The organism is Streptomyces sp. ISL-98, assembly GCF_018614055.1.
GTDB lineage: Bacteria > Actinomycetota > Actinomycetes > Streptomycetales > Streptomycetaceae > Streptomyces > Streptomyces spiramyceticus.
In genome coordinates this window covers 1-54,374 of sequence record NZ_JAGGPB010000013.1, presented here as the reverse complement: position 1 = coordinate 54,374, position 54,374 = coordinate 1, and the positions used below count along the sequence as shown (strand labels likewise).

Below are 54,374 nucleotides of genomic sequence, written 5' to 3'. Positions count from 1 at the left end.
CTCGCGGTCGAACTGCACGCGCGGGTGGAGGCAGCCGGGGTGCACATCATCGAGTCCCGCTTCACGCATCTCGCGTACGCGCCCGAGATCGCGTCGGCAATGCTTCAGCGGCAGCAGGCCGGTGCGGTTGTCGCTGCGCGCAAGCAGATCGTGGAGGGTGCGGTGGGGATGGTCGAGATGGCCCTCACCCGGATCGCCGAGCAGGACATCGTCGAGCTCGACCCCGAGCGCAAGGCGGCGATGGTCAGCAACCTGATGGTGGTGCTGTGCGGCGACCGGGCGGCGCAGCCCGTACTCAATACGGGCACCCTGTACCAGTGACGAACGAAAATCCCCGGCCCCGGAAGCAGGTGCTGCTGCGGCTGGATCCGGCGGTGTACGACGCGCTGGCCCGCTGGGCGTCGGACGAGCTGCGCAGCGCGAACGCGCAGATCGAGTTCCTGCTGCGGCGGGCGCTGGCGGAGAGCGGCCGGCTGCCGGGGGGCGCGGCACCGATCCGCCGCCGGGGGCGCCCCCCGAAGGCGACGCCGGATTCCGCCCCCGAGCCGGAACCCCCTGCGGGGTAGGGGTGCGGGCGGCGCCTGCGGCGCTTGCTCCCCTTCCCACCCCTTCCCGAAGTCCTCAATCGCCGGACGGGCTGATCCTTCAGCCGTCCGGCGATTGAGGACCGGGGTCTGGGGTGGAGCCCCCGCGCGGTGGCGGCCGCAAAATGTCACAGCGGAAGGGGCGGGGTGGGGAAGAAAGGCCGCCGCAGGCGCCCCGCGGCTATACACGCCATGTATACGCACCACGTATCGTGCACCGCATGTCAATCGGCCACACCCTCCTCGGCCTCCTGGAATCCGGCCCCCGCCACGGCTACGACCTCAAACGCACCTTCGACGACAAGTTCGGCCACGACCGCCCCCTCCACTACGGCCAGGTCTACTCGACCATGTCCCGCCTCCTCAAAAACGGTCTCGTCGAGGTCGACGCCATCGAGGCCGGTGCCGGCCCCGAGCGCAAGCGTTACGCCATCACCGACGCCGGCATCACCGACGTCGAGCAGTGGCTCGCCCAGCCCGAGAAGCCCGAGCCGTACCTCCAGTCGACCCTCTACACCAAGGTCGTCCTCGCGCTCCTCACCGGACGCAGCGCCACCCGTCTCCTCGACACCCAGCGCACCGAGCACCTGCGCATGATGCGCAGCCTCGTCGAACGCAAGCGCCGGGGCGACCTCGCCGACCAGCTCATCTGCGACCACGCTCTTTTCCACCTCGAAGCCGACCTGCGCTGGCTGGAAGTCGCCGCCGCGCGCATCGACAGGCTCGCCTCCGAGGTACGCGCATAGGTCACCCCGCGCCGCACCCCACCCGGTCAGTCACCCCGAGCCCGCCACCACGCGCACCGGCAACCGCCTCATCGCCTCCCGCAGCGCCTGCGCGAACGTCTCGAACTCGCTCTGCCGCGCCGCCCCCGCCCGCATCGCCAGCGCCACCCGCCGCGACGGAGCCGGGTCGGCGAAGTAGCCCGTGACCAGCTGGTCGTTGCGGTCCGTCTCGACCCTGACCGCCGTGCGCGGCAGCAGCGTCACCCCGAGCCCGCCCGCGACCAGTTGCACGAGCGTCGACAGGCCGGCCGCGGTCGTGGTGACCGGCGCACCCTCCGTACGGCCCGCCTCGCGGCAGATGTCGAGCGCCTGGTCGCGCAGACAGTGCCCCTCGTCCAGCAGCAGCAGATGCAGCTCCTTGAGCGCGTCGCGCGGAATGTCACCGCGCCCGCCCAGCCAGTGGTTCTGCGGCGTGACCAGCACGAAGTCCTCGTCGAACAGCGGCAGTTCGGTCACCCCGGGCACCCCGAGCGGCACGGCGAGCAGCAGCAGGTCGAGCCGCCCGGCCGCCAGTCCCTCCAGCAGCGAGGACGTCTGTTCCTCGTGCACCTGAAGGTCCAGGTCCGGATACCTCTCGTGTACGAGCGTGAGCACCGTCGGCAACAGATACGGCGCGACGGTCGGGATCACCCCGAGCCTGAGCACCCCCGTGAAGGGCGCCCGTACCGCCTCGGCCTCCTCCAGCAGCTCACCGACCGCATCGAGCACCGCCTTGGCCCGCACCGCGAGCCGCTCCCCCGCCGGAGAGAGCAGCACCTTGCGCGTCGTACGCTCGACGAGTTGAACACCCAGGGTTTCCTCCAGCGCGGAGACCGCCCCGGAGAGCGCCGGCTGGCTCATGCCGATCGCGGCGGCCGCGTCCCGGAAGTGCAGATACTCGGCGACGGCCGCGAAGGCGCGCAGCTGCGCCAACGTGGGCTGCTTGCCCCTGTTCATTACGGCCACTGATAGCCACCTCCGATCGGATCAAGCCAGTCTAGCTATTTCTGTGATCAATGACTGCTGTGCCACTGTGGGGATCCGTCCAACCCCCAGGGAGCTCCTGTAACGGGAGTTCCTTCTTTTGCAAGGAGAGCGCGTGCTCACTGTTGGTGACCAGTTCCCCACGTACGACCTCACTGCCTGCGTCTCCCTGGAGACCGGCAAGGAGTTCGAGCAGATCAACCACAAGTCCTACGAGGGCAAGTGGCGCGTCGTCTTCGCGTGGCCCAAGGACTTCACCTTCGTCTGCCCGACCGAGATCGCAGCTTTCGGCAAGCTGAACGACGAGTTCGCCGACCGTGACGCGCAGGTCCTCGGCTTCTCCGGCGACTCCGAGTTCGTGCACCACGCCTGGCGCAAGGACCACCCGGACCTGACCGACCTGCCTTTCCCGATGCTGGCCGACTCGAAGCACGAGCTCATGCGTGACCTCGGCATCGAGGGCGAGGACGGCTTCGCGCAGCGCGCCGTCTTCATCGTCGACCCGAACAACGAGATCCAGTTCACGATGGTGACCGCCGGTTCCGTGGGCCGTAACCCCAAGGAGGTCCTCCGGGTCCTCGACGCGCTCCAGACCGACGAGCTGTGCCCGTGCAACTGGACCAAGGGCGAGAACACCCTCGACCCGGTCGCGCTGCTGGCCGGTGAGTGACCCATGGCCCTCGACGAGCTGAAGTCCGCCGTACCGGACTACGCCAAGGACCTGCGCCTGAACCTCGGCTCGGTCATCGGCAACAGCGACCTCCCGCAGCAGCAGCTGTGGGGCACGGTCCTGGCCTGCGCGATCGCTTCGCGCTCGCCGAAGGTGCTGCGTGAGCTGGAGCCGGAGGCGAAGGCCAACCTCTCCGCCGAGGCGTACACCGCGGCGAAGTCCGCGGCCGCGGTCATGGCGATGAACAACGTCTTCTACCGCACGCGCCACCTGCTCTCCGACCCGGAGTACGGGACGCTGCGCGCCGGTCTGCGGATGAACGTCATCGGCAACCCGGGCGTCGAGAAGGTCGACTTCGAGCTGTGGTCGCTCGCGGTCTCCGCGATCAACGGCTGCGGCCAGTGCCTGGACTCGCACGAGCAGGTCCTGCGCAAGGCGGGTGTCGAGCGCGACACCATCCAGGAGGCGTTCAAGATCGCCGCGGTGATCCAGGCCGTCGGCGTGACCCTCGACTCCGAGGCCGTCCTGGCCGAGTAGTCAGCTGTATGTGTACGAGGGAAGGGCCCCGCGGACATCGCGTCTGCGGGGCCCTTCTCGCGTTCACGTCAGCGCTTGAGCGCGGCCATGAGATCGCGCATGTCCTCGATCATGAGAGGCGGAAGCGCGGACATGTCCGGCTCGGGCTCCGCGTCCTCCGACGGGCCCTCGTCTTCCCCGAAGTACTCGTCGATGCTCGGCGTGATGTGAAGGTCGATCACGGCGCCGCCGTCCAGCACCCTCAGGCGCGGACCTTCGATCCCCACGGGCGGCAGCAGATACGCCTTCTCGCCGAGGCCCGGGACTTCCTCGGTCCTGGCAGGCACACCGTCGCCCCAGACGGGCTGGCCGAGAATGGCCGCGAACTCCGGCTCCGGGTCGGTCTTCTTGTGCAGTTCGGCCACTAGGTCGACCTTGTAGCTCACCATGAACCCTCCGTCCTTGGGCAGGTCTCCCGCCGACGGGAAGTGCACCTCGCAGGCGACCCTGTCCAGGGCGCTGTGCTCACTCACCATTTCGAGCGGGTCGGCGGACTTCTTCCCCAGGCTCAGCTCCAGGCCCGCCAGCTCAGCCTTCTCGCACAGCCCCTTGCCCAGCCGGTACCCCCGCGTATCCGGACCCGGCTCCGCGCCGGTCGCGCCGGTCGCATGCAGCCCGCCTGCCCAGACCGCCGACGCGGTCAGCGCTCCGCCCACGGCCCAGAGCCACGGCCGACGTCCGCGCGGCGTGCCGCGGTGTTCCTCACTCGTAAGCGTCTCGGGCTCCGGCGAAGCCGGAAAGTCCCCCACCATCTCCGGCTCGAAAATCATTCCTGGCCCTCTGCCCTCACACCGGCCACCGGCACCGAAACGGGAACCGGCTCGGGCTCCGGCGCCGCGCGCAGTGCCGTCTCCATGCTGTACGCCCGCAAGTAGCCGACCACCGTATTGGTCACCGCCACCAGCGGCACCGCCACCACCGCGCCGCCGATGCCCGCGACCAGGCCGCCCGCCGCGACCGCGAGGACGACGGCCAGCGGATGCACCCGCACCGCGCGGCCCAGGATGAACGGCTGGAGTACGTGGCCCTCGATCTGCTGTACGGCCAGTACGACCACCAGCACCATCAGCGCCGTGAAGACGCCCTGGGTCACCAGCGCGACGACGACCGCCAGGGCCCCCGACATCACGGCGCCGACCAGCGGGATGAACGCGAACAGGAAGATGAAGACGGCGAGCGGCACCGCCATCGGGACGTCGAGGAAGTAGATCCCGAGTCCGATGAAGATCGCGTCGATCAGGGCCACTATCACCGTGCCCCGCACGTACGCGGTGAGCGTGCGCCACGCGCGCGGGCCCGCGCCCGCGACGCCGGGCCGGGCCTGGGCCGGGACCAGCTTGAGCGACCACTCCCAGATGCGCTTCCCGTCGTACAGCAGGAAAAGCGTCGAGAACATCGCGAGCAGAATGCCGGTGAGGACCTCGACCATCACGGTGACGCCCTGGAGGCCCGCCGAGGTGATCGCCTCGGTGTTGGTGCCGACCGCGTCGCTCAGATTCTTCGCGATGTCGTTGATCTGGTCTTCGGTGACATGGAACGGGCTGTTGAGCAGCCAGCGTTTGGTCTCCTCGATGCCGTCCTTGAGGCGGTCGGAGAGGTTGTCGATGTTCTCCATGACCTGCCACACCACGAACCAGCCGACCAGGCCCATGATCACGAAGCCGAGGATCGCGGTGACGGCGGTGGCGAGGCCGCGCGGCAGGCCGATCCTCTTCAGGCGTGCGACCGTCGGCTGGAGCATCGCCGTGACGAGCAGGGCAGCGACGAAGGCAAGAACCACCAGCTCTACGGCACTGATGATCCTCATCAGCACCCAGAGCGTGCCCGCCAGTACGAGCAGCCGCCAGCCCGCCTCGGCCGCGACGCGCATCCCCCACGGGACGGCGGCGACCGGGTCGGGCCTGGCGGCGACGGCGGGGGCGTAGGAGGGCGGCGCGGGGACGTGATCGATGCCGGTGGACTCCGGGGCGCCGGATGCGAGCGCGCCGGCACCGGGCACGGCGTCGGCCTCCGCCTCGGCATCGGCCTCGGCGCGGCGCTCGTTCAGGCGCTCTCCGATCCGGGTCAGCCCGGCGCCCATCCGGCCGAGCCATCCCGGCTGTGGCTGTGGCTGTGCAGACATGTCGTTCTCTCTTCCCCCACTACCCGCTGGTCGGTCCCGACCGTACACGTGCCGAAGCCCCCCACCGTAGGACGGTGAGGGGCTCGGTGAAGTTGAGCGTCTTCCGGTACTAGTACCAGTTGTTGGCCTGCCAGAACGACCAGGCGCCGCACGGGCTGCCGTAGCGGTCGTCCATGTAGCTCAGGCCCCACTTTATCTGGGTGGCCGGGTTGGTCTGCCAGTCGGCGCCGGCGGACGACATCTTGGAGCCCGGCAGAGCCTGCACGAGGCCGTAGGCACCGGACGAGGGATTGCTCGCCTGGTAGTTCCACGTGGACTCGTGGTTCACGATGTTGCTGAAGCACTGGAACTGGTCGGCCGGAACCATCTGCCGCGCCATGGCCTGGACCTCGGCGACGGTGTAGGAGCTCTTGGCGGAGAAGCTGGACGCATCACGCGTCTCGGAGCGGCTGGCCTTCTCCTCGGCCTCGCGCTCCTTGGCCTCCTCGGCGGCCTTGGCTGCCTTCTCGGCGGCCTCGATCTTCGCCTCGGCGGCTTCCTTCTTCGACTTTGCGTCCTTGGCCGCCTGGAGGCGGGCCGATTCCTCGGCGGACTTCTTCGCGGTTGCGTCGGCCGCGTACGCCTGCGCGTCGGCCTGCTGCGCCAGGGACGCGGTCTGTACCTGGGCCTGCTGACCGGCAGGGATGTCTGCGAGGAGCGTCGTGTCGGCTGCGGTCGCCTCGAAGTTGTCGTTCGAGGGCTGAGTGTCGCCCGAGGCGACGCCCACAACGGCGCCGACAGTGGTGACCGCAGTAGCCGAAGCCACGGCGAATCCCCGGACCGAGATCCGGCTCACACGGTTTCCTTCCAGCAGCGCCCGCATGGGTGACCTCGCGGACGCAATCGTGCCCCTGGCACTGGCCTCCCCTATTTCTAGGTCACAGGAGGCGCGGACCCGGTGGGCAACTCCCTTGCGGGGAGCGCCGCGTAGTGACTCGGGCGGCATACGGCAACGGCTGTTGAGTTGTGTGGTGCGACGTCCCTTGCGGGACGCGATGTGCAGGTGTGCCGTATGCGGGGCCTGACGGAAGCAAGACTCTGCCGGAAGCAGCCGCCGGGAAGCAATTCTCCGTTGAGTGTGAAAGCTCACACGCCGTTTGGACCAGGGGATTTACGGAAACCTGGGTGCAGCACGGCGCCGCCCGGCTAGGATTCTGCGCTTTGCCGGGCGGCGCCAACTACCTTTCCCCCTGTATGGGGTTATGGGGGTTCAGATGTGCACGTCCTCCAGCATTTCGGTCACCAGCGCGGCGATCTGCGAGCGCTCCGAGCGGGTGAGGGTGACATGCGCGAAGAGCGGATGGCCCTTCAACTTCTCGACGACGGCGACCACTCCGTCGTACCGGCCGACCCTCAGGTTGTCGCGCTGTGCGACGTCATGAGTCAGCACAACCCGCGAATTTGCCCCGATCCTGGACAGAACGGTCAACAGGACGTTCCGCTCCAGTGACTGGGCCTCGTCGACGATCACGAACGCGTCGTGCAGCGAGCGGCCCCTGATGTGCGTGAGCGGCAGCACTTCGAGCATGCCGCGCCCCAGCACTTCCTCGATCACCTCACGGCCCGCGACGGCCGACAGCGTGTCGAAGACCGCCTGCGCCCAGGGGCTCATCTTCTCGGACTCGGAGCCGGGCAGATAGCCGAGCTCCTGCCCGCCCACCGCGTACAACGGCCGGAAGACCATCACCTTCTTGTGCTGCCGGCGCTCCAGCACGGCCTCCAGACCCGCACACAGCGCCAGCGCCGACTTGCCGGTGCCTGCCCGGCCTCCCATCGAGACGATGCCGACGTCCGGGTCGAGGAGGAGGTCCAGAGCTATCCGCTGCTCGGCACTGCGCCCGTGGATGCCGAAGGCCTCCCGGTCGCCGCGTACGAGCCTGACCGTTCCTTCTGCGGTGACCCGGCCCAGCGCCTTGCCGCGCTCGGACTGGATCACCAGTCCGGTGTGCACGGGCAGGTCCGCGGCGGCCGGCTCGTACACCGTCTCCTCGGTGTACAGCAGGTCCACCTGCTCGGCGGAGAGCGGCAGTTCCGCCATACCGGTCCAGCCGGAGTCGGTGATGGCGAGCTCTGCCCGGTACTCCTCGGCGAGCAGCCCGACCGAGGACGCCTTGATCCTCAGCGGCAGGTCTTTCGATACGACCGTTACGTCGAAGCCCTCGGCCTGGAGATTGCGTGCGACCGCCAGGATCCGGGAGTCGTTGTCCCCCAATCGATAGCCGGCCGGAAGCACGCCGGGATCGGAGTGGTTGAGCTCGACACGGAGGGACCCGCCCAGGTCGCCCACCGGAATCGGGGCGTCGAGGCGTCCGTACCGGACTCGGCAGTCGTCGAGCAGGCGCAGAGCCTGCCGGGCGAAATAGCCCAGTTCGGGATGGTGCCTCTTGGCTTCCAACTCCGTGACCACGACGATCGGGAGCACAACTTCGTGCTCGTCGAATCGGTACATGGCGTTCGGGTCGGCCAGCAGGACGCTGGTGTCGAGAACGTAGGTGCGCCTGTCGGGCATGCGGCGCTTTGTGCTGGTCACCACGGAAGGACGTACCCCCTTTTAGAACCCGCATGAGGTCGGGGTGCGACGGCGTCGCGAGCGTTGGGACCGGGCTCAGGCCACGATGCGCGGGCCGAGCTCCGGCCCTCCGCTTCGTCCACACTCACCGCGTGGTCGTCCTGGTGCAAAGGGCCTCCCGGGCGAGCGGACTTGCCGCTCACTGAGATACGGCGTCCGTGGACCGGACGTCGACCTGGAAGGGGTATTCCCTCGAACAAGCGCCGCCATGCCATGGCATATGACACCTCGTGAGCCGGGAACTTTCCCGGGGCCCTCGGGGTGCTCGCGGAGCGCTCTGCGAGTGGCGGGGATCAGGTCCCGTAACGCCGGTGCCTGGCCGCGTAGTCGCGCAGCGCGCGCAGGAAGTCGACCTTGCGGAAGGCCGGCCAGTGGACCTCGCAGAAGTAGTACTCCGAGTGGGCGCTCTGCCAGAGCATGAAGCCCGAGAGCCGCTGTTCGCCGCTGGTACGGATCACCAGGTCCGGGTCCGGCTGGCCGCGCGTGTAGAGGTGCTCCGAGATGTGTTCGACGTCGACGATCTCGGCGACCTCCTCCAGGGAGGTGCCCTTCTCCGCGTGCTCCAGGAGCAGCGAGCGGACCGCGGCGGCGATCTCCTGACGGCCGCCGTAGCCGACGGCGACATTGACGAGTATCCCGTCGTTGTCGTGCGTGGCCTGCTCGGCTTCCTTCAGTACGGACTGGGTACGGGCGGGCAGCAGATCCAGCGTGCCCACGTGGTGCACCCGCCAGCGGCCGTCGGCGGCCAGCGCGCGGACGGCGTCCTCGATGATCCCCAGGAGCGGGACCAGCTGCTCCTCCGGCCGGTTCAGGTTGTCGGTGGAGAGCATCCAGAGGGTGACGACTTCCACGTCCGTCTCGGCACACCAGCCGAGCAGCTCCTGGATCTTGCTCGCGCCGGCCTTGTGCCCCTGCTCGGGCGTGCCGCCGGAGGCCTTCGCCCAGCGCCGGTTGCCGTCGAGGATGACCCCGATGTGCTTGGGCACCTGGTCGTGATCGAGGCGGCCTTCCACCCGGCGTGCGTAGAGCCTGTACACCAGGTCGCGCAGGTTCACTGGGTCTCACCTCATGGCGTCGTGCGGGTTCGGTACGTCCCCCGGGACCATGCGGCACGCGCGGCTGTCCCCCGCCGACACACGTGCAGTCCCGAAGCCGCCACACTACTGCGCGGGCGTCTCGGCGGCCCAACCCGGCCTGTCACAGGTCCGTGATAAGGAGAGGAATGTGACTGATTCCCCGTTCTACCGCGCCGCCGACGACCGCTACGACTCCATGGAGTACCGGCGGACCGGCCACAGCGGTCTCAAGCTGCCCGCCATCTCTCTCGGCCTCTGGCACAACTTCGGCGACGACCGCCCGCTCGACTCGCAGCGCGCGATTCTGCGCCGCGCCTTCGATCTCGGCGTCACGCATTTCGACCTGGCGAACAACTACGGCCCGCCAGCCGGGTCCGCCGAGCTGAACTTCGGAAAGATCTTCGCGCAGGACTTCGCCCCGTACCGGGACGAGCTGATCATCTCCACGAAGGCCGGCTACCTGATGCACCCGGGCCCGTACGGGGAGTGGGGCTCGCGCAAATACCTGCTGTCCTCGCTGGACGCCTCCCTGTCGCGGATGGGTCTCGATTACGTCGACATCTTCTATTCGCACCGCTTCGACCCGGAGACCCCGCTCGAAGAGACCATGGGCGCACTGGCCACCGCCGTCCGGCAGGGCAAGGCGCTGTACGCCGGCGTCTCGTCGTACAACGCCGAGCAGACTGCCGAGGCGGCTGTGCTGCTCAGGGACATGGGCGTACCGGCGCTGATCCACCAGCCCTCGTACTCGATGATCAACCGCTGGACCGAGGAGGACAGCCTGCTGGACACCCTGGAGGAGGCCGGCATGGGCTGCATCTCCTTCGTGCCGCTCGCCCAGGGCCTGCTCACCGGCAAGTACCTGAAGGGCATCCCGGAGGGCTCGCGCGCCACGCAGGGCAAGTCGCTCGACCCGGGTCTGCTGTCGGACGAGGTCGTACGCCGGCTGAACGGGCTGAACGACATCGCGCAGCGGCGCGGCCAGTCCCTCGCCCAGCTGGCCCTGTCGTGGGTGCTGCGCGACCCGCGCATGACGTCCGCGCTGATCGGTGCGTCGAGTGTGAAGCAGCTGGAGGAGAACGTCGCGGCGCTGGGCGGACCCGCCCTGTCCGACGAGGAGCTGAAGGAGATCGACACCTTCGCGGTCGACACGGCGGGCACCAACATCTGGGCCGGCCGGGGCTGACGGCGGGGTCGGGGGGCAGGCCCCACGGGGCTCGGGGCACAAAAAACGGGCCGGTCCGTGGGGGGGATACGGACCGGCCCGAGGGGGGGTTTCCACCATAACCCTTCGTAAAGGGTGCTTGGTGCCACGCCGTGCCGAAAGGATGCCGCGAATTTTCCCGGCGGGGTGGTGCGGCGGCCGGGAGGCCAGGCGGCACAAGGGAAGAAGGCTTTCTGCGGGAGCCCCGCCCGTACCTCTTTGGGCTGACCCGGCGAGTGGACGCGCCTTGACGCTCCGCTACCGGCCCGGGGTATCAGGGCTGGAAATCGAGGCCGTTGTCGAGGCAGCTTTCGAGGCTCCCTCTACGCGACGCCCTGCTGCTTGGCGGCAAGGATCTGGTCCATGTGCTGACTGGCCCAGGTGCCGAGGGGGCCGAGTGCCGCGTTGAGCCCCTGGCCCATCTCGGTGAGCGAGTACTCGACGCGCGGCGGGACCTCCGGGTACACCTCGCGGTGGACGATGCCGTCCGATTCGAGCTCGCGGAGCTGCTGGATGAGCATTTTCTCGCTGACGCCCGGCACCTGGCGCTTGAGCTCGCCGAAACGGAGCGTGCCGTGGCTGTTCAGCGCCCAGAGGATCAGGGCCTTCCACTTGCCGCCGACGACGTCCATGGCGGCGTCGAGACCGCAGACGTAGGGCCCGGTGTCCTTGCGCACTGCCAACCAGCTCCTCTGTTCGCACAGGTTTTCGACTTCCGAGTGTCCGACTTTACGGGAGTCGGCGGTGGCGCAGCAGGGTCAGACCGTCGCGGGCGGCAACCAGTTCGTAGTCGTATTTCCGCTGAGCGGCGGCGAGTTCGGCCTGCTGCCTGTCGGGCGGGTACGGCCAGTGCCCCCTCGGCAGCGGCCAGGACTCCGCGGGCGTGCGGTCGTGGATGATCCAGTCGGCGGTGGGCGGCGGGGGCCGGCCGGACGCGTCGTACAGCTTCCCGGGGATCGGATAGCTGGGGAACAGGACCACGGTGCAGCGCGAAGTCAGCTGAGGGGCAAGGCGGTTGGAGGCGGCGACCGTCGCGCCGTCGGGGATGCGCCGCAGCAGGTCGCGGGCGGTCTCCACATGGCGGCTGGTGCTCCAGGTCGCTCGCTGGGCGAGCAGCGCGAAGGGGAACGACGGCAGCAGTACGAGCGTCACGGCCACGGCGGCGGCCAGCGAGGCACGCAGATGGCGGCGGGCCAGGGGGTGGGCTGTGCGGGCGTACGGGGTGAGGGCGTCGACCAGGGCCGCGAAGACGATGGGCATGAGGACGACGCTGTAGTGGAACGCCGTGCCCCAGTGGTAGTCGTGCTGCGACAGCATCCGCCAGCCGAGCGTGGGCACCGCGAGCAGCGCGAGCCGTGAGCGCAGCGCGACGAACGCCGTCACGGCGAAGACCAGGACCAGGGTGATGGGCTTCGTGTCGGGGCGCAGTGCGTCGAGGGGCGCCAGGGCGAGGGTGGCCAGGAGGGAGCTGCGGGTGCCTGCGACGTACTGCCCGTAGGCGTACGCCCCTGCGGAGCTGAAGGCCGGGACCAGCACCTTGGTCGCGAGGAGGGTTCCGAGGACGCCGGCGCCGACGGTGGCGATGCCGAGGCGGACGGGTCCCTTCAGCGCGATGTACGCCCCGAGGGCGGCGAGGGTCAGCCCGAGATCCTCCTTGACCAGGAGGAGCGGGAGCCCCCAGGCGACGGCGGAACGCCAGCGCCGGTTGCCGGCCGCGGTGACCGCGAAGGCGAGGAGGGGTACGGCGAAGGCGGCCTCGTGGAAGTCGAAGGCGACGGCGGACGCGATGCCCCAGCTGGCGCCGTACGCGAAGGCGACGGCGTGGGCGGCGGGGCGGCCGAGGGCCCGGGAGGCCCAGCGCGCGAGCGGGACGACGCCGAGGGCGAGGAGGGCCGCCTGGGCGGCGAGGAGGCAGTAGGGGGAGGGCCAGAGGCGGTAGAAGGGCCCGAGGACGGCGAGTACGGGGTGGAAATGGTCGCCGAGGAGGTTGAACCCCTCACCCTTCAAGGGCGCGACGGGTGCGCGGAGTTCGGAGTAGGCGCGGACGGCCTGCTCGAAGATGCCGAGGTCGTAGCCGGTGCTCCGGAGGAGGGCGTGCCGGCGGGCCGAGAGGGTGACGTACAGGAGGAACAGGGCCCCGGCCCATCCCCACTGGAGCGGGAGTGGGCCGGGGAGCCGGCGGCGGCCTGTCCGGTGGATGAGGAGGGAGCGCGGGTCCAGCGCCACCCCGACGTTGAGTTTTGTCCGCATATGAGCGGATCTTAGGCCGGGGGGTGGGCTGAAATCGCCCCTGACACCCGCGCCTTGCCGCCGTGGACATTTCGTGGCTGCCGCCGCGCGATGGGGCAAGCCACCAGGCCTCCGGGACGCCCTTCTGGGGCCCCACGCCCGCAGGGCGGAGTGCCCTCAAAGCACCGGACGGGCTGGATACCTCCAGCCTCTCCGGCGTTTTGAGCAGCAGGGTGTGGGGCGGATCCCCAGGTCGGGAAGGGGCGAGTAGAGGAACAGCCCCGCAAGGCGCGCTCAACGGGGTCAATACCGGGCGTGCCCTGCGGGGGTCAGTACGCCCCCTGCGGGGTCAGTACCGAAGCGCCGCCGCCACTCCCTCCGCTTCCTTCAGCGTCTCGTCCGGGACGAAGACGACCTTGCCGTCCGCCGACAGCACCGACTCGACCAGCGAGTCGACAATGTCCTCCTCCACACCCTCCGCACCGGCGCCCTCCCCCGCGTCCAGCAGGGTGAGCTTGGCGCGTTCGGCGCCTTCCACCGTTTCGGGGCGTGCGGTGACCCGCAGGCCCTCCTCGACCACCAGCAGCGAGATCCGGCCCTCGCCCGCCGCCTGCCACGCCTCCTGCACGCCCGCCGCGTAGCGCTTGCCACTGCGGGACGCGTCCAGGTCGCGCATGGCCCCCGCCGTCTCGGCCTCCGCCATGGCGCGGCGGGGCGCGGCCAGCTGGGCCGACATCTCCGCAGGCGTGGTCGTCAGCAGGCCGCCCACCTCCAGCTCTGCGGCCACCGACTTCCCGTGGCGGCTGACCTCGCGGAACGCCGCGATGTGCCTGCGCAGCCCCACCAGGATGACCGGCAGGCTGTTCTCGCCCTGGAGCAGCGGGGTGAGCTTCTTGTCGGCCTCGCCGAGCATGTTGCGGAAGTCCTGGAGGACCCACTGGTCACCCCCGGCGCTCGGCGCCACCTCGCGCTCCGCACCCGACGTGACCACCGGGAAGCCGCTGTCGCCACGGACCTCGGTGACCTGGTCGCCGAGCCCGCGCCACAGCCGGACCTCGCCATTGCTGAGTACGAGCGCCAGGTACGGCCGCTCCCGCGCCGCCGAAGCGACGAGGTTGCGGGTGAGGTACGTCGTATTGATGACGATGCGCTCAGGCACGCTCGTACTGAGCATGAAGGTGTGGTGTTCGTCCGCCGACGCGTAGACGACCAGGCCGTCGAGGAACCGCTCGGGGTCGAGCTCGTCCGCGACGGCGGCCAGCTGCTGGGACACCGCGACCGCGTGCGTACGGGTGACGTCGGGGTCGTCGGCGAGGCGCTTGTTGACGTCGGCGAGCAGATTGCGGAGCCGGATGTCGTCCTGCTGGCTCTGCGGCCAGATGCGGTTCGTGGGCAGCGTGACCGACACCGCCGGGTAGACACGGGGCTTGCGCAGGTCGGCGAGCAGTTCCGGGGTGGGGCGGGTCGGCTGCGTCATCGAGGCACTCCTGGCTGCGGCTGCGGCTTTGGATCGCGGGCGGACGGCTTCCCGCGCCGCCCGTCCGTTCGTCACTCTTCATGGCAACTTCTCACGATTGCGCCATCGGCGCGCGCGGTCCAGAGGGTCACGCCGCCAGGAAGCCCTCAGGAAGCCGACAGGAAGCCGTCAGGATGCGGCGAGACCGCCGAGCAGCAGGCCCGCCAACGTCCCGGCGATCATGAAGGGGCCGAACGGGATCGCGGTCTTGCGGCCCGCCCGGCGCATAACCATGAGGGCGACGCCATACGTGGCACCCAGCAGGAATCCGGCGAAGGCCCCGGCGAAGAAGGCGGTCCACCCGTACCAGCCGAGGGCCGCCCCGAGCGCAAGGGCCAGTTTTACGTCGCCGAAGCCCATGCCATTCGGGTTGATCAGGAAGAGAACGAAGTAGCCGCCGCCGAGAGCGAGACCGCCGAGCAGGGCAGTGGGCCAGGATCCGCCGTGGCCGGGCAGCAGCGCGGCGAGGCCGAGCAGGGCGGCGGTCGCGGCGGCGAGCGGGAGGGTCAGCACGTCGGGCAGGCGGTGCACCCGGCGGTCCACGACGGCGAGCAGTACCCCGAACGGCGCAAGCAGCAGCCACACCACGAGCTCGGGCCTGGCACCGGTCCCGGCCGCGAGCAGGCCGCAGGCGAGGGCGGTGAGCGGGACGTGCCGGAGGGGGCGCGCGTACGGGGCGGGAACGGACCACCCGGGCGGTCCGCCGGCCGGGCTACCCACCAAGGCCGCCGCCGCACACCCCGCGCAGCGCGCCGTACCGAGCCAGCCGCGGGCGGGTCCGGCGAAGGGGTGACCTGCGGGGCACGCATCGCGCCACGGCTCCTCCGGCTCGACGGCGAACCGGTAGGCGGCGCGGGGCAGGAGCAGTCCGGTGGCGGCGCCCCAGAGGACGGCGGCCGCGATCAGCGTGGCGTACACGGCACGGAGCCTAGAGCGGGGTGGGGGGTGAGGTCATGGGCCCGGGGGCCCACTGTTGGGCGTACGGGGCCCAGATGGGCCGACGCTCGGCAAGCAGAAATCGGCGGCCACGACCCGCTGCGGTCCGATACGTTCCGCAGATGCGGCGATGGCGGGACGGCACAGGCACGTTGACGACGGACGGCGGATCGCCTACGGCCGCACCCGCACCCGTACCGCTGGAGATCGCGGCGTCCTCGCGGGCGCGGACGCGCGGGCTGCTGGGCCGGGACGGGATCGCGGGCGCGCTGCTGCTCACCCCGGCGAGCAGTGTGCACACGTTCGGGATGCGCTTCGCGATCGATGTGGCGTACCTGGACCGGGAGTTGAGGGTGGTCGCGGTACGGACGATGCGCCCGGGCCGCCTGGGCCGGCCGAGGTTCCGGGCACGGCATGTGCTGGAGGCAGAGGCGGGAGCAATGGCGCGGTGGGGAGTACGGCCCGGGGTGCGGCTGGTATGTGTGTCAGGTCACAGCCCCGGCCGATGAGTTTTCGGCCCGGCACTGGTCTGAACAGGCAACATCACCAACGAACACCACCGGCGAAGGAAGCACCTCGTGCGTAAGTTCAAGCTCCAGGTCCAGATGAGCGTCGACGGCTACATGGCCGGCCCGAACGGCGAGATGGACTGGCTGACGTTCCCGTGGACTGACGACATCAACGCCCACATCGATGCGCTCACGGAACCGGTCGACTGCATCGTGCTGGGCCGCAAGCTCGCCGAGGGGTTCATCCCGGCCTGGGCGGCCGGCCCCGAGGGCGAGGACCAGGCGTCGATCGACAAGGTGAACAACACGCCCAAGGTCGTCATCTCCAACACCCTCACCGAGTCGCCCTGGGAGAACGCCGTCGTCGCCGGCGGCGACCTCGCCGAGACCGTGAACAGGCTCAAGGCCGAGCCGGGCGGGGACATGATCGCCTACGGAGGCGGCACGCTCGTATCGAGCCTGATTGCCAAGGGCCTGCTCGACGAACTCCACCTGTTCGTCAACCCGACCGCGATCGGCGCCGGAATGCCCGTGTTCGCCAACCTCGACACCTACCAGCAGCTCCGGCTCGTCACAGCCCGACCGTTCGACTGCGGGATCACCGGTCTGCACTTCGAACCGAAGCGCTCCTGATCGCCTGTTCTTACAGCACCGGCGCGTCCCAGTTCCGCCCTTTTCGCGCGCCAGCAGCAAAATGCACACCGTACGGACGGTACTTAATCCTCTTGATCCCTGTCCCCGTACGCCACTTCCACGTCTTGTGCCAGGCGCGGGTCGAAGTAGGTGACGCGCCACGCCGCCCCGAGCTCCCGCGCCAGCTCGCGCGCCAGCTGCGCGCCGCGCTCGGCGAACGCCGCCTCGGCCTGCGGGTCGGGGAATCCGGAGGACGCCGGGTCCTCGCGGTTCAGCGTGGCGTCGTACGCGTCGCCCCAGCTGTCCAGGTCCGCCGCAAGGCGCGGGGTGACGGGCAGTTCGGCGGGGGCGACGTTGTCCCGCACGCCGTCGCTGCCGCGGACCCAGACCGGGTGGCAGTCGTAGTCCGCGGCGAGCCGCACCTCGGTGCTCACGCCTTGACCTTCATTCATCTTCACCTTCACGTTGACGTTGACCGACCTATCCGACGCTCTTGGGGTTGGCGCCCACGACGAAGCCATTGTTTCCGACGGTCACCGCCACCCTCCGCTTCTTGCCCTTGAATTCGACCTCGTAGATGGGCCGCCCCTCGCCCTTCCCCTGCGCGCCGACCTTCTTGCCCTTGGTCGCGGCTTGCATCACCAGGTCGGGAATGTCCTCCCGGGCAATTCCGCTCCGCTCGAAATCGTCGGCGTGCTCTTCGATGATGTGCTTGAGGCCGGCCCGCGAGTTGCCCTCCTCCAGGAAGACGATCTTGCCATCGGCATTGCGCTCGGCCCGGATCACCTTCTCGGGGTCGAATTTGACGCCCTGCTCGTTCATTTCGTCGAGGAGTTCCTGGTCCACACAGTCGTTGTTGTGGACGAGCGCGTGCTGGCTGCCGATGCCGACGTAATAGGTGTGGATTCCGGCGACGGTGAGGTCGTACGTCGTCTGCCGCCGGGTGTGCTGCGCAACCGCCGTGACGGGCAGGCCCGCGCCCTCGGGCGTACGGAGCTTCGCGCCGGGGCGGATGTCGCCCGCGTCGGCCCAGCGTGCGCCTTGCCGCGCGCTGCCGGTCAGCCAGAAGGGGTGGGTGTCGGTCGCCGTGATGGCGCGGAGGCCGGCGGGCGTCCTGATGGTGAGGCGGGTGAAGTGCTTGTCGTCGTAGGTGGTGATGGTGTTCGTGACGCGGCGCGTGGTCGTCAGCCCGCTCGCCGGATCGGTGACAGTGACGCGGTCGCCGATGCGTACGGCCTCGATGGGGATGCGCGTGCCGTTGCCGAGGAGGACGGGGGTGCCGGGCAGGAAGCTGTGGGAGGCAGCACAGGTGATAGGCCGCTTGTCTGGCTTATCTGGCTTGTCTGGCTTCTTCTCGTCGAGCTTGCGCTTGGCGGCGTCGAGCTTGTCCTGCGCCTCCTTGACGCGCTTGCGGTTCTTGACCATGCCGGTGAGGCCGTCGTACAGGTCCCCGCCGTGCTTCTTGAGTTTCCGTACGAGCTCGACGGCCTTCTTCCACTTCCACGGCGCACCGTATTTCGCCGCGAGCTTGCCGACGGCGCCGCCGATGAGGCTGGTCAGTACGTTGATCAGGGTTTCCGTACAGGCTCCGGCGTCGCCCTTGGTGACACAGTCGACCGCATCGGTGATGCCGAGCTCCTCGGCCAGGATCTTGCCGAGCTCCTTTGCGGCCTGCTTGGCCTTTTCGGTGTCGCTCTGCTCGGCGTTCTTGGCGTCCTGGAGTTCTTTGAGCGCCTTTTCGTACGCGCGCTGCTCGGCCGACTTACTCCCGTCGCCGTCGCCGTCCGACACAGGCTGCTTCCCCGTATCGTCGCCGGCCTGCGGATTGCCGTCATCGCCCCCGCCCCCTCCTCCGCAGTCGCCGCCGCCCGTCACCCGGCAAACGGCCGCGCCCAGCTGCTGCGAGACGGTCTCCCCGAGCCCGGTGCCCACGAGCGCCGCGACGATGGCCGCGACGACCAGCACCAGGCCCGCGTACTCCAGGGTCGTCTGCCCCGACTGCGACTTGCGCAGCCCCAACAGCCGGGCTTCGGTGCGCGGTTGGCGCCTGCGGGACCGGGACCGGGGCCGACCTAGGAGGAAAGGCATGCCGCGACCGTACGGAGCACGTCACTCACGGGCATGGGCCCACGGACCCAACCCCGGGCTCAAATCGGCCCGACGCGTACGGACGGCTAGGGCAGTTTGGCGGCTTGCGCGGTCGCGATTTCCGCGGGGATCTCGGGGGTCTTGGAGTCGAGGAAATTGGCGGTGTAGAGGATGACGACCGTCGATCCGGTGCGTACGAGCTGGAAGACGAGCGGCACCTTCGTCCCCTCGAAGGACCCGGTGACCTGATACGCGAGCGCTTCCTGCCCCGCCTTCGGCGCCGTCAGCTCCTTGACCTCGGTGTAGGTGGAAGCGCCGTCGCCCGCCGTGGTCCTGAAGCCGCCCGCGCACGCGCCGATGGCGTCCTTCACACCGCGCAGGACGCGTACGGCGGCGCCCTTGGGGTACGAGGTGAGGATCTCGGTGACGACGGTCTGGCCGTCCGTACCCTCCTCGGACTGGTCCGTGAGGGTGCGTTGGACGGTGGCGGTGGGCGTCGGCTCGGGCGCGCCGTTGATGACGGCGGCCAGCGCCTGACACTCCGGCTGCTCGGCCCGCTCCTCACCGGTTTCCTCGCCGCCCTCCAGCGGCGCGGCGACGAAGTCCGGTACGTCACCACTCACGAGGGCAACCTTCTCCAACTCACCCTTGCTGAGCGTCTTCCCGTTGCTGCTGACAGGCCGATTCGCCACCGTGGGCGAGGCGCCGGGCTTCTTGTCAGCGACGTCGGTCTTCCCGGCATCCACGCCGTCAGCTCCGCACGCCGAGGTGAGACAGACAACCACCATCGCCATCACTGCCGCTGCCGCTGCCCGTACTGAACGTGCCTTCACGACTCACCGCTCCCGTGCGTGCGACTGCGACCACTGAACGCACGCACGGTAACAACAACGCGCCCGTACGGCATGGGCCCGGAGACCCAATTGACCGGGGGTTATCCACAGGGGTCGCGGAGGTCATAGGACGACTGCGACGCTCATTCCATGACACGTGCAACGGGGGAAGTAGCAACAGACGGGCTGATCCCGCTGTCCGAGCTGGCCGGCAGCCGACAGCACGGCATCCTGCTGACCAGGCAGGCAACGGCGCTGGGGTGGCCGGCTCGGCGCCTCACCAGACGTCTGCGAAGCGAGGGCTGGACCCAGATCCATCGCGGGGCCTGGGCTGAGCCCGGACTTGCGGTCGATCACACGGTGCGGCTGCGCGCGATCCAATTGGCCCGCCCCGAACTGGTTGTCAGCCACCGGACGGCCGCGTGGCTGCACACCATTGAGCTCCCCTGGGAGAGCGACCGAGCCCGAAACCTGGAGGCGGGCCTGACCCTCGATTTCACCACCTCGACCACCACGACCACGTACCCAGGCGCCTCCCGGTCGACGGGCCGCACGCGCCGGGTGCCACCACTAGCCGCAGGGGAGACAGGAACACTCGCCGGAATCCGCGTCACCACGGTCAACCGCACCCTTGCGGATCTGCTGCGCGCAGGCCCCGGGACTCGGCGCTGGTCGCGGTCGATTCTGCGATCTCCATCCGCCCGCTCCAGGTCAACATGACGGTAAAGCGCCCCGCCCTCACCCATACCGCCGCCGTAGCCGCCGCCTTGGAGTCCGGCCCCCGACGAGGCCTACGTACAGCACGCGCCTGGCTCGCTCTCGCCGACCGTAAAAGCGGCTCACCGCCCGAGACGCTCGCCCGCCTGCGCATACATGACGCCGGACTGCACCCCGAGTCACAGGTGGGAGTCAGACCGCTGGGAGGCCGACGGCGCTCGGTCGACTTCCTGTTCCGGGCGGAGGGCCTTGCCGTCGAGATCGAGGGCTATACGTATCACGGCACCCGAGCAGCCCACCAACGCGACGTCGCCCGCTTCAACGAACTCGCCGGCTGCGAACCAATCCGCAGGATCCTGCGCTTCACTGCGGTAGATGTCTACCGCCGACCAGCCTCAATGATCGCCGAGATCCACAAGGCACTGGCGTCGCTGGCCGACGGGTGACGCCAGTTGCCATGTAAAGAGGAGACGTCATGGGTTCAGTCGCGCTGAGACAGGTGGATGCTCTGTGGGTGGCCGCTCGTTCGATTGAAGTAGCCCCTCGGCGGCCTGGGGAAAGCGAACGGTCAGTCATGGTGGGAAGCGTCAATGAGATCGCCGAGTTGGCCGGCCTCTTGGAGCTCGAGCCGGAAGCCGCCCCCTTCACCTGCATGTGCTTGGGAGACATCAGCTTCACGGTCCGAGGCGAACTGGGCGCAGTACTAGGTGTACTGACACATCACTTGGGCGGTGGTTTGGACTGGCACCGATGGAATGGCCAACTCCCGCTTCTGCACCCTGAAGAACTGACCGAATGGCTCATTGGGCATGGCGTGGTCGACCTCGTGGTCCCGGGACCGTGAGGAGCATCAGAACGCGTGAGACATGAACGCCCAGAGCGGTTTGCCGAAGCGGCAACAAGGCTCGCAACCGCCGCGCCGCCCCCCGCATGATTGGGGCACCGATCTCGGCGCACGGCGGACGGCGCACGGCAGATCGAGAGACCTGGAGGATTCATGTCGCAGCAGGTCACGGACGTCACTCACCGGTCGGTCTCCTCACCCGCAGGCCGTATCCACCTGGTGGAACAGGGCATCGGGCCGCTGGTGTTGCTCGTGCATGGCTTCCCGGAGTCCTGGTACTCCTGGCGCCACCAGCTGCCGGTACTGGCCGCGGCCGGGTACCGTGCGGTCGCCATCGATGTCCGCGGCTACGGCCGTTCCTCCAAGCCCGGTGGCACGGACGCGTACCGGATGCTCGACCTGGTGGAGGACAACGCCGCGGTGGTGCACGCCCTGGGCGAACAGTCCGCGGTGATCGTCGGCCACGACTGGGGGTCGGCCATCGCCGCCAACTCCGCCCTGGTCAGACCGGACGTCTTCCGCGCGGTGGGGCTGCTCAGTGTCCCCTACGCCCCGCGCGGCGGACCGAGGCCCAGCGAGGTCTTCGCTCAGATGGGTGGGGAAGAGGAGTTCTACGTCTCCTACTTCCAGAAGCCCGGCCGGGCCGAGGCCGAGATCGAGCCCGACGTGCGCGGCTGGCTCGCGGGCTTCTACGCCGCCCTGTCCGCCGACACCATGCCCGCACCCGGCGCACCCAGCCCGCACTTCGTCAGCCAAGGCGGGACGCTGCGCGACCGGTTCCCCGCCGGCAGGCTGCCCGCCTGGCTCACTGAGAGCGACCTCGATTTCTACGCCGAGGAGTTCGAGCGAACCGGCATGAGCGGAGCGCTCAATCGCTACCGGAACATGGACCAGGACTGGGCAGACCTAGCCGACTTCGACGACGCCCCCATCACCCAGCCGTCTCTGTTCATCGGCGGCAGCCTGGACGCCTCCACCACGTGGATGGCCGACGCGATCAAGGCATTCCCCGCGACACTGCCCGGCCTGGTCTCCACCCACATCCTCGACGGCTGCGGCCACTGGATCCAGCAAGAACGCCCCGCCGAAACCAACCAACTCCTGACCGACTGGCTCGCCAAGCTGCCCGCCTGAAGCCTCCCGAGGAGCCCGGACACGGGTCCGGAAGCGGCCGGCCTCAGCCCGCCGGGATTGCTCGGTGCTGTCGTAACTCGTGAACATCTGATTCAGCCGCAGCCGTCGGCTACTTCCCGAACTGCTGTCGAAGTGCTGGTCGGCTAAGCCTCGGCTGGGTAGGTGCGTGGTGGTCTGGGCAAGGGCTGGCCCGGTTCGGCAGCAAGCCTTCACTCGCCCCAGGCAGGCAGCAGCCAAGCGGAGCGCCGGCGAAGCGCCGGCGAACAACAACCCGGCTGCGGCCGGGGACGGGGCTGGCCCAGCTCGGGGCCGTCGATTGCTTCTGCCATGGGGGCCGCCCTTTTCGGGAGTTTGGCGGTTCCGGGTTGGGCGTAAAGGGCGCTCCTGCGTCGCGTCGCCTGCGGCGATTCCGCTGCGCTCCACCCTTGACACCCACCCCTCCACCGCTGGTTCTTCACGGGGGGCCGCCCCCTGGAGCCGGGCCCCGGAACAGCTGGGCTCGTTACTCGGCTTTCGCTGCCGGGCGGCGGCCCGGCGGGTGGAGCGCGGTAGTCGAATGGGGCGACCCGGCCCGGCTCGGCGTCCACCCCGCCCGGTGATCGGCTGAGACTCATGCCCCGTGTCTGGGCTGGGTGGGTGGGTGCGCCCAAGGCCCGGGGAGCGGTGGAGCCCGGCTCGGCGGGTGGCTGGTTGTTGGGTGATGCGCCCCAGGTCCGGGAAGTATCGAGACCCGGCTCGGCGGGCGGCGACTTTGTGGATGGTGCTCGTCCCCGGCGAGCGGCGGCTTGATGTGGGGCGTACCGCACCGGTGAGCGGTACGACTGGGTTCAGCGGCGCGGCAGACAGGTGGATGGTGTCCCATCCCGGCGGGCAATGCGCTGGGTTCGGCGGGCGGCGAGCCGGTGGGCCGTGGCGCACCAGGCCGGGGAGGGTGACGTCCCCTTGATGTGCGGATTGCCGTCCTCGGTCGGGCAATGCCGCTGGGTCGGCGGGCGTCAGGCCTGTGAGCGGTGACGCCCGCCCGGCAGGCGGTGGGTTGGGGATGGTGCGCGCAGCAGCTCCGCGAGTGGTCCCGTCGGTTTGGCGAATGGCGGGCGAGTAGCGGCTGTCATCCGCCCACCGGTCGTAAGCAGAGAGCTTCATGGGACTGAGGAGACTGCCGGGACTCCCAATAGCGCCTTGTGTGCGGAACAGGACACCCCAAGCCGCCCATGCCAGGCCTGACGGTGTCCTCTTCCGCACACAAGAGGTCGCGCGGAACCCTTTTCACCTGACGGATGCCCTCTGCTCGTTCAACGCCTGATCCATCGCTGCTTAAAGTCGCTCCCGCCAAACCAGCAGGACCGCCCCGCCCACCCTGTGTACGCACCACCCACCCGGACGACAACACCCGCCACTGGGCCGCCTACCATCAATCGCGCCATCATCCGCCAGGTCACCACCCGCCGAGCCGGACTCGCATCACCCGCCGGGCCTGGTGCTCACCACCCGCCGACCACTACCCGCCGAGCGGGTGTCCGTATCTGCCGGGCCGCCGCCCGCGAACCGGCGCCACCACTCCCGCGCCCCCGTGCGCACCATCCACTCACCCCAGACACGGGGCATGAGTCCCAGCCGACCACCGCGCCGGGTGGACGCCGAACCCAGCCGGGCCACCCCATTCAACTGGTGCGCCCCACCCGCCAGTCACCACAACCGGCCCGTCGGCCAACCCGTCCAGCCGACCACCCACGTGGACGCGACTCTGGGGAGGGAAGTGCGGTGTCGCACCAGCAGACGGGCGGGGTGGACGCCGAGTTCTGCCGGGCCGCCCCAAGACGTGGTGCGTGCAGCCATCCACGGACCCGCCGCCCGGCAACGGCGAACGGCCGCGATCCCAGCTTCCCCGTGGGCCCGCCCCCGGGGGCCGCCCCCCTTAAAGAACGCGGCGGAGGATCGGCGGTCAAGGGTGGAGCGCAGCGACATCGCCGCAGGCGACGCGACGCAGGAGTGCCCTTTACCGACGGGCCTCCGCCGCCACACTTACGAAAAGGCGGCCCCCACACCCGAAACAACCAACGCCCCTGTACATGGCGCGAGCTCGCCAAGCCGGACCGGCCTGCCGACCGCCCACCCTCGCCCCGCCCCTCAGGCGGACTTCTTTTCGTCGGGGTGGTCTCGGGGCACCAGTGTGGGGACGACGTTGTTGAGCACCGTGTCGTGGTCGACCACTACGCGGGCGACGTCGTTGCGGCTCGGCACCTCGTACATCACGTTGAGCAGGACCTCTTCCAGAATGGCGCGGACCGCTCGCGCGCCGGTGCGGCGCAGCAGGGCCTGGTCCGCGATCGCGCCGATCGCGTCGTCGGTGAACTCAAGTTGCACGCCGTCGATTTGGAACAGCTTCTGGTACTGCTTGATCAGTGAGTTGCGGGGCTCGACGAGGATCCGCATCAGTGCCGCCCGGTCCAGCGGCTGGACCGTAGACACCACCGGGAGCCGTCCGACGAGTTCCGGGATCAGGCCGAACTTGAGGAGATCCTCCGGCATGACCTCGGCCAGGGCATCCGCATCCCGCTCGTCGTCCTCGGTACGGATTGCCGCGCCGAAGCCGATGCTCTTGCGGCTGGCCCGCTGTTCGATAATCTGCTCCAGGCCGGAGAAGGCACCGCCCACGATGAACAGCACGTTCGTCGTATCGAGCTGGATGAATTCCTGCTGCGGGTGCTTACGGCCGCCCTGCGGAGCCACCGAGGCCGTCGTGCCTTCGAGAATCTTGAGGAGCGCCTGCTGTACGCCCTCACCCGATACGTCTCGCGTGATCGAGGGGTTCTCGCTCCTGCGTGCGACCTTGTCGATCTCGTCGATGTAGATGATCCCGGTCTCGGCCTTCTTGACGTCGTAGTCAGCGGCCTGGACCAGTTTCAGGAGGATGTTCTCCACGTCCTCGCCGACATACCCCGCCTCCGTCAGCGCCGTCGCGTCGGCGATCGCGAACGGCACGTCGAGCATCCGGGCGAGCGTCTGGACGAGGTACGTCTTGCCGCAGCCGGTCGGGCCGAGCAGCAGGATGTTGGACTTGCCCAGCTCCACGACCGGCTCGTCCCGGGTGGTGGTGACCGGCTGAATGCGTTTGTAGTGGTTGTAGACGGCCACCGCGAGCGTCTTCTTCGCTGCGTCCTGCCCTACGACGTACTGCCCGAGGAAGTCGAAGATCTCGCGTGGTGTCGGCAGGTCCAGCGGCCCGTCCTCGGTGGAGGAGACGGGGTCGTTGCGGTCTTCCATGATGAGCTCGGTGCAGAGCCGGACGCATTCGTCGCAGATGCAGAGCGGGCTCGGGCCCGCGATCAGTTTGTTGACCTGCTTCTGGGTCTTCGCGCAGAACGTGCACTTGAGCACTCGGAAACGTCTCCTCACCAGTGGTTCGCATCATTGGAATGTCCAGAACATATGACGTCACCATCTGAATGCCGACGGTATCTTGAAGCCGGTACGACAGCAACGCACGGCAGCGCGACAGACGAGTGAGGACCATGGGCCGGCTCAGCAGGGCGGAGCTGCAGCAGCGCAACCGTGCCAGGGTGCTGGCCGCCGCCAGGGACGAGTTCGCCGAGCGTGGCTTCCGGGACGCCAAGGTGGACGGCATCGCCGGGCGTGCGGGGCTGACCCGTGGCGCGGTGTACTCCAACTTCCCCGGCAAGAGGGCCCTCTACTTCGCGGTACTGGCCGACCTCGCCGAGCACGCGCCCGCGCCCGCGCTCACCCCTTCGCATCCGGATCACGAGCCTGAGCGAAGTCCTACCCCCCGCGACGCACTCGGCGCGCTCGCCCGAGCATGGGTCGCCAGGTTGCCGCTGACCGAGACCGGCGCCCACGAGCCGCACGGCGCAGCACGGCTCGGGACGCACGTGATGCCCGAGATCCTCGCCGAGGAGCGGATCCAAAGACCCTTCGCGCAGCTGATGAAGCTGGACGCGATCCTGCTCGGCCTGGCCCTGGAGGGCCTCGCCCCGGAGAGACCGCACCCGCCCGCCGCGCCGCCCGCCACGCGACCCGGCCGCCCCCGCCAAGTACGCGTAGCCGAAGCCGCCCTCACCACCCTCTACGGCGCCGGCCAACTCGCCGCCGCCGCCCCCGGCTTCGTCGACCCCTTCAACGTAATCAGCGCCTGCGAGCAGTTGGCGGACGTCGACCTCGGCGACGTATGGCCCCCGCCCCACCTCCCCTACATCCCGCAGGCCCGCCCGGCCGACGCGCCGTGGTCCCCTCCACCCGCGTTCGACGCGGTGCGCGGCGAGCCCGCGCGGCTCACGGACGACGGCATTGTGGCGGTCCTGGGGCTGCACCGGCTCGAAGCCGCCGAGGAAGCGGTACGGGCCGCACCGCCCGGCGCGAAGGTGACCGCGGTGCTGGTCACCGGCGACCCGGACGAGCTGACGCCGCTGGCACGGCTGGTCGTGGCCGACCTCGCGAACTGCCTGCGCCAGGCGTTCCCGCCGTCGGCGTGGCCGCGCCTGCAAGTCGTGTACGACGAGTCGGGCGACCTCGCCGCAGCAGCCGGCGTGCCGGCTGTCAGCGACGGGACGGAGGCTGCCGTACGCATCGAGGCAGCCCGTATCATCGCCCGCGCTGACGGCCGGGGAGCGTGCCATGCGGCCGCGGCATCGGCCGCAGCGGCCGATGCCAGGGCATGACGGGCCCTGTCGGCCCCGCTGCCCATACTGCGTGCGCAGCTGCTACGCGACCTGCTGGAAGAACGTGAAGCCGAAGCCCGGTCCCGCACCCCAGGAGGAGGTCCGGCACTGTGCCCCATCAGGTGGCACGCCATTGACCTCCTGCATGACGCGGGGCTCCACGGACACAATTACGCCATCGATGCCGTGGTGGCAGCGACCCCGTTGGAGTGCGCACCGCCGCGCGTTCTCGTCACGTCCAATGCCAAGCGGAAGTTACTCCGCGACTTCAGCCGCATCGCGATCACGACAGGCCGGCCCCCGCCAACCCGCAAGCGAAAGGACCACCGCACATGACCGCCCCCACCGCTGTAATTCCCGCCCAGGCAGCCCCCCGCCTGGCCGACTACACCGTCATCGACGTACGTACCGCCGGCGAATACGCCGCAGGTCACATCCCCGGCGCCCACAACATCCCCCTGGACCACGTCCGCACCGCTCTGCCCACCCTCAAGGCCGCCGCCGCCCGCGGCGACCTGCTGATCGTCTGCGCCTCGGGCAGCCGATCCGCGACCGCCTGCCAAGAGCTGGCCGCCGCCGGCGTCCCCGCCGCAACCCTCACCGGCGGCACCACCGCCTGGGCCGAGCAGGGGCACGCCCTGCACCACCCGGACGGCGCAACCGCGGTCTGGGCCATGGAACGCCAGGTCCGACTCGCCGCCGGTTCCCTCGTCGTCCTCGGCCTCGCCGCCGGCACCCGCTACCGGCCCGCCCGCTGGCTCTCCGCCGCCATCGGTGCAGGCCTCGTCTTCTCCGCCGCCAGCAACACCTGCGGCATGGCCGCAGTCCTCGCCAAGCTCCCCCACAACCGGCCCCACCCCGCCGACCTCGACGCGACCCTGACGGCCCTGCAGCAAAAGGAGCAATAGGAGCAAGGCCAAGGGGGAGCGGGGCGCGAGGCCCGGTCGGCCTCGCGCGTCACCCGTCCTGGTCGACCTCACAGGCGGGCCTGCCGAAATAGTCCGGCTCGCGTTCGGTCTCGCCGAGCCAGAGCTGAGGAGCGTACTGCCGGATCGCATCGATCATGGGCTCGCGGAACGGGCCGTTGGCGACGATGCGGTAGCGGAGGCGAGGAAGGTCCGGGCGGAGGGGTTCCTCGTCGCGGACCAGGCCGCGCATGATCAGGTCGTCGCGGTCGACGGGGACGGTCGGGCACAGCTCGATCGAGTAGTCCTTCCCCGCCTGGTTGTCCGCTTTGCTCCAGTGGAGGGCAACTGCGGCGAGGGTGTCCCAGCGGATGACGTTCCGTCCCACGGTGTTGTGCACCCACAGACCGGTTTCGTCGACGCTCGCGAACAGTTGGCGGTACTCCCGGCCTCTGCGGAACTGCTTGAAGCCCGGGTAGGCGATGAAGGCCGCGAAGAGCAGGAGCAGGAGGCCCGCAAAGGGACTGAAGTCCTTGCCATAGAGATCGAGGGTCCTCACCGCGGCCAGCGCCGCGATGAGGGCGCCCACCCCCATGTAGATCCCGCCGAGAACCATGAACCCCCGGGCGGGCCTTGGGGCGACGGGTATGACGGTGGCCGTAGGGGCAGGACCGTGCCCGGGGGAAGACGACATGGCCAGGAGTCTAGGGACGCTCCCCCGCCCGCAGCGCAGAGACCCTGCTCAGCGCGTACGGCCACGCGTCAGCACGTACGGCCGCATGTGAGCGCATACGGCCACGCGTCAGCGCGCACGGCCACGCGTGCGCTCCCGATGGCCCTTGACGTCGGGCAGGCCGAGATGGCCACGCTCGCGTTCGGACTCGCCGAGCCACAGGTGGGGGACGTACTGCTGGATCGCCGCCACCAGGGGCTCTCGGAAACCACCGTTGGCGACAAGGCGGTAGCGCAGTCGCGGCAGGTCGGGGCGCAGGGGTTCCTCGTCGCGCACCATGGCCCACAGGACCGGGTGATCGCGGTCGATGGGGCCGCTGGGAAACAGCTCGACGGAGTAGTGCTTCACGGGGCGGCTTCCCGTCTTGCTCCAATGCAGGCCGACCCCGGCGAGGGTGTCCCAGGGGATGACCTTCTGGCCCCCGGGGTTGCTGATCCAAAGGCCCGTTTCGTCGACACACAGGAAGGTGTGCCGGGACTTCCAGCTGGACGTCAGGAAGGTAACGCCGAGGAAGCCGATCAGCAGCCCGATGATGACGCCCGCAATCCCACCGGGGTTGGGTTCCTTCCCGTTCAGACCAGCCATGACCGCAACCCCGCCGAGCGCGGCGAAAGCGCCGGCCACGGTGCAGCCGACTCCGACCGGAACCTGGGTCCGGGCAGCGCTCCGGCCCATGCGTATGAGTGTGGCGGTGGGGGCGGGACCGTGCGCGTAGGGACTTGTCATGGTCAGGGAGTCTAGAGACCCTCCGGCCGTACGGCAGAGGGCCGGGCCTAGGCTCCACCCCATGACTGCACGGGATGGGGAAACGCCGGACACGGACGACCTGCGGGCTCGCTTTCAGCAACAGGCGCGGTCAGGCCTCGCGGACGACCGGGCGCGGAAGGCGCGGGGGGCACGCATCGCGTTGGCCGCGTTCTCGACCCTGGCGTCGGTTGTCCCTCTGATAGTCGTCGCAGTGGGCCTCAACGCCGGTGTGGGCATGGGAATTTGGGTCGCTGTATGCGCCCTTGGCACGGTGGCCGGCGTCGGAGCGGTGGCCCTGGCCCTGCGCGGACGTACGCGCTGGGGCTTCGCCGCGTTCTTCGTCGCGTTCACGCTCGCGCAGCTCGGCGACCTCCTCAGTAACCGCCCCCTCCACTGAGGCACGGCTCCGTCAGGCCACAGCTCAGCGCGTAAAGCCGCCGGTGCGCCCGTCGGGACGCACCGCCAGCAGCTGCGGACGTTTCGCCGTACGGCCGTCGCCGGAGGACCGGCCACGTACGCGCCGGGCGAGCCAGGGGCCCAGGTATGCGGCCAGCCAGCGGAGTTCGGCGTTCGCGGCGCGCAGGCCGGTTAGGGCTGCGGGGCGCGGGGGCAGGGCATGCGTCCAGGTGTCGTCGCTGCCGGGGAGCTGTACGGCGTGGGCCGCGGCGGCGGCGAAGCGTTCGTGGCCGAGGGAGCTGAGGTGGAGCCGGTCCTCGCTCCAGATCCGCGGGTCGGTGGCGAAGGCGTGCTGTGCGGTTTCGACGACCGTCGCTCCGTGGCGGGCGGCAGCCGCGCGGATGCGCGAGTTGAGTTCGTACACGCGAGGGCGCAGGGGGCGGGCGAGCGGCACGACCTTCCCGATGTCGGGGAAGGTGACCGTCGCGACGTGCGCCCCGGTGGCGCTGATGGCGGCGAACATCGCCTCCAGGTGACCGACCACCTCGGCGGCGTCGAACTTGGGCCGCATCAGGTCGTTGACCCCGGCGACGACGGTGGCCAGGTCGGGGCGCAGGGCGAGGGCGGGTGCGAGTTGCTCGGCGTGGACCTGACCGGCGAGGCGGCCCCGTACGGCCAGATTGGCGTACTGGAGGCGGGGCTCGACGGCCGCGAGGTGCTCGGCGAGGCGGTCGGCCCAGCCGCGCAGGCCGGTGGTGTCGTCACCGTCGCCGAGGCCTTCGGTCTGGCTGTCGCCGAGGGCGACGTAACGGAGGAAGGTGCGTTCAGCGTTCGGCACGGGTCGTCCGCCTTTCGCGCAGGACGGCCGCGATGCGCAGGGCCCAGTCCCGGGTTTCCTGTTCGAGGGAGAGACCGCGCAGACAGGTCAGGTACGGTCCGACTCGCTCGCCACTGCGCAGGAACTCCTCTTCGTCCAGCTCGCCGCGCATCTTGCGGAGCAGCTTGCCGAACAGCTCGATCTTGGCTTCGGCAATGGATGCGCGCTCTTCGAGCTGTTCGATCACCGGGCCGGAGTCCGCGAAGGAGTCGGTTGCCTGGACCTTGACGAGCAGGTCGTCGCGGATGAACGACGGCTTCGAAGGGGCAGCGGCGAAGGCTTCCAGCTCGGCGAGGCCGGCGTCGGTGACGTGGAACAGCCGCTTGTCGGGGCGCGACTCCTGGACCACCTCACGGCCGCTGACCAGCCCCTCTTTCTCCAGCTTGGCCAGCTCGGCGTACAGCTGCTGGGGCAGGGCATGCCAGAAGTTCGCTACGCCGACGTCGAACGCCTTGGCGAGCTGGTACCCGCTGTACTCGCTGCGCTCGTCGTCTCCGTCGCCGACCAGCAGTGCTGCCAGTACGGCATGTCGCAAGGCCATCGGATCCCCGTCCCCCTCTTCCGTCTTCCATTTCTGCGTCGACCTCTGCATCATCATACTCAAGAAAGTGACTAGTCAGATTCTTGAGTAGTGGGAAGTTTGGGGTGAGGTTCATGGAGAAGACCGTCGAACGCTTCCGCACCGCGGTCGAGAAGGGTGATCTCGCGGCGCTGGAGGGCCTGTTCACGCCGGACATCCGCCTCTACAGCCCGGTGAAGTTCACGCCCTTCGAAGGCAGGCCGATGGTGATGGGGCTCTTCGGCGTACTACTGCGCACCTTCGAGGATTTCCGGTACGTCGGGGAGTTCGGCGGCACAGCCGAGACGAGTGCGGACGGCACGGAGAGCCCGTCCGCCGTGCTGCTCTTCAGGACCGTGGTGGACGGCAAGGCGATCCACGGAATCGACCTGCTGCACTTCGACGAGGCGGGCCTGATCAAGGAGTTCACCGTGATGGTGCGCCCGCAGTCCGCCGTTCACGCCCTGGGGGCGGCGGTGCTGGCAGGCCTGGTGGCCGACGGGCTCGTTCCCGACCCGGCAGGCCGGTAGCAAAAAACAGGAAGGGCCGTCCCCCGTACGGCCCTTCCTGTCGATCTGCCCGCCCGCGCTATGAGATGAGGTCCCACTTCCGGCCGTGGAAGCTCTCGTTGCCGTTCTTCACGAGAGACACCCTGATGCCTACACGGATGTTCTCGGGAACCCTGCTCGCGAAGCTCACGGTGACGCAGTCCTGGTAGCCACCGGTCGTCTTGAGCGTGGCGATGTCCCCCAAATCGCTCATCTTGAACAGATGAACCCGGACGTTGTACCCGTCGGACTGCTCGTCGCAGACCTTCAGGTAGTCCCCGGAGTGCCCGAATGCCGCCTGGCCACCCGGGTCCCAATCGCTGGTGTAGACCCAGCCGCTGTTCGTTCCGGCGCTGCTTGTCCCAGGGAGAAGCAGGACGGTGGCGAACGCCGCACTCAAGACTACGAGTGCCCGACCCTTTCGCATGGTGTAACTCCTTTGCATCCCTCGCACGCCCTTCCAGCTCCAGCCCCAGCTCCAGGCTGTGAGCTGTGAGGGCGTGCGAGGCCCCGTTGGTTCGCCATAATGCGCGCGAACGCGCATTAAGACGTTCGCCACGCTACCTGAGCGTGTTCACGCCATGCAATGTCCGCTCTCCCGGGACAGCGGAATGTCGAGTGAAGGTCTCGTGCGCATTAAGTTGGGCGGGACGAGTTCGGTCACGAAACGGCCAGCGCACCCCGGCGACCAGGCGACCCAGGACGATGACAGAGCGACCCCCTCATGGCTCGACCCGCCCCGGCGGACGCACGGCCCGCACCCGAGCCGCCGTGCTGGCTGCCGCCTTCGACGAACTCGACACCCAGGGCTTCGGAGCACTCACCCTGGACAGGCTCGCCCAGCGCTCCGGCGTCCACGTGTCCACCATCCGCAGGCGCTGGCGCACGGTCGAAGGGGTCATCGCCGACCTGCTGGCCCAGCACAGCACGACGATTCCGACCCCGGACACGGGCGACTTCCGCCAGGACCTGCACGAACTGGCTCGGGTGATCGCCGCCTTCCACGCAACACGGCGCAACCGCAACCTCATCGAAGGCATCGTCGCCGCAGCGGCCCACGACCCGAACCTCGGCCGGATCGTCGGCGACGCCTTCGCCGCCCGCATCCAGCACGTGACCCAGCTCGTGCACCACGCGATCGCCCGGGGTGAACTCCCTCCGGACACCGATGCCACCGCCGTCATCGCCGCACTGAGCGCACCCTTCTACTACCGCCTCCTCATCATCCGCCGCCCCATCGACGCCCACCTCGCCCACACCAGCGCCGAAGCCACCTACCACGCCACGCGCGCCGGCGCGTTCAGCACGCGGGCCCGTCCCGACGCGACGAACCGCTGATCGCCCCCGGCGCCGTCAGGCTCCTGTAACGCCGTCGACGCGTTCGCGCAGCAGGTCGGCGTGGCCGATGTGGCGTGCGTACTCCGCGATCATGTGGATGTAGACGAGGCGCAGCGAGTACACCTCGCCGCCGTGCGTGAAGGTGTCGTCGAGCGACGCCCCTGCGGCAGCCGCGTCCGCCAGGCGGCACTCCTCGACAAGCCGGGCGTAGTCGTCGTCGGCCTTCGCCGGTTCCAGGGCCTCGAAGTCGGCGTCCTTGCCCTGCGCCGGGTCGTACATCGGGTCGAGCGCCTCACCGGCGAACCTCTGGCGGAACCAGATACGTTCGACCTTCGCCATGTGGCGGAGGATCCCGAGCAGGGTGAGATTGGACGGCGGTACGGATGCGACGGCGAGCTGCTCGCCCGTAAGGCCGGCGCACTTCTGCAGCAGCGTGCTGCGGTACCAGCCGAGGAACCCTTCGAGCATGACGCGCTCGTTCGCTGCGAGGGGGCCGTCGGTGCGGATTGCGTCAGGTGCGGTCCAAGTCATTGGCCGATCATGCCGGTTGGGGTGCGTACGCACGAGGGTTTACGCGTATGGCCGGTCCGCGACACCGCGCCGATTGCGCTGCGGACCAGCCATGCTGATGCAGTGCGCGGTGATCAACCGGGCAGTAAGACCCAGGACTTCGTACCGCTGTGCGGCGGCCGCGCGTCGCCGACACCCCAGTCGCCACCCCAGTCCTCAACCACCGCAGCGAGCAGCCAGAGGGAACGTCGCCGCCGTTCCTCGCAGAGGGATACCGCGACGGGGCTGGCGTGATGCGGGTGCTGATCCCAGACGACCAGACGGAGTGCGTTGTCGCGGTGGCGGAGGGAGAGGTAGAGGTCCTCCTCGGGCGTCAACTTCGTTGCAGTTGACACGAGTTCGGTTGCAACGACTGTCGCGGGCAGGCCGTAGCGGTCGAGGCTGTGGGCGTGCAGTGCGGACGTCATCGCGTTACGGACGATGGCGGCGCTTCGGGGTACGCAGGGCACGGTGAGGCTAAGCGCGAGCCCGTCGCCGGGGCGGCGGCGCCGCAGGTACGGACCGGGCCGAGGCTCGGCGCTGACGGGGCAGAGTGCGGTGCGGATGTACGGAGGCATGGTCTGCGTCGACTCCCTTGGTGGGGGCGGGTGCTCACGCGGTGGTACGGGACCGGTGATGAGTGGTGGCCTGTCTCCCTGACGCGGGACCGCCCCTCCCAGGGAAGGAGGTTGCGGGCAGGACCGCGCGATGCACTTCGCAACTCATCGGAACGTGAGCGGTGCATCACCCAATGTAGGGCAGGTGGTTAATTTGGCCTTCCGATTGTGGAAACTGCACCCTTTCGTGGCCCCATCGCACGCGTAGGCGGCAGACTGCACACGACCGCACGCGGAAGGGAACGGCATGGCAGCGAGGACGTCTCCCACAGAACGTCAGAAGCGACTTGGGGCCGAGGTTCGCAAGATGCGCACGTCAGCGGACGTTTCGGCCGAGTTCGCGGCCGGGCTGCTTGGCGTTGACCGGGGCAAGATCTCCAACATCGAGTCGGGGATTCGGGCGATCAGCCCCGATCGGCTGCGCACGTTGGCCTGCAACTGTGATTGCACGGATGAGCCGTATGTCGACGCCCTGGTGGAGATGGCCCAGCCCCGCAAGCGTGGCTGGTGGGAGCGGTACAGAGGCACTTTGCCGCAAGGGCTCCTGGACATCGCCGAATTGGAGGCCTTCTCCGTACGAATGAGGGCCGCGTACTCCGTACACATGCCGGGCCTGCTGCAGACCTCGGACCATGCGCTCGCCGTATTCCGGGTCGTCATCCCGCAGTTGCCGGAGCACGAGATCGCCCTGCGGCTCGCCCATCGCGTAGAGCGCCAGCAGGTTCTGGACAGCGACACCCCGCCCGCGTACACAGGCATCGTGCACGAGGCCGCGCTGCGGATGCAGTTCGGAGGGCGGACCGTCGCGCAGGCCCAGCTCGATCACCTGCTGAAGAAGTCCGAGCAGGAGAACATCACGCTGCTGGTCCTCCCCTTTGAAGCCGGGGCGTTCCCTGGTGCCGGGCAGACGGTCCTGTACGCGGAGGGTCCTGTGCCGCAGCTCGACACCGTCCAGATCGACAACTCGCACGGGCCCGACTTCCTTTACTCGGACACGCAGTTGGCGAAGTACCGGGCCCACATTGACTGGATGGAAAACATCGCGCTGTCCCCACAGGACTCGCGGGACTTCATCCGCACAATCGTGCGCCAACTTTGAGGGGACGAATCGATGTCAGAGATCCACTGGGATGAACCATTCTGCGGTGAGGGAAACTCTTGCTTCCGCCTCGGAATAGACGGGCAAGGCAACGGCTACATCGCCATCCTCGGCGAGGAGGACCGCTACCTCACCGACAGCCACGAGGCTCTGCGTAACATGATCCGTGACATCAAGGCCGGCAAGGCCGACCACCTGCTCTGATGAAGGGCAAGGCCACGCTGCCCACCAAGGAAACCGGCTGGAAGTACTGGGAAACGAGCTCATGACTTCTCCACGACGGCACCTGGACACCGCAGCAACCACCCTGGCGTGTGCGCTGACTGCTGTCCTTCTCGCGGGATGCACAGGATCCGACAGCTCCAGCGACCCCACAACGCCGAAGCCCACCGCAACGGCCACAGGCCAGTCGCGGGAAGCCGTGGACAAAAAGCTCGGGCAACAGGCCGAGGCCGCCCTCGACACCATCACTCCCGGCGATCCAGCGTTCCTCGAATCGGGCCTGGAGCGACTCAGCGACGGCATTCACCGCGAGTCACTGCTGACGCGCGGGAAGTCCTACCAACTGAGCGTTGCCTGCGCCGGCAGCGGCCAAGCCCGGCTATCGGTACAGATCAAGGACAAGCCGACCGTCAAGAATCTGGAGTGCGACGGCACAGCCACCCACACCCGCATACAGGACGCACCTAGCGAGATCACAATCGACGTCGATGCAGTCTCCAAGGCATCCGGCATGGTCGCCTGGCGGATCGCGAAAACCGCCGAATGAGCGCGCGTTCTTGAAGAGTGGCCCCGCCTTCGGGCGGGGCCACTGCGTCTCGCGCACGCTCGAGTACGGGTACCGGGGAAGGCTCCCCGGTCTGGGCTGGCCACGACGCCGATGAGAATCCCGCCAGCCGTGGTGCCGATGCCGTGCGCAAGGACTGACTCCGACCTCATTCCGCAGATGCGCAGGCGGCACCTCCACCGGGCCGTCCGGCGCTCAGCAGGTTCACACCCAGTTCCCCCAGGCGCCGCTGCTGTTCGTCCTTCAGCCCGTTCGACGCCCGACAGAGCATTTGCCACACAATTTGCTACTCTCGCCTCATGGACACTCCCGCGCAGTACGGCCCGGACGAGGGCCCCGCCCAGAAGGTCAGCGTCTCCATGCCGGCCGGCCGGATTGCGGCCGTGAAGGCACGCGTCGGAGCCCGTGGCTTCTCGGCCTACATCAGCGCGGCCGTCGAGCGGCAGATACAGCGCGACCTGCTGGAAGAGCTGCTACAGGCCAAGGAGGCGGAGATCGGCCCGCCCTCCCCGGACGTCCAGGAATGGGCCGCAGAAATGTTCCGGGAAGCTGAAGCATTGTCCGCACAAGAACACGCGGAGCCTAGGCCGGAGGGGGACGCCGAGTGGGACGCGGAGCAGGCCAGCTGAGTCACGGCATTGTTCTCCTCGACTCCGAGGGGCTAAGCAAGTTCATCGACAGCGATCCGCGGGTCACCGGGCTCATTCGCGCCGCTCAGTCCAAGGACGTCTTGGTCGCCGTCAGCAATCTGACTCTGATCGAAGCCTGGCATTCGAAGATCCGCATGGACCGGCTCCGGTGGCACGTATCCCGCCTGGAAGTGCTGCCTGTCACGGAGGCGATCACGTGGCAGGCCATCGACCTGCTCCGCAACGCGAACCTCCACGGACACAAGTACGCCATCGACTCCGTCGTGGCAGCGACAGCGCTGGGGTACACAGGTCCACGGATTGTCGTCACCTCGGACGTGGACGACATCAACAAGCTCTGCGGCGATCGAGTGCGAGCCGTCGGCGTCTGAGGCAACGCGAAAGGCCGCCGCGCTCTCGGCCGACCTGACGTCGGCCGCGCCCGGCGGCCCAAGAACCCACTCACGCCGATGTCGCCCCTACGTCTGGCTGCTCGGGCTGGCGTCGGGCGCGTCGCCGCGCGGGAAGGAGACCTCCACTCGGCGGTTCTTCTTGCGGCCTTCTTCCGAGTCGTTGTCGGCGATCGGATAGTCCTCGCTGTAGCCGCGGATCTCGAAGGTGACGGTCGAGTCGAGGGACTTGTTCAGCTCCTGCTGGACAGCGTCCGCGCGCTTCTTGGAAAGCACCTTGCCGTGTTCGTACGAGCCGAGGTCGTCGGTGAAGCCGAAGACACGGATCTTGGTCGCCTTCTGGGCGGTGATCTCGTCGGCGATGGCCTTGATACGAGACGCGGCCTCGGAATTCAGCTTCGCGCTGTCCTTGCCGAAGAGGACTTCGGCCTGGAGGGCGAACTTGACGTCGGAGTTGGTGTCTTCGCGACGCTCCTCGCCGCCCAGGTCTTCTACTACGGACTTGATGTCGAGTACGCGGGCGGGAGCGAGCGTTGCCCCGTCGGCCAGCTTGAGGCCGGGCGCGTTCGCGTCCACCTCCGGTGGCTTCTGAGTGGTCTGGCTGCCGGGTGGTGCGCTGGGTGTCTCGTCCGCGTGCGCAGTGGAAACCGGCAACATGCTCATTCCGGCGACGAGGACGCCGACGGCGAGCGTGGTCGCGGCCAGGTGGCGTGGTCGTGTGAGGGTAGGGAAGGGAGGCATCGGGTCACTCGCCATCGGTGATCTTGATGGTCGCGGCCGGCATGTCCGCGATCTGGAAGTCAACCTCAGTGGTGGAAGCAGAGGGCGCTGGGAACTGCGCGTACCACTCAGCCGACTGATTCTGCGAGAGCCCCGTGAACCGAGTGCACAGGCACTTGCCGTCAGTGTCCCGAAGCACGAGGTAGCGCTTCTTCTCCGTCTTGGAAACCAAGTTGGCGCCAGCCATGGAAGCGCCGTTCCCAGCCAGCTCGTTCTCACTCCCCTGCCATTGGTCCGCACTCCAGATGGCACTGCCGCCGTTGGTCACCTTGCCGGAGACCGTGAGGAAGCCGCCCTGGTCCCGCACCGCTGAGGAAATGACCAGCGTGACGTCCTTGCCGCCCTTGACCTCCGCAAGCACCTGATCGGGCTCTGGGGCCTTTGATTCCTTCTCTCCATCGTCCCCTTGCTTCGCGGGCGGAGTGGACGATGACTTGCTGTTGTCGGACGGGCTCTCTTCGTCTCCGCCGCAACCGGCCACTGTGAAAACCAAGCCAGTCGTGATCGCCACCGCGGTCAGTGCCCTGCGGGCCTTCATAGTGTGCCGAATGCTCATCAACAGCTCTTCCTTGTCTTGTCGTTCGCTCTTACTCAGCCAGGTGTACGGAGTAGAGATCCTTGGCCTCGGGCAGGTCTCCGGTCACGAAGTCCTTGGGGTCGATCTCCCAATGTCCGCTGCCTTCGCAGTCGAATTCGATGAGCTTCAGGGGATTGCTCGACGGAGTCACTGTGCATCGAGGCTCGATCACGGCAGTTGCTGTTGCCACGGCCTTCTTCTTCTCCGTGCCGGGAATGGCGGACTCCCCGACGGTGTAGCGGGTCTTGACCTCCGCTGCGAAGGCCGGATCCCCCCTGAGCAGCGTCGGGTTGAGGGCCAGCAGGTCGGCGTCGTTTTCGCCGGCCAGTTGCCTGGCGGCGGCTTCGTACCCGAGTCCTGGGTAGTTCCCCTCGGCCAGAATCCACTCGATCCATTTGTCCGCATCACCGATCGAGTCCTCGAAACCGTCCGTCAGTTCGTCGCGGACATCCTGCGCAGCCGCCAGCGCGGCTGCGTCGGCGGCTGACTGGGCTCCATTTCGAGCAACTGCGGCCTGGGCAAAGGCAAAGTAGACGAACGCAAGAAAGAGCAGACCCCCCACCACCACAACGTAGATGGGGAGGGTCTGCCCTCGGTCTTGCTGGTGGGGAGCGATCACCCGCCGCCGCCGCCAAGCACCTTGTCCACCGCCGCACCGACCGCCGTGGAAATCTTGGTGTCCAGGTTCAGACCCTTCACCAGCCCGATGATCGCCGCAACGATGATCACCAGACCCGCGTACTCCACCATGCTCGCACCCTCGTCCGAGCCGCGCTTCCGCATCCGGGTGATCACCGTGTCGCGCCAGTTGCGCGCCGCGATCTGCGTGTTCACGGTGGTCCTGAGAACGATGTCCTTCGTCATGGCGTGACCCTCCGGGTTCGGCCGACCGGTAGCCGGCCGACATGTACGTCTCTTGGTCTGAAGCGACACGAGAAACGTACGTCGGAGCAGGTGTCCCAGCAGAGGGCCCGTGGGCCCAACTCAGGGCCCAAAACCCGTCTTGGGCCCGCGCCGTCGGCGCTGTCGTCCACTCAGCCACGACCTGTCGCCCCCCTTGCCGAGCCCAGCCACAGCGCGATCGCTTCGCTCCTGCTCGCGCTGTGAAGTTTCGCGAAGATGCGGTTGATGTGGTTCTTGACGGTCTTCTCGCTGATGAAGCAGGTGGCGGCGATCTGCTGGTTGCTCATGCCTGACGCGATGAGATCCATGACCTCCACCTCCCTCGAACTCAGTCCGAAATCCTGTAAGTTGTGCGGCCGCTGGGACCGCGACCGGTCTGTTGAATACTGTGCCATGCCCGATTGCATCTGCGAAGGGTTTTCCGGGAGTCGCGCCGAATTCGAGACATCTGGCCCACTGTTGGCCTCCCGCGCAGCGTGTGCAGTCGCATCGTGGGCCGACGAGTGGCCAGGGATCCGGCTCGAACCGGCGCCGGTGTACGGGATGCCCGTCGCGTACACCGTGCCGAGCCCCTCCGGCAGCTCCGCTCCGGCCGCCGCCCCCGCGCCACCGCCCCGCATATGGGCCAGCAAGGCATTCTGCGCCGAGGTCGTGAAGTGGGCGCGGCCCTCCTTGATGTCGCGTACGGCGCCCACCAGTTGATCGGCGGTGAACTCGCCGTGCACCAAGTAGCCACCCGCGCCCAGCCGCAGCGCCTCGCGCACGATCTCGCTCTCGCGGCTGTACGTCAGCATCATCACCGGCGCCACCTGGACCAGGTACGGCAGGGCGGAGATGCCGTCGACGCCGGGCATGCGTACGTCCAGCAGGACAACGTCCGGCCGGGTCTGCTGTGCGGCGGCCAGCGCCTCGCGGCCGTCGGCCGCCTCCGCGACGACCTCGACGTCGTCGCGGCCGCCGAGCAGGACGGTGAGGCCTGCCCGTACGACCGGATTGTCGTCCGCGATGACGACGCGCAGGATACTCGGCGGACCGAAGGGGTCGAGGGAAGGGTTGGGGGAACGGTTGGGGGACGGATCGGGGAATGCCGCCGCCGGCGGGGGAACGCGGACCCCGGCGGGGGTGTGTTCCGAGCGGGGTTCGATCGTGTGCGAGGACGTGTGCTGGGACACGTGCGACGGGGACGACACGGACTGGTGGGGCCCGGAGCTGTACGAGCTTTCGTCCGGCATGGTGCGGCCTCCTCTCGGGAGTGGGGGGACGGTGGATTGAATTGACGGATCAGTTCGCGAGCGGTGGCGGTAGCAGCGGTAGCGGTGGTGACGACTGGGGTGATGGTGCAGTGCGCGCCGGCGCCAGCGCCGCTGCCGGCAGATCGAGGCGTACTTCGGTGCCGCCCGCACTGCGACCTCGCCCGATGCGGATGCGGGCGCCGATTCCGGCGGCCCGCTCGACCATGCCGACCAGGCCGAAATGGCCCGCCTTGCGGAGGTCGTCCAGGCTGGTGCCTGGCGGCAGGCCTCGGCCGTTGTCGAGCACGCTGACGGTCAGCATCCCGTCCGTCAGGCCGATTTCGACTCTCACGTGGGTTGCGTGAGCGTGGCGGTGGCTGTTCTCCAGCGCCTCGGAGGCGATGGTCAGGACGTGGCGGGCCACGGCGTGCGGAACGGCCGGGACCGGTCCGCCGCCGATCGTGTGGAGCCCCGCCTGGATGCCGGTGCGGGCTCCGAAGTCGGCAGTGCGAGCGGTGAGTTCGCCGATCAGGTCCACTCCCCCTCCCTCGTAGTCCGCCTGCCTGCGCAGGTCGGAGAGGATCTCCCGGGATTCCGCCGCCGCCCGCCGCGCGGAACGCGCGACCACACCCGCCTGGTGTTTGACGGTGAGCGGGTCCATCCGGTCCGCCGACTGGGCCAGGCCCTCCGCCGCCATCGCCACACCGTGCAGGGTCTTGGCGACGGAGTCGTGCATCTCTCTGGCCAGCCGGGCCCGCTCGTCCTCCACCGCGTGCCCGACCGCCAGCCGCGCATTGGCTTCGGACAGCGCCTGGGTGGCCGTACCGAACCGGAACATCAGATTGCGCAGCGTTACGCCGATGATCCCCGCCGCCACGCAGAAGCCGCTGATCAGGAGAGTGCTGGCGCCGCCCGACAGGTACTGCTGCCACGCGCTGTAGACGACCGCGAGGACCAGGATCTGGAGCGCCGCGAAGATGCCCGCGCCCCGCCAGCCGTACAGCAGCCCCGCGAGGAGCGGGGTGCACACACTCGCGTATCCGAGTGTCGAGTCCGGCGAGGCGGTGAGCAGCAGTACGCCGCCGAAGACCAGGTCCACTCCCAGCAGCGCCCGGTACTTGATGAGGAGCGGACCGAACGTCTCCCAGTCGCGCAGCATCGCGTACGAGCCGACGAAGCTGAACAGCACCGCCCCGCCCACCAGCCAGCTGCCCGTCCCCTCGGCCGCCCGCGCCAGTGCGAACGGCGCTCCGATCGCGATCATCGCGAGGCGGAAACCGAAGACCTGACGGCACAGCGCCTGGAGCGCGTTGAGCTGGATCGGGATGCTGGGGGCCGGGATGTCCTGGGCGAGGGCGGAGGCGGTGGGGGCTTCGGGCGCGGCGGCGCCGCCGTGCAGGATGCCGCCTCGTAGGCGGATCGTCGGCAGGGCCATGGTCAGCCGCCCAGGATGGAGCCGAAGCTGTCGTTCTCGGAACCCAGGAACATGCTGGCCACGATGAGGATCAGCGTCGCCGGAATCATGAAGGTGACGGTGACCATGGTGGTCTTGGGTACGGCTTTGGCGGCGCGGCGCCGGGAGTTCTGGGCGTCCGTACGCCGCATGTCGTTGGCGATCTGGATCAGCGTGTCGGCGATGGGGGCACCCAGCTCCTCGCCCTGCTGGAGGGCGGTGACGAACTGGGCGACCTGCTCGGAGTCGTTGCGCCTGCGCAGTTCCTCGAAGGCCTGGCGGCGGCTCACGCCCATGTCCATCTGACGCAGGGTGATGCGGAGTTCGTCGGCCCAGGGGCCCGAGTACTTCTCCGAGACGCGTTCCAGGGCCTGGCGGAAGCCGAGGCCCGCGCTGACGACGACGGCGAGGACGTCGAGGAAGTCGGGCAGGGTGCGCTCGATGACCTCCTTGCGCTCTCTCATCGCCGACCAGATCGAGACGTCGGCGGCGAAGAGGCCGAAGGCGAAGGTGAAGACGGCGAAGAGGAGCTGTCCGTTGGCGATGAAGGAGAGTCCGACGACGACGCCGAAGATTCCGTAGACCGCGCGGCGGGCGGCGTACCGGTCTATGGTCAGGCCGCCCGGGTTGCCCGCCATGTCGATCTTCCGGCGCTTGGCGTCGACCTGCTTGGGTCCCATCACCTTCAGGACCTGCGGAGCGAAGCGGATGCCCATGCGGTCGACCGCCGACTCGGGCCCCTTGACGCGGGTCGCGCCGACTTCGAGGGCGACCGCGAGGTCGCCGGGGAGCTTGGCATCCGCCCGGTACATCCGGATGCCCTGGATGGCGCCCACGACGCTCAGCCCGACGACGGTGGCGAGGAGCAGTTCCATGTCAGACCTCGATCTTCCCCAGGCGGCGGATCACGATGAAGCCGAGCGTGTAGAGGCCCAGGGCGAGGATCACGGCTCCCTGGCCGATGGTGGATCCGGTCGTACGCTCCAGGGATCCGGGGGTGATGGAGTTCATCATCAGCAGGGCTCCCAGGCCGAGCATCGGGATGGTGTACGCCGTCGCGTTGACCTCCGAGAGCATCGTCCGTACCTCGCGTCGGGTCTCCTTGCGCTCCTCCAGCGTCTCCGTGAGGTTGCGGAGTGAGCCGACGACTGCGCCACCTGCCTGGTTGGACAGGACGAGGGTGGTCACGAGTACGACGAGTTCGCGGGAGGGCAGGCGTTCGGACAGTTCGCCCAGGGCGTCGTCGATCGAACGTCCCACCATCAACTGGCTCGTCACAAGGGCTAGTTCCTCGCCTGCCGGCGCTTCGAGCTCCTCCGCCGCCATGCCCAGCGCTGTACGCAGAGCCAGCCCCGCCGCCGTCGCGTTCGCGAGGATGCGGGAGAGGTCGGGGAGCTGGTTGATGAACTTCTCGATGCGCTTCTGCCGCTGCCAGTTCAGGAAGGTGTTGGCGGCCCACAGGGCGACAAGTCCGGCAATGGGCCCGAAGAACGGCGCGAGGACGGACGACGCGATCATCCACAGCGCGGCCACGCCCGCGACCATGTAGACGAAGAATTCGCCGGGCGTGAGGTCGAGACCCGTCACTGCGAGCTTCAGCTGGATCCGTTTCCCCAGCGCGGTCTTCCTCAGCCGCCGGTCTATTCCGGTGAAGCGTCGTGGCCGCCCGGTCTCGTGGGGGCCGGTGATGGCGAGCCTGTCCAGCAGCGCGGCGCGCTGGGCCTTGCCCGAGGCGTAGGTGTGGATTCCTGCGACACCCAGGACGCCGCAGAGCAGCGTGCTGCCGATCGCCAGCATTGCGGGACTGTTCATGGGCGTACCTACAGGGCCTCTCGGACGTAAAGGGAGTCGTGGTCGTCGGCCACGCCGAAGGCCGGCGGGACGGGCTCGTTGGCGAGGTGGATGCGTTCCGCGACACGGCGCGGCAGCGGCAGGTGCTGGAACTGGCCGTGGACCCTGCGGTCCGCGCTCATCGGCTGGGCGAGGAAGCGCGAAACGGTGGCTATCTGGAACGGTTCGCGGCCGTGGGACACCAGAATCGCGATCTCGCTGACCTTGCGGGAGCCGTCGGCGAGACGGCTGAGCTGGACGATGACGTCGACCGCGCTGTTGATCTGGTCCCTCAGCGCCTCGAACGGGATCTCGACCTCCGACATGGAGCCGAGGGTCTGCAGGCGCATCAGCGCGTCCTCGGCGCTGTTGGAGTGGACCGTGGCGAGCGAGCCGTCGTGACCGGTCGACATTGCCTGGAGCATGTCAAGCGTCTCGCCTCCGCGGACCTCACCGACGATGATGCGGTCGGGGCGCATACGCAGGGAGTTGCGTACGAGATCGCGAATGGTGATCTGACCCTTGCCCTCGACGTTCGGTGGACGCGTCTCCAGGCGTACGACGTGGGCCTGCTGAAGCTGGAGCTCGGCCGCGTCCTCGACGGTGATGATGCGCTCGTGGTCCGGGATGAGGCCGGACAGGGCGTTGAGGAGCGTGGTCTTGCCCGAGCCCGTACCGCCCGAGACGATGACGTTGAAGCGGGCGCGTACGAACGCCGAGAGCAGCATCAGCATCTGCTCGTCGAGCGTGCCGAGGCTGATCAGCTCCTGGAGCCGGTACGCACGCGGGAAGCGGCGGATCGTGAGCGTAGCGCCGGTCAGCGACAGCGGCGGGATGATGACGTTGACGCGCTCGCCGGACGGCAGGCGGGCGTCGACCATCGGATTCGACTCGTCCACCCGGCGGTTGACGGTGGAGACGATGCGCTCGATGGTCTGCATGAGCTGCTCGTTGGACGCGAATCGCATCGGGAGCTGCTCGACCCGGCCGGCCCGCTCGACGAAGATCGAGTCGGGGCCGTTCACCATGATTTCGGTGATGGACGCGTCTTCGAGGAGAGGTTCGAGTACGCCGAGCCCGAGCGCTTCGTCGACGACCCGTCGGATCAGCTGGGAGCGCTCGGAGGTGGAGAGGACCGGGCCCTCGCGGCTGATGATGTGGCCGAGTACGCGCTCCAGGCGGGCCCGGCGCTCGGCGGCCGCGAGCGAGGACATCTCCGCGAGGTCGATCTCCTCGAGCAGCTTCGAGCGGTACGTGGCGACCAAGTGGCCGTCCTCCCGTCCGCCGACGTGCTCCTCGGGGGCGGTGATGCGTGCCCGCAGACTCATTTACGTAGCTCCTCGCTCGGATCTCTCGTACGGGGGTCGGGCTACTCGGCCGGCATGGTCACTTCATGCCTGGCGTCCTTGAAACCGTTGAAGCCGGGGATGACAGAAGGGATCTTGATGCTGGCGGTCGCCGTCACCGTGTCGCCGTTGTTGACAGTGGGGATGGACGCGCCGTCGGCCAGCCAGTCGCTGATCGCCGCCAGGCCAGTCGCCTCCCCCTGCCCCCGCAACTCCTCCTGCGCCTCCGTACGCGCAGCCGCACGCGCCGCCGTCCCCGCCTGGGACCCCGCGTAACCGATGATCCCGAGCTGGATCGTGGCCATGGCCACGAACAGCAGGACCGGCAGGAAGCCCGCGAACTCCAGGGTCGATACGCCCCGGTCGCGCTGTTCCTTCGTGCTGCGTACGGCAGTCCGTACGCGGGCCGTGGCTCTGGTCGCGATCGTCGTCGCCATCACCCTTCCCCCTCCTTCGCCGCGCCCGCGCTCGCGTCCACGTCCCACGGGAAGGTGCCCGCGCCGGGGAAGAGAACCGGTGTGTGGAGCTTGACCTTGGCGACCCGCAGGTTGCCTTCCTCCGGGCAGTTGATCTCCGCGTTGCCCTGCCAGCTGCCCGGCAGGTTCTGCTTCGCGGCCGACTCGCACGCCGCCTGCGCGTCCTCCCCGAGCGTTGCCGCCGCCGTGGCCGCCCGCGCCCCCTCGTCCGCCGCGTTTCCCGCGAGCGTGAAGGTGTAGCCGAACAGCACCGCCTGCCACATCGCCACCAGTACGAACAGGATCAGCGGCGCCATCCCGGCGAACTCCACCGTCGCCGCACCCTTGTCGCGCCCGCCCCTGCCCCGCAGCCCGATCGCGCCGCGGTCGCTGCGCAGCCGCCCGCCCTTGCCGCCCGGTGCTCCCGGGTCCTCCGCCGTCTTCACCAGCCCCAGCTCCCCTGCGAGTGCCCACAGTGCTTGCTTGACCGTGCTTCGGCTGTCCAGGTCCTGCATGCGGCCGGCGTCCGACGCCGACTGGAGTTCCTTGTAGTGGGACGGGACCGTGATGCGCGCGACCTTCGTGCCGGTGATGCGCTCGACGATCGGCGGCTGGATCTCCGTGTTGCGGGTGTGGCGGTTGACGACCGTGATCGTCTCCTCCGCCTTGCGGATCTGCAGGCGGTCCCACATCCGCACCATGCGCTTGGCCGCCCGTACCGCCACCACGTCCGGTGTCACGACGAGCACCGCCTGGTCGGCCATCTCGACGGCCGCCGCGTTCGCGCTGTTCATCTGGGTGCCGCAGTCGACGATCACAACCTCGTAGCGGTTGCGCAGCGCGCTCACCACCTGCCGCGCCACCCGGTCGGTGACCTCCTCGCCGCGCTCGCCCTCGTTCGGTGCGAGCAGCAGGCCGAGGCCCGTGGGGTGGGTGAAGACCGCGTCTTGGAGGACGCGCGGCGAGATGTCGGAGATTCCGGCCAGGTCGACGATCGAGCGGCGGAACTGCACGTCCAGATACGACGCCACGTCCCCGGACTGAAGATCCAGGTCGACGAGCGCGACCGTACGACCGGATGCCCGTGCCGCCAGGGCGAGTTGGACCGCCGTGACCGTGGCGCCCATACCGCCCTTGGCGCCCGTCACCGTGCACACCGTGCCGCCCGGGCCGGTGAAGACGTCCGTGCCGGTGCCGAGGTGACGGCGTACACCTGTGGACCAGGACGCAGCGCCCTGCACACGGGCCGCCAGCTCCTCGTATCCCATGGGGAGGCCGATGAGGCCGCGCGCACCCGAGTCCATCGCCGCCGTGAAGAGGACGGGGCTCGCGTCGGCCGTGATGAGGACGACGCCGACGGCCGGGAAGCGGAGGGCGACCTCCCGGATCAGCTCCAGGGCGGGGACGGGCCCGATGCGCTCGTGGACCAGAACCACCTCGGGCAGCTCGTCGATCGATTCGCCGGCGAGCCGCGCCAGGGTGTCCAGGAGCGACGTCGAGTCGGCCACGGGCGCGGCCGGTTCCGCGTCGGGGAGCTGGCTGAGGAGGGTGGCGATGGCGCGGGCGGCGTCCGGGTCGCCGACCGCCGGGAGGATACGAGTCGTCATACGCCGGACCTCACTTGTCCCCGTCGAGGGTGTACTCACGGTCGCGCGGCGTGATGGCGGTGTCGCTCCCGTCGGCCACGCGCGCCAGGCGCACGTGCTCGGCGAAGGATTCCGCGTACGCCACGCGCTGCGCGTCGAGCGTGTTGAGGGCGAAGGTGATCGGCACCGCGTCCGTGGCCTGGCGGGACCGGTCGTCCCGGCCCGGCTCCAGGGCGGTGATCTTGCCGACGTCGATGACCCTGGCGCCCGCGACGATGACCTGCGACTTGTCCGGCGTCCCCTTGTCGTCGCCCTCGAAAGTCGCGTAGATGTTCACGCTCGACCCGGGGTTGATCTTTCCGGCCACGCCGGTTGCCGCATCGATCATGATCGCGATCTCCTGCTCCCCCGAACCCAGTTCGGGCTTCTTCACGATCATGTCGCTCTGCAGCAGCGAGCCCTTCTGGAGCTGCGTGACGGCGATCTTTCCCCGTACCTCGGAAATATCGGTCACCGCATTGGCCGAAAGCCACCGCTTGGGCATTTCGATCTTCTCGAACTGCCCGGCGTCGAGCTGTTTGTACGGCGCCACGTCGGTCTTGAGGCGGTACGCCGCGACCTCCGGGCCCACCTTGGAGTTCACATCGCTGATCACCGAGAGCACGCCGGCGAACGCGCCGAGGGCGCAGAGGACCGAGAGGAGCAGCAGGATGATGCCGCGGCGCTGACGTGAATTCATGGGGGCGGGCTACCTCGATCAGGAACGTCGGATCAACGGACAGTGAGCGGGGTGGTGCGCGTGCATGAGTTGATGGTGCCCTGCGCGGTGCTAGGGCGACCCCTGGTTCAAGACACCAACCGCGTGCGTTCGGTTCTCGGGCGGCGGGAGAGGGGCCGAGCAGAAACCGCAGCGGTCCCCTATGAGTTCGATCCCGCACCAGTGGCACTGCTCGCGCCGCACCGACGCGACCAGTTGGTAGAGGACGGAGATGTCCGGCAGGAAGGCGGCGAATTCGATCATCTTCGACGTCCCCCACCAGCGCGGGGAGTCGGCGGGCAGCCCGGTCTCCTGTACACCCTGGACCTGCCAGGCGGGAGCGAGCGTGGCGGTGACCCAGTCGGACACCAAAGACCCTTTGCCTACGAGAAGTTGTGTGGAGAAGCCGGGGCCGGTGAGGCCGTTCCCCTCGTTGCCGATCTTGATCAACTGCGGATTCGGATTCGCCAGTACGCCGAACTGCGTTCCCGGAACCCATGACTTCGCGTGCGACTTGAGGCTCACCGGCACCCGGTCGAGCTTGGTCACCGAATTGAGCAGCCCGCCCGCGTAGATGTAGTGCGACAGCAGCCGCGCCGCCGAGGCGACAACACCCGCACTGAAGTCGCAGATCGACAACTGCCGTAGCTGGCGCACCAGTACGGCCACGCCCAGCGGCGGCAGGTCCAGCTTCAGCAGCGCCAGCCGGTCGGTCTCCAGGACCGAGCGGATGGTGTGCAGGCGCCGTTCGTGCGCGGCCGGGATCGACGCGGGGTAGAGGGCGACGACGTAACCGTGCCGTTCCAGCATGACGTTCATGTCGAGCAGCGCGGCTTCGAGCGGCTGAGCGTCCGGGGCCTGGAGCAGGGCAGCCGTCGGCGTCTGCTGGTCGGTGGGCGGCAGCACCAGGTCGGCGCTGGTGACTGCTATCGCGGTCGGCACGTAGGTTTCCCCGTTCACTCCGTACGCCGATCAGCCCGGCGTACGCAGATCGACACTCTCCGTCGTGCTGCACCAGCACTTTATCCACGACCTACCTGGTGGTGAACACTTTTCCTTTTTCTTCTGGGGGCACGCCCGCCTGTCGAAGTTGACGAAGTCGGCGCGGTCGGAGAGGTGGTGCGGTGGCAGCTCAACGGCCTTTGTTGCCAGAGGTCTTGACAACTCAATTGGTCTGAACCAGTTTGGTCGACCAGCGGTGGCCACCGTCCCAGTGAAACCTCCTCCCCCCACCCCCCACCGGAGGCATCAAGTGGACCGCAGAGAAAACACCCTGCGTCGGCGTCGGAGTCGGTTCGGAATTGGGTCGCTGATGGCTGTCGTCGTGACAGCCGCGCTGGCCGGCACCGGTATTGCCACCGGAGCTCCCCACGCGGAGCCCGCTGCCGTGCCCAAGCACGCACTGACCGGTTACTGGCAGAACTTCAACAACGGCGCCACCGTCCAGAAACTCCGCGACGTACAGGCGCAGTACGACATCATCGCCGTGTCCTTCGCCGACTCGACCGCCACACCCGGCGAGATCAACTTCAACCTCGACCCTGCGGTCGGCTACAGCTCCGCCGCCGACTTCAAGGCGGACATCAAGGCCAAGAAGGACGCCGGGAAGTCGGTGATCCTCTCCATCGGCGGCGAAAAGGGCAACGTCACCATCAACAGTGACGCCTCCGCGACAGCCTTCGCGAACAGCGCGCACGCCCTGATGCAGGAGTACGGCTTCGACGGCGTCGACATCGACCTGGAGCACGGCGTCAACTCCGCCTACCTGACCAAGGCACTGCGTCAGCTGTCTGCCAAGGCGGGCTCCGGGCTGGTCCTGACCATGGCGCCGCAGACCATCGACATGCAGTCGACGTCGAACGAGTACTTCAAGACGGCGCTGGCGGTGAAGGACATCCTGACCGTCGTCAACATGCAGTACTACAACAGCGGTTCGATGCTCGGCTGCGACGGCAAGGTCTACTCCCAGGGCTCGGTGGACTTCCTCACCGCGCTCGCCTGCATCCAGCTGGAGGGCGGCCTGGATCCCTCCCAGGTCGGCATCGGCGTACCGGCATCCACGCGGGGTGCCGGCAGCGGTTACGTCGACCCTTCCGTGGTCAAGAACGCGCTGGACTGCCTCACCCGAGGCACCGGCTGCGGCTCGTTCAAGCCCGCCAAGACCTACCCCGGCCTGCGTGGCGCGATGACGTGGTCGACCAACTGGGATGCGACGGCTGGAAACGCCTGGTCGGACGCGGTGGGACCGCACGTACACAACCTGCCGTAACGGCATTCTGCATTCAGAACGCAGCAGCGCCGCCGCTCCCCCGGCGGCGACTGCTGCGTTCTGCTGTTAGCCTCGATCCTGACTGAATTTTCAGCCAGGATCTGTATCTTTGCGTGATCACGATGCTGAGGGGCATGCCGTGAGGGGACCGAACCGCCGGACGATGCTGGGAGCCGGGGCAGCGGCCGTACTCGCCGGCGCAGGGCTGACCGCCTGCGCGCCGCCCGGACGGAAGAAGGCGGGCGAGGAGAAGGTGCCTGCTTCGCAAAAGTCCGCCGGGCGGCACATGCCTGCCGAGACGCAGCGGCATGAGCGCACGTACATGGCCTGGCCGCCGCTGGACTCGGAGTGGGAGGAATGGGCGGAGGACGTCCAGGCCGACATCGCCAGGATTGCTCGCTCGATCGCCGAATTCGAGCCGGTGGTGCTGTTGGCCGCTCCGGAGGAGGTGAAGGCTGCGCGGCGGGCGTGCGGATCGGGCGTAGAGGTGATCCAGGTCCCGGTGGACGACCTGTGGATGCGGGACACGGGGCCGACCTTCGTCACCCGACGGAGAGGCTTGCAAGGCATCGACTTCCACTTCAACGGCTGGGGCGGAAAGCAGGAACACGACCGCGACGGTCAGGTCGCCCGCAGCGCCCTGACCCGCGAAGGCGTACCCCGCATCGACGCGCCGCTGACCGCCGAGGGCGGCTCGCTGGAGGTCGACGGCCACGGCACGCTCCTGGTCACCGAAAGCTCACTGGTCAACGGGAACCGCAACCCGGGCAAGTCACGGGACGAAATCGAAGCCGCCCTGAAGAACCTGCTCGGTGTGACCACCGTGATCTGGCTCAAGGGCGTACGGGGCAAGGACATCACCGACTGCCACGTCGACGCTTTGGCCCGCTTTGCCGAAGACGGCGTCGTACTGCTCAGCCGTCCGCCCGAGGGCGCCGGGCCGGACGTGTGGACTCGCGCCTACGACCAGGCCCGCGGTGTGCTGGAAACGGCGACCGACGCGCGGGGCCGGAAGCTTGAGCTGGTGAATCTGCCGGAGCCCGACCCGTCCGAACTCGGCCGCCGTGGCCCGGACTTCCTCGGCTCGTACGCCAACTTCTACGCGGTGAACGACGCAGTGATCATCCCGCGCTTCGGCGACCGCAAGGCCGACCGGAACGCCGCGTCGATCATCGGCGAACTCCACCCCGGCCGGAAAGTCGTCCAGGTACAGATCGACACGGTCGCAGAGGGCGGCGGCGGCATCCACTGCGCGACCCAACAACAACCTGGACTCTGATCAGGGATCAGGCCGGCTCAGTCGTCAGGGGCTGCGTCGACGATGGCCCTCAAGGCAGCTACATGAGCACGGTAGGCGCGTCGCCCGTCGGACGTGAGCCGCAGCTGGACCCGCGGACGGGTGTCGCGGACGGTCTTGCGCTGGGCGACGTAGCCGGCCTCCATGAGCACCGCCACATGCTTGCTCAGCACGGAGGCGCTCACCGCGACTCGCTCCTGGACGACAGCGAACTCCGCCTCGGCGACCGCATCGAGAAGCGCGCAGATCATCAGCCTTTTGGGTGCATGGATGATGACGTCGAAGCCGTCGGACGCGTCGCCGGAGGCGTCCGCCCCGGTCACCGCTCGCCTCCGGCCACGCGGCCGACGAGAAGGACGCGGGCGGCCATCAGTACGCCGTTTGCGGCGGCGACGGCGAACCACACGAAACTGCCGAGGAAGGCGGCCGTGGCGAACCCAGCAATGCACACGGCCACCAGCGCCACCAGGAGCGCGACGTCGCGCGACGTCATCCGCCCGCGGAACCCGAGCACACGCACCTGCCAAGCGCCGATGGCGCCGCCCGCCGCAGCCAACAGCACGCAGACGACAGACGGCCACACACCGGGCAGCAGTCGCGTGAGGGGAACGGCCACGACAATCGCCACGAGCAGAACACCGATGCGCAGCGGTATCGGCGTTTGCGCCACAGACGACCGGGCGTGTTCCACCCGGTTGAGAGCGGCGGCCGCCTCAGCGGGCGTGGGGCGGTGGCTGGAGAGCGAAGCGTCAGTTTCCATACCGGCAAGTCAAGCTCTTACTTTCCATTACGTCAAGTCTTAATTTTCCGTACCGGAAAGTCTTTGGCTCCTGTCCCGGGCGGGGGCGTTGGTTGCATCACTGGGCTGGGGTCGGAAACACGAACCGCACGTCGGTCAGTTGTTCCGACAACTCCCACAGACGGCGGCCGGTCTCGGCGTCGGCCGCCGCAGGGGACAGCTGTACGCGCGTCGGGCCGCCGCGCAGCTCGGCCAGGCCGTCCGGACCGATGAACTCGCCGCCCTCCACATTCGGGTCGGTCGCCGCGTACAGCTGGGGCAGCGCACCCTGGTCCGGGGACTGGGCGAGCGGGGTGAGGATGCGGCCGAACAGCAGCTTCACCATGCCGACCGGCGCACTCGTCTGCAGGTTGGTGGCGGTGTAGCCGGGATGGGCGAGCACGCTGCGCACCGGGCTGCCAGTCTCGGTCAGCCGTCGGTGGAGTTCCCATCCGAAGACGGCATTGGCGAACTTCGACTGGTTGTAGAAGGCCATGGGCGTGTACCTGCGCTCGCCGGCGAGGTCATCGAAGTGGATGTGCCCCTGACGGTGGTTGGTCGAACTCACCGTGACCACGCGGGGATCGCGGCCGACGGTCAGCAGGTCGAGCAGCAGCCCGGTGAGCGCGAAGTGGCCGAGGTGGTTACTGGCGAACTGCAGCTCGTGGCCCTGCGCGCTCAGGGATCGAGGCGGCGCCATTACGCCGGCGTTGTTGACGAGCACATCCAGCCGGGGATGGTCGGTACGCAGCTTATGAGCGAAGGCACGGACGGAGTCGAGGTCGGCCAGGTCGAGGTGGCGCACCTCAAGACTGGCACCCGGCTGCTCGGCGGTGATCTCTGCGACCGCCCGGTGGCCCTTTTCCTCGTCGCGTACCGCAAGGATCACGTGCCCACCCTGGCGGGCGAGCGCCCTGGTGGTCGCCAGGCCGAGGCCGCTGTTGGCTCCGGTGACGACGAACACCCGCTTGGTCTGGTTCGGGATCTGATCGGCAGTCCAGCGCTGCTTCTGTGTCATGCGGCACACGTTGCCTCCCGTGGCACTTAGTGTCAAGACGCTCCTAGGTGCCATAATGGTTCGGTGACTTCCCGCCCTGAAATCAGCATGGCCGAGCGCAAACGTCAGCTCGTCTCGAACGAACTGACCGAAGCAGCGCTGCAGTTGCTAGCCCTGAAGGGGTTCGACGCGGTCACCATCGACGAGATCGTGACCACCGCCGGCGTGTCCAAGCGGACGTTCTTCCGGTACTTCGCGTCCAAGGAGGACGTGGTCGTCCAGTTCCTGGCCGACATGGGCATCGGTATTAGTGCAGAGTTGGCGGCCCGGCCCGTCGAGGAGCACCCCTCCGTGGCGCTGCTGCACGCCGTCTCGGTCCCCATCGCCGCCTGCGGCGACCACTCCGAGAGGGCGCTGAGAGTGGTTCAGCTGATTCTGCGTACGCCCGCGCTGCTCGCACGCTTTCTGGAGCGGCAGGCGCAGTGGCGCGACGACCTGACGGCGGAGTTGGCACGCCGCCTGGGGCTCGCCCCCGACACCGATCTGTACCCGCAGCTGGCCGCCGGGATGGCACTGACCGCCTTCAACACCGTGCTGCAACGGTGGAGCGACAGTGACGGTGCGGAGGACCCCGCCGAACTGACCGGCCGGGCCTTCGCGCTGATCGCCCCGGCGTTGGACGCCGTCGACCAGTAGGGCTTCTGTCGCAGGCCCGGTTCGACATCCCTGTGCGGAAGAGGACACCCAGGTCTGGCGCCGGGGCTTGGGGTGTCCTGTTCTGCACAGGGGCGGCCCCACACCAGAGACAATCGACGCCCCTGGCCCAGCCCGCCGGGGCGTCAGGAGGTGAGGTCGCCGTACTGGACCGCCGTAACGAAGCGCGCCCAAGCGTTGGCCGGGACGACGATGGCGGGCCCGTGCGGTGCGGTTTTGCTGTCGCGTACGGGGACGATGCCGGTGAGGCCGTCGGCGACCTCGACGCAAGAGCCGCCGTCCCCGTTGCTGTGGCTGCTCTTGCGCCACGTCGCGGCGCCGGGGAAGCGCTCTGCGACTTCGATGCAGTCACCGCCGGTGCCATTGCTATAGCTGCTCTTGCGCCAGTGCGCAGCGCTCAAATCAGGCCCGTTGCTCGCCATTTCGGTAGTCCTCTGCCGCTGCTTTGATCAGGGTCCGGGACGCCCCGGGTGACAACGCGGCGGCCCTAAGCTTGGCGTTTAATC

The 54,374-nt window shown here is 68.6% G+C and carries 62 protein-coding genes (1 of these 62 running past the window's edge); 24 read left to right on the top strand and 38 right to left on the bottom strand.

Features of this window, described 5'->3' with window-relative positions:
* The 3 genes from J7I98_RS09580 to J7I98_RS09570 form a co-directional block, all read left to right on the top strand.
* Window positions 1–321: the 3' portion of an SPFH domain-containing protein gene (locus J7I98_RS09580; RefSeq protein ID WP_251020411.1), read on the top strand. 573 nt of this gene lie to the left of the window's left edge; only the last 321 of its 894 coding nucleotides appear in the window; the start codon falls outside the window, past its left edge; it ends in the stop codon at window positions 319–321.
* Window positions 318–566, top strand: coding sequence for a hypothetical protein (locus J7I98_RS09575; protein ID WP_214920194.1), 249 nt, complete (start codon window positions 318–320; stop codon window positions 564–566). The genes J7I98_RS09580 and J7I98_RS09575 overlap by 4 nt, the downstream gene beginning before the upstream one ends.
* A gap of 239 nt (window positions 567–805) precedes the next feature.
* Complete coding sequence (locus J7I98_RS09570) at window positions 806–1,330, top strand: PadR family transcriptional regulator (RefSeq protein WP_214920193.1); 525 nt, start codon at window positions 806–808, stop codon at window positions 1,328–1,330.
* 30 nt (window positions 1,331–1,360) lie between these two features.
* On the opposite strand, the gene J7I98_RS09565 is transcribed toward J7I98_RS09570, so the two are convergent.
* Complete coding sequence (locus J7I98_RS09565) at window positions 1,361–2,305, bottom strand: hydrogen peroxide-inducible genes activator (protein ID WP_214920367.1); 945 nt, start codon at window positions 2,303–2,305, stop codon at window positions 1,361–1,363.
* A 142-nt stretch (window positions 2,306–2,447) separates the two neighbouring features.
* Here J7I98_RS09565 and J7I98_RS09560 point away from each other — a divergent pair, with 142 nt between their 5' ends.
* Together J7I98_RS09560 and J7I98_RS09555 are read left to right on the top strand one after the other, a co-directional pair.
* Window positions 2,448–3,002 (top strand): peroxiredoxin, encoded by a 555-nt coding sequence (locus J7I98_RS09560; protein WP_214920192.1) that lies wholly within the window; start codon window positions 2,448–2,450, stop codon window positions 3,000–3,002.
* A gap of 3 nt (window positions 3,003–3,005) precedes the next feature.
* Window positions 3,006–3,539, top strand: coding sequence for an alkyl hydroperoxide reductase (locus tag J7I98_RS09555; protein WP_214920191.1), 534 nt, complete (start codon window positions 3,006–3,008; stop codon window positions 3,537–3,539).
* A gap of 68 nt (window positions 3,540–3,607) precedes the next feature.
* Here the strand turns inward: J7I98_RS09555 and J7I98_RS09550 are convergent, their stop codons facing one another.
* The 5 genes from J7I98_RS09550 to J7I98_RS09530 all read right to left on the bottom strand — a co-directional run bounded on the left by J7I98_RS09550 (window position 3,608) and on the right by J7I98_RS09530 (window position 9,363).
* The gene (locus J7I98_RS09550) at window positions 3,608–4,348 is read right to left on the bottom strand and encodes a hypothetical protein (protein ID WP_214920190.1); all 741 of its coding nucleotides are present in this window, start codon (window positions 4,346–4,348) and stop codon (window positions 3,608–3,610) included.
* A complete protein-coding gene (locus J7I98_RS09545; protein ID WP_251020383.1) occupies window positions 4,345–5,700 on the bottom strand; it encodes an AI-2E family transporter in 1,356 nt (451 codons plus the stop codon). The genes J7I98_RS09550 and J7I98_RS09545 overlap by 4 nt, the downstream gene beginning before the upstream one ends.
* Before the next feature lie 109 nt (window positions 5,701–5,809).
* Window positions 5,810–6,562: a lytic transglycosylase domain-containing protein gene (locus J7I98_RS09540; RefSeq protein WP_214920189.1), complete on the bottom strand. Its 753-nt coding sequence runs from the start codon at window positions 6,560–6,562 to the stop codon at window positions 5,810–5,812.
* Window positions 6,563–6,949: 387 nt separating this feature from the next.
* On the bottom strand, window positions 6,950–8,272 hold the full coding sequence (locus tag J7I98_RS09535; protein WP_214920188.1) for a PhoH family protein: 1,323 nt from the start codon (window positions 8,270–8,272) through the stop codon (window positions 6,950–6,952).
* A gap of 329 nt (window positions 8,273–8,601) precedes the next feature.
* Window positions 8,602–9,363 carry an isoprenyl transferase gene (locus J7I98_RS09530; RefSeq protein WP_093799295.1) on the bottom strand — a complete coding sequence of 254 codons (762 nt, stop codon included), beginning with the start codon at window positions 9,361–9,363 and terminating at the stop codon, window positions 8,602–8,604.
* 169 nt (window positions 9,364–9,532) lie between these two features.
* On the opposite strand from J7I98_RS09530, the gene mgrA reads away from it, so the two are divergent.
* Entirely contained in the window at window positions 9,533–10,570 is a 1,038-nt protein-coding gene (mgrA, locus tag J7I98_RS09525; protein WP_214920187.1) for an L-glyceraldehyde 3-phosphate reductase, read from the top strand.
* 341 nt (window positions 10,571–10,911) lie between these two features.
* Here the strand turns inward: mgrA and J7I98_RS09520 are convergent, their stop codons facing one another.
* From J7I98_RS09520 to J7I98_RS09505, 4 genes are all read right to left on the bottom strand, one after another.
* Entirely contained in the window at window positions 10,912–11,220 is a 309-nt protein-coding gene (locus J7I98_RS09520; protein WP_214920365.1) for a helix-turn-helix domain-containing protein, read from the bottom strand.
* Window positions 11,221–11,317: 97 nt separating this feature from the next.
* Window positions 11,318–12,838 carry a DUF2079 domain-containing protein gene (locus J7I98_RS09515; protein WP_214920186.1) on the bottom strand — a complete coding sequence of 507 codons (1,521 nt, stop codon included), beginning with the start codon at window positions 12,836–12,838 and terminating at the stop codon, window positions 11,318–11,320.
* Between the two features lie 328 nt (window positions 12,839–13,166).
* Window positions 13,167–14,294 (bottom strand): chemotaxis protein, encoded by a 1,128-nt coding sequence (locus J7I98_RS09510; RefSeq protein ID WP_214920185.1) that lies wholly within the window; start codon window positions 14,292–14,294, stop codon window positions 13,167–13,169.
* A gap of 168 nt (window positions 14,295–14,462) precedes the next feature.
* Entirely contained in the window at window positions 14,463–15,251 is a 789-nt protein-coding gene (locus tag J7I98_RS09505) for a prepilin peptidase (protein WP_214920184.1), read from the bottom strand.
* Between the two features lie 140 nt (window positions 15,252–15,391).
* Here J7I98_RS09505 and J7I98_RS09500 point away from each other — a divergent pair, with 140 nt between their 5' ends.
* Window positions 15,392–15,778, top strand: coding sequence for a DUF192 domain-containing protein (locus J7I98_RS09500; RefSeq protein WP_214920183.1), 387 nt, complete (start codon window positions 15,392–15,394; stop codon window positions 15,776–15,778).
* A 69-nt stretch (window positions 15,779–15,847) separates the two neighbouring features.
* Entirely contained in the window at window positions 15,848–16,411 is a 564-nt protein-coding gene (locus J7I98_RS09495) for a dihydrofolate reductase family protein (RefSeq protein ID WP_214920182.1), read from the top strand.
* A gap of 83 nt (window positions 16,412–16,494) precedes the next feature.
* Here the strand turns inward: J7I98_RS09495 and J7I98_RS09490 are convergent, their stop codons facing one another.
* The 3 genes from J7I98_RS09490 to J7I98_RS09480 form a co-directional block, all read right to left on the bottom strand.
* Complete coding sequence (locus tag J7I98_RS09490; RefSeq protein WP_214920181.1) at window positions 16,495–16,845, bottom strand: hypothetical protein; 351 nt, start codon at window positions 16,843–16,845, stop codon at window positions 16,495–16,497.
* Between the two features lie 46 nt (window positions 16,846–16,891).
* A complete protein-coding gene (locus J7I98_RS09485) occupies window positions 16,892–18,499 on the bottom strand; it encodes a Hint domain-containing protein (RefSeq protein ID WP_214920180.1) in 1,608 nt (535 codons plus the stop codon).
* An 86-nt stretch (window positions 18,500–18,585) separates the two neighbouring features.
* Window positions 18,586–19,332 carry a hypothetical protein gene (locus J7I98_RS09480; protein WP_214920179.1) on the bottom strand — a complete coding sequence of 249 codons (747 nt, stop codon included), beginning with the start codon at window positions 19,330–19,332 and terminating at the stop codon, window positions 18,586–18,588.
* A gap of 150 nt (window positions 19,333–19,482) precedes the next feature.
* Between J7I98_RS09480 and J7I98_RS40905 the strand changes: the two genes are divergently transcribed.
* The 3 genes from J7I98_RS40905 (at window position 19,483) to J7I98_RS09470 (ending at window position 22,027) form a co-directional block, all read left to right on the top strand.
* Window positions 19,483–20,052, top strand: a complete 570-nt coding sequence (locus tag J7I98_RS40905; RefSeq protein WP_251020381.1) for a type IV toxin-antitoxin system AbiEi family antitoxin domain-containing protein — start codon at window positions 19,483–19,485, stop codon at window positions 20,050–20,052.
* Entirely contained in the window at window positions 20,049–20,495 is a 447-nt protein-coding gene (locus tag J7I98_RS40900) for an endonuclease domain-containing protein (RefSeq protein ID WP_251020380.1), read from the top strand. The genes J7I98_RS40905 and J7I98_RS40900 overlap by 4 nt, the downstream gene beginning before the upstream one ends.
* Before the next feature lie 551 nt (window positions 20,496–21,046).
* A complete protein-coding gene (locus J7I98_RS09470; protein WP_214920178.1) occupies window positions 21,047–22,027 on the top strand; it encodes an alpha/beta fold hydrolase in 981 nt (326 codons plus the stop codon).
* 2,127 nt (window positions 22,028–24,154) lie between these two features.
* On the opposite strand, the gene clpX is transcribed toward J7I98_RS09470, so the two are convergent.
* Window positions 24,155–25,426, bottom strand: a complete 1,272-nt coding sequence (clpX, locus tag J7I98_RS09465) for an ATP-dependent Clp protease ATP-binding subunit ClpX (protein WP_214920364.1) — start codon at window positions 25,424–25,426, stop codon at window positions 24,155–24,157.
* A gap of 113 nt (window positions 25,427–25,539) precedes the next feature.
* Here clpX and J7I98_RS09460 point away from each other — a divergent pair, with 113 nt between their 5' ends.
* Both J7I98_RS09460 and J7I98_RS09455 read left to right on the top strand, forming a co-directional pair.
* The gene (locus J7I98_RS09460; protein WP_214920177.1) at window positions 25,540–26,700 is read left to right on the top strand and encodes a TetR/AcrR family transcriptional regulator; all 1,161 of its coding nucleotides are present in this window, start codon (window positions 25,540–25,542) and stop codon (window positions 26,698–26,700) included.
* A 332-nt stretch (window positions 26,701–27,032) separates the two neighbouring features.
* On the top strand, window positions 27,033–27,608 hold the full coding sequence (locus J7I98_RS09455) for a rhodanese-like domain-containing protein (RefSeq protein WP_214920176.1): 576 nt from the start codon (window positions 27,033–27,035) through the stop codon (window positions 27,606–27,608).
* Between the two features lie 49 nt (window positions 27,609–27,657).
* Here J7I98_RS09455 and J7I98_RS09450 read toward each other — a convergent pair whose 3' ends face one another.
* Both J7I98_RS09450 and J7I98_RS09445 read right to left on the bottom strand, forming a co-directional pair.
* The gene (locus J7I98_RS09450; protein WP_214920175.1) at window positions 27,658–28,299 is read right to left on the bottom strand and encodes a hypothetical protein; all 642 of its coding nucleotides are present in this window, start codon (window positions 28,297–28,299) and stop codon (window positions 27,658–27,660) included.
* A gap of 108 nt (window positions 28,300–28,407) precedes the next feature.
* A complete protein-coding gene (locus J7I98_RS09445; protein ID WP_214920174.1) occupies window positions 28,408–29,064 on the bottom strand; it encodes a hypothetical protein in 657 nt (218 codons plus the stop codon).
* A 61-nt stretch (window positions 29,065–29,125) separates the two neighbouring features.
* On the opposite strand from J7I98_RS09445, the gene J7I98_RS09440 reads away from it, so the two are divergent.
* Window positions 29,126–29,482 carry a hypothetical protein gene (locus J7I98_RS09440; RefSeq protein WP_214920173.1) on the top strand — a complete coding sequence of 119 codons (357 nt, stop codon included), beginning with the start codon at window positions 29,126–29,128 and terminating at the stop codon, window positions 29,480–29,482.
* Between the two features lie 24 nt (window positions 29,483–29,506).
* Here J7I98_RS09440 and J7I98_RS09435 read toward each other — a convergent pair whose 3' ends face one another.
* Both J7I98_RS09435 and J7I98_RS09430 read right to left on the bottom strand, forming a co-directional pair.
* Complete coding sequence (locus J7I98_RS09435; protein WP_214920172.1) at window positions 29,507–30,319, bottom strand: SGNH/GDSL hydrolase family protein; 813 nt, start codon at window positions 30,317–30,319, stop codon at window positions 29,507–29,509.
* Window positions 30,306–30,899: a PadR family transcriptional regulator gene (locus tag J7I98_RS09430; protein ID WP_214920171.1), complete on the bottom strand. Its 594-nt coding sequence runs from the start codon at window positions 30,897–30,899 to the stop codon at window positions 30,306–30,308. Before J7I98_RS09430 ends, J7I98_RS09435 begins: the two co-directional genes overlap by 14 nt.
* 113 nt (window positions 30,900–31,012) lie before the next feature.
* Here J7I98_RS09430 and J7I98_RS09425 point away from each other — a divergent pair, with 113 nt between their 5' ends.
* Window positions 31,013–31,447, top strand: a complete 435-nt coding sequence (locus J7I98_RS09425) for a nuclear transport factor 2 family protein (RefSeq protein ID WP_214920170.1) — start codon at window positions 31,013–31,015, stop codon at window positions 31,445–31,447.
* A 58-nt stretch (window positions 31,448–31,505) separates the two neighbouring features.
* Here the strand turns inward: J7I98_RS09425 and J7I98_RS09420 are convergent, their stop codons facing one another.
* The gene (locus tag J7I98_RS09420) at window positions 31,506–31,892 is read right to left on the bottom strand and encodes a hypothetical protein (RefSeq protein ID WP_214920169.1); all 387 of its coding nucleotides are present in this window, start codon (window positions 31,890–31,892) and stop codon (window positions 31,506–31,508) included.
* Between the two features lie 278 nt (window positions 31,893–32,170).
* Here J7I98_RS09420 and J7I98_RS09415 point away from each other — a divergent pair, with 278 nt between their 5' ends.
* Window positions 32,171–32,803: a TetR/AcrR family transcriptional regulator C-terminal ligand-binding domain-containing protein gene (locus tag J7I98_RS09415; protein ID WP_214920168.1), complete on the top strand. Its 633-nt coding sequence runs from the start codon at window positions 32,171–32,173 to the stop codon at window positions 32,801–32,803.
* 15 nt (window positions 32,804–32,818) lie between these two features.
* Here the strand turns inward: J7I98_RS09415 and J7I98_RS09410 are convergent, their stop codons facing one another.
* Both J7I98_RS09410 and J7I98_RS09405 read right to left on the bottom strand, forming a co-directional pair.
* Window positions 32,819–33,334 carry a DinB family protein gene (locus J7I98_RS09410; RefSeq protein ID WP_214920167.1) on the bottom strand — a complete coding sequence of 172 codons (516 nt, stop codon included), beginning with the start codon at window positions 33,332–33,334 and terminating at the stop codon, window positions 32,819–32,821.
* 113 nt (window positions 33,335–33,447) lie between these two features.
* The gene (locus tag J7I98_RS09405; RefSeq protein ID WP_214920166.1) at window positions 33,448–33,930 is read right to left on the bottom strand and encodes an ATP-binding protein; all 483 of its coding nucleotides are present in this window, start codon (window positions 33,928–33,930) and stop codon (window positions 33,448–33,450) included.
* Between the two features lie 286 nt (window positions 33,931–34,216).
* Between J7I98_RS09405 and J7I98_RS09400 the strand changes: the two genes are divergently transcribed.
* The 5 genes from J7I98_RS09400 to J7I98_RS09380 all read left to right on the top strand — a co-directional run bounded on the left by J7I98_RS09400 (window position 34,217) and on the right by J7I98_RS09380 (window position 36,876).
* On the top strand, window positions 34,217–35,068 hold the full coding sequence (locus J7I98_RS09400) for a helix-turn-helix transcriptional regulator (protein WP_214920165.1): 852 nt from the start codon (window positions 34,217–34,219) through the stop codon (window positions 35,066–35,068).
* Window positions 35,069–35,080: 12 nt separating this feature from the next.
* The gene (locus J7I98_RS09395) at window positions 35,081–35,272 is read left to right on the top strand and encodes a hypothetical protein (RefSeq protein WP_214920164.1); all 192 of its coding nucleotides are present in this window, start codon (window positions 35,081–35,083) and stop codon (window positions 35,270–35,272) included.
* A 61-nt stretch (window positions 35,273–35,333) separates the two neighbouring features.
* Window positions 35,334–35,837 carry a hypothetical protein gene (locus J7I98_RS09390; protein WP_214920163.1) on the top strand — a complete coding sequence of 168 codons (504 nt, stop codon included), beginning with the start codon at window positions 35,334–35,336 and terminating at the stop codon, window positions 35,835–35,837.
* A gap of 317 nt (window positions 35,838–36,154) precedes the next feature.
* A complete protein-coding gene (locus J7I98_RS09385; protein WP_214920162.1) occupies window positions 36,155–36,484 on the top strand; it encodes a hypothetical protein in 330 nt (109 codons plus the stop codon).
* Complete coding sequence (locus J7I98_RS09380; RefSeq protein ID WP_214920161.1) at window positions 36,460–36,876, top strand: PIN domain-containing protein; 417 nt, start codon at window positions 36,460–36,462, stop codon at window positions 36,874–36,876. The genes J7I98_RS09385 and J7I98_RS09380 overlap by 25 nt, the downstream gene beginning before the upstream one ends.
* 87 nt (window positions 36,877–36,963) lie before the next feature.
* On the opposite strand, the gene J7I98_RS09375 is transcribed toward J7I98_RS09380, so the two are convergent.
* The 13 genes from J7I98_RS09375 to J7I98_RS09315 form a co-directional block, all read right to left on the bottom strand.
* A complete protein-coding gene (locus J7I98_RS09375) occupies window positions 36,964–37,635 on the bottom strand; it encodes an OmpA family protein (RefSeq protein ID WP_214920160.1) in 672 nt (223 codons plus the stop codon).
* Between the two features lie 4 nt (window positions 37,636–37,639).
* The gene (locus J7I98_RS09370; RefSeq protein WP_214920159.1) at window positions 37,640–38,230 is read right to left on the bottom strand and encodes a hypothetical protein; all 591 of its coding nucleotides are present in this window, start codon (window positions 38,228–38,230) and stop codon (window positions 37,640–37,642) included.
* A 31-nt stretch (window positions 38,231–38,261) separates the two neighbouring features.
* Window positions 38,262–38,870 (bottom strand): pilus assembly protein TadG-related protein, encoded by a 609-nt coding sequence (locus J7I98_RS09365; RefSeq protein ID WP_214920158.1) that lies wholly within the window; start codon window positions 38,868–38,870, stop codon window positions 38,262–38,264.
* Window positions 38,867–39,115 carry a hypothetical protein gene (locus tag J7I98_RS09360; RefSeq protein ID WP_214920388.1) on the bottom strand — a complete coding sequence of 83 codons (249 nt, stop codon included), beginning with the start codon at window positions 39,113–39,115 and terminating at the stop codon, window positions 38,867–38,869. The genes J7I98_RS09365 and J7I98_RS09360 overlap by 4 nt, the downstream gene beginning before the upstream one ends.
* 170 nt (window positions 39,116–39,285) lie before the next feature.
* Window positions 39,286–40,386, bottom strand: a complete 1,101-nt coding sequence (locus tag J7I98_RS09355) for a response regulator transcription factor (protein ID WP_214920157.1) — start codon at window positions 40,384–40,386, stop codon at window positions 39,286–39,288.
* A gap of 49 nt (window positions 40,387–40,435) precedes the next feature.
* Window positions 40,436–41,821, bottom strand: a complete 1,386-nt coding sequence (locus J7I98_RS09350; RefSeq protein WP_214920156.1) for a sensor histidine kinase — start codon at window positions 41,819–41,821, stop codon at window positions 40,436–40,438.
* A gap of 2 nt (window positions 41,822–41,823) precedes the next feature.
* Window positions 41,824–42,714: a DUF5936 domain-containing protein gene (locus tag J7I98_RS09345; protein ID WP_214920155.1), complete on the bottom strand. Its 891-nt coding sequence runs from the start codon at window positions 42,712–42,714 to the stop codon at window positions 41,824–41,826.
* 1 nt (window position 42,715) lies between these two features.
* Window positions 42,716–43,651, bottom strand: a complete 936-nt coding sequence (locus tag J7I98_RS09340) for a type II secretion system F family protein (protein ID WP_214920154.1) — start codon at window positions 43,649–43,651, stop codon at window positions 42,716–42,718.
* 8 nt (window positions 43,652–43,659) lie between these two features.
* Window positions 43,660–44,997, bottom strand: a complete 1,338-nt coding sequence (locus J7I98_RS09335; protein WP_214920153.1) for a CpaF family protein — start codon at window positions 44,995–44,997, stop codon at window positions 43,660–43,662.
* A 41-nt stretch (window positions 44,998–45,038) separates the two neighbouring features.
* Window positions 45,039–45,452 (bottom strand): TadE family protein, encoded by a 414-nt coding sequence (locus J7I98_RS09330; protein ID WP_214920152.1) that lies wholly within the window; start codon window positions 45,450–45,452, stop codon window positions 45,039–45,041.
* Complete coding sequence (locus tag J7I98_RS09325; protein WP_214920151.1) at window positions 45,452–47,077, bottom strand: AAA family ATPase; 1,626 nt, start codon at window positions 47,075–47,077, stop codon at window positions 45,452–45,454. Before J7I98_RS09325 ends, J7I98_RS09330 begins: the two co-directional genes overlap by 1 nt.
* Window positions 47,078–47,087: 10 nt before the next feature.
* Entirely contained in the window at window positions 47,088–47,795 is a 708-nt protein-coding gene (cpaB, locus tag J7I98_RS09320; RefSeq protein ID WP_214920150.1) for a Flp pilus assembly protein CpaB, read from the bottom strand.
* A gap of 90 nt (window positions 47,796–47,885) precedes the next feature.
* The gene (locus J7I98_RS09315) at window positions 47,886–48,755 is read right to left on the bottom strand and encodes a hypothetical protein (RefSeq protein WP_214920149.1); all 870 of its coding nucleotides are present in this window, start codon (window positions 48,753–48,755) and stop codon (window positions 47,886–47,888) included.
* Between the two features lie 310 nt (window positions 48,756–49,065).
* Here J7I98_RS09315 and J7I98_RS09310 point away from each other — a divergent pair, with 310 nt between their 5' ends.
* On the top strand, window positions 49,066–50,082 hold the full coding sequence (locus tag J7I98_RS09310) for a chitinase (RefSeq protein ID WP_214920148.1): 1,017 nt from the start codon (window positions 49,066–49,068) through the stop codon (window positions 50,080–50,082).
* Window positions 50,083–50,221: 139 nt separating this feature from the next.
* The gene (locus J7I98_RS09305; protein WP_308377715.1) at window positions 50,222–51,361 is read left to right on the top strand and encodes an agmatine deiminase family protein; all 1,140 of its coding nucleotides are present in this window, start codon (window positions 50,222–50,224) and stop codon (window positions 51,359–51,361) included.
* Between the two features lie 17 nt (window positions 51,362–51,378).
* Here the strand turns inward: J7I98_RS09305 and J7I98_RS09300 are convergent, their stop codons facing one another.
* The 3 genes from J7I98_RS09300 to J7I98_RS09290 all read right to left on the bottom strand — a co-directional run bounded on the left by J7I98_RS09300 (window position 51,379) and on the right by J7I98_RS09290 (window position 53,175).
* A complete protein-coding gene (locus J7I98_RS09300) occupies window positions 51,379–51,702 on the bottom strand; it encodes a transcriptional regulator (protein WP_308377714.1) in 324 nt (107 codons plus the stop codon).
* On the bottom strand, window positions 51,699–52,139 hold the full coding sequence (locus J7I98_RS09295) for a hypothetical protein (RefSeq protein ID WP_214920147.1): 441 nt from the start codon (window positions 52,137–52,139) through the stop codon (window positions 51,699–51,701). Before J7I98_RS09295 ends, J7I98_RS09300 begins: the two co-directional genes overlap by 4 nt.
* Window positions 52,140–52,236: 97 nt before the next feature.
* Entirely contained in the window at window positions 52,237–53,175 is a 939-nt protein-coding gene (locus tag J7I98_RS09290) for an oxidoreductase (protein ID WP_214920146.1), read from the bottom strand.
* Window positions 53,176–53,262: 87 nt separating this feature from the next.
* Between J7I98_RS09290 and J7I98_RS09285 the strand changes: the two genes are divergently transcribed.
* Entirely contained in the window at window positions 53,263–53,850 is a 588-nt protein-coding gene (locus tag J7I98_RS09285; protein ID WP_214920361.1) for a TetR family transcriptional regulator, read from the top strand.
* Window positions 53,851–53,993: 143 nt separating this feature from the next.
* On the opposite strand, the gene J7I98_RS09280 is transcribed toward J7I98_RS09285, so the two are convergent.
* A complete protein-coding gene (locus J7I98_RS09280) occupies window positions 53,994–54,290 on the bottom strand; it encodes a DUF397 domain-containing protein (protein ID WP_214920145.1) in 297 nt (98 codons plus the stop codon).
* Window positions 54,291–54,374 lie beyond the last annotated feature (84 nt).

Coding starts and splice junctions, on each gene's coding strand:
- J7I98_RS09330 (WP_214920152.1), bottom strand. CDS start 45,452: ATGGCGACGACGATCGCGACCAGAGCCACGGCCCGCGTACGGACTGCC.
- J7I98_RS09455 (WP_214920176.1), top strand. CDS start 27,033: ATGACCGCCCCCACCGCTGTAATTCCCGCCCAGGCAGCCCCCCGCCTG.
- J7I98_RS09485 (WP_214920180.1), bottom strand. CDS start 18,499: ATGCCTTTCCTCCTAGGTCGGCCCCGGTCCCGGTCCCGCAGGCGCCAA.
- J7I98_RS09445 (WP_214920174.1), bottom strand. CDS start 29,064: ATGACAAGTCCCTACGCGCACGGTCCCGCCCCCACCGCCACACTCATA.
- J7I98_RS09355 (WP_214920157.1), bottom strand. CDS start 40,386: ATGCCGGACGAAAGCTCGTACAGCTCCGGGCCCCACCAGTCCGTGTCG.
- J7I98_RS09385 (WP_214920162.1), top strand. CDS start 36,155: ATGGACACTCCCGCGCAGTACGGCCCGGACGAGGGCCCCGCCCAGAAG.
- J7I98_RS09570 (WP_214920193.1), top strand. CDS start 806: ATGTCAATCGGCCACACCCTCCTCGGCCTCCTGGAATCCGGCCCCCGC.
- J7I98_RS09335 (WP_214920153.1), bottom strand. CDS start 44,997: ATGAGTCTGCGGGCACGCATCACCGCCCCCGAGGAGCACGTCGGCGGA.
- J7I98_RS09400 (WP_214920165.1), top strand. CDS start 34,217: ATGGCAGCGAGGACGTCTCCCACAGAACGTCAGAAGCGACTTGGGGCC.
- J7I98_RS09555 (WP_214920191.1), top strand. CDS start 3,006: ATGGCCCTCGACGAGCTGAAGTCCGCCGTACCGGACTACGCCAAGGAC.
- J7I98_RS09375 (WP_214920160.1), bottom strand. CDS start 37,635: ATGCCTCCCTTCCCTACCCTCACACGACCACGCCACCTGGCCGCGACC.
- J7I98_RS09410 (WP_214920167.1), bottom strand. CDS start 33,334: ATGACTTGGACCGCACCTGACGCAATCCGCACCGACGGCCCCCTCGCA.
- J7I98_RS09450 (WP_214920175.1), bottom strand. CDS start 28,299: ATGTCGTCTTCCCCCGGGCACGGTCCTGCCCCTACGGCCACCGTCATA.
- J7I98_RS09440 (WP_214920173.1), top strand. CDS start 29,126: ATGACTGCACGGGATGGGGAAACGCCGGACACGGACGACCTGCGGGCT.
- J7I98_RS40905 (WP_251020381.1), top strand. CDS start 19,483: ATGACACGTGCAACGGGGGAAGTAGCAACAGACGGGCTGATCCCGCTG.
- J7I98_RS09510 (WP_214920185.1), bottom strand. CDS start 14,294: ATGACGCAGCCGACCCGCCCCACCCCGGAACTGCTCGCCGACCTGCGC.
- J7I98_RS09280 (WP_214920145.1), bottom strand. CDS start 54,290: ATGGCGAGCAACGGGCCTGATTTGAGCGCTGCGCACTGGCGCAAGAGC.
- J7I98_RS09285 (WP_214920361.1), top strand. CDS start 53,263: ATGGCCGAGCGCAAACGTCAGCTCGTCTCGAACGAACTGACCGAAGCA.
- J7I98_RS40900 (WP_251020380.1), top strand. CDS start 20,049: ATGACGGTAAAGCGCCCCGCCCTCACCCATACCGCCGCCGTAGCCGCC.
- J7I98_RS09290 (WP_214920146.1), bottom strand. CDS start 53,175: ATGACACAGAAGCAGCGCTGGACTGCCGATCAGATCCCGAACCAGACC.
- J7I98_RS09515 (WP_214920186.1), bottom strand. CDS start 12,838: ATGCGGACAAAACTCAACGTCGGGGTGGCGCTGGACCCGCGCTCCCTC.
- J7I98_RS09500 (WP_214920183.1), top strand. CDS start 15,392: ATGCGGCGATGGCGGGACGGCACAGGCACGTTGACGACGGACGGCGGA.
- J7I98_RS09395 (WP_214920164.1), top strand. CDS start 35,081: ATGTCAGAGATCCACTGGGATGAACCATTCTGCGGTGAGGGAAACTCT.
- J7I98_RS09295 (WP_214920147.1), bottom strand. CDS start 52,139: ATGGAAACTGACGCTTCGCTCTCCAGCCACCGCCCCACGCCCGCTGAG.
- J7I98_RS09415 (WP_214920168.1), top strand. CDS start 32,171: ATGACAGAGCGACCCCCTCATGGCTCGACCCGCCCCGGCGGACGCACG.
- J7I98_RS09360 (WP_214920388.1), bottom strand. CDS start 39,115: ATGACGAAGGACATCGTTCTCAGGACCACCGTGAACACGCAGATCGCG.
- J7I98_RS09405 (WP_214920166.1), bottom strand. CDS start 33,930: ATGCCTCCGTACATCCGCACCGCACTCTGCCCCGTCAGCGCCGAGCCT.
- J7I98_RS09325 (WP_214920151.1), bottom strand. CDS start 47,077: ATGACGACTCGTATCCTCCCGGCGGTCGGCGACCCGGACGCCGCCCGC.
- J7I98_RS09520 (WP_214920365.1), bottom strand. CDS start 11,220: ATGGACGTCGTCGGCGGCAAGTGGAAGGCCCTGATCCTCTGGGCGCTG.
- J7I98_RS09370 (WP_214920159.1), bottom strand. CDS start 38,230: ATGAGCATTCGGCACACTATGAAGGCCCGCAGGGCACTGACCGCGGTG.
- cpaB (WP_214920150.1), bottom strand. CDS start 47,795: ATGAATTCACGTCAGCGCCGCGGCATCATCCTGCTGCTCCTCTCGGTC.
- J7I98_RS09460 (WP_214920177.1), top strand. CDS start 25,540: ATGGGCCGGCTCAGCAGGGCGGAGCTGCAGCAGCGCAACCGTGCCAGG.
- J7I98_RS09390 (WP_214920163.1), top strand. CDS start 35,334: ATGACTTCTCCACGACGGCACCTGGACACCGCAGCAACCACCCTGGCG.
- J7I98_RS09540 (WP_214920189.1), bottom strand. CDS start 6,562: ATGCGGGCGCTGCTGGAAGGAAACCGTGTGAGCCGGATCTCGGTCCGG.
- J7I98_RS09550 (WP_214920190.1), bottom strand. CDS start 4,348: ATGATTTTCGAGCCGGAGATGGTGGGGGACTTTCCGGCTTCGCCGGAG.
- J7I98_RS09545 (WP_251020383.1), bottom strand. CDS start 5,700: ATGTCTGCACAGCCACAGCCACAGCCGGGATGGCTCGGCCGGATGGGC.
- J7I98_RS09425 (WP_214920170.1), top strand. CDS start 31,013: ATGGAGAAGACCGTCGAACGCTTCCGCACCGCGGTCGAGAAGGGTGAT.
- J7I98_RS09340 (WP_214920154.1), bottom strand. CDS start 43,651: ATGAACAGTCCCGCAATGCTGGCGATCGGCAGCACGCTGCTCTGCGGC.
- J7I98_RS09420 (WP_214920169.1), bottom strand. CDS start 31,892: ATGCGAAAGGGTCGGGCACTCGTAGTCTTGAGTGCGGCGTTCGCCACC.
- J7I98_RS09345 (WP_214920155.1), bottom strand. CDS start 42,714: ATGGAACTGCTCCTCGCCACCGTCGTCGGGCTGAGCGTCGTGGGCGCC.
- J7I98_RS09350 (WP_214920156.1), bottom strand. CDS start 41,821: ATGGCCCTGCCGACGATCCGCCTACGAGGCGGCATCCTGCACGGCGGC.
- J7I98_RS09470 (WP_214920178.1), top strand. CDS start 21,047: ATGTCGCAGCAGGTCACGGACGTCACTCACCGGTCGGTCTCCTCACCC.
- J7I98_RS09430 (WP_214920171.1), bottom strand. CDS start 30,899: ATGGCCTTGCGACATGCCGTACTGGCAGCACTGCTGGTCGGCGACGGA.
- J7I98_RS09565 (WP_214920367.1), bottom strand. CDS start 2,305: ATGAACAGGGGCAAGCAGCCCACGTTGGCGCAGCTGCGCGCCTTCGCG.